This is a genomic window from Hyphomonas sp., assembly GCF_041398465.1.
Lineage (GTDB): Bacteria > Pseudomonadota > Alphaproteobacteria > Caulobacterales > Hyphomonadaceae > Hyphomonas.
In genome coordinates this window covers 167,574-221,553 of the sequence record NZ_JAWKUS010000004.1, presented here as the reverse complement: position 1 = coordinate 221,553, position 53,980 = coordinate 167,574, and the positions used below count along the sequence as shown (strand labels likewise).

General features: G+C 62.2%; 62 protein-coding genes and 1 tRNA gene (2 of these 63 only partly in view). 27 read left to right on the top strand and 36 right to left on the bottom strand.

Annotation, left to right across the window (positions count from 1 at the left end; all coding sequences use genetic code 11):
• Together R3C98_RS14040 and R3C98_RS14035 are read left to right on the top strand one after the other, a co-directional pair.
• On the top strand, positions 1-126 hold the 3' end of the coding sequence (locus tag R3C98_RS14040) for a TSUP family transporter (protein WP_371314693.1). It extends 621 nt beyond the left edge of the window; only the last 126 of its 747 coding nucleotides appear in the window; its start codon lies off the left edge, out of view; it ends in the stop codon at positions 124-126.
• A gap of 119 nt (positions 127-245) precedes the next feature.
• Positions 246-1,178: a LysR family transcriptional regulator gene (locus R3C98_RS14035; protein WP_371314692.1), complete on the top strand. Its 933-nt coding sequence runs from the start codon at positions 246-248 to the stop codon at positions 1,176-1,178.
• Here the strand turns inward: R3C98_RS14035 and R3C98_RS14030 are convergent.
• The 3 genes from R3C98_RS14030 to R3C98_RS14020 all read right to left on the bottom strand — a co-directional run bounded on the left by R3C98_RS14030 (position 1,175) and on the right by R3C98_RS14020 (position 3,198).
• Positions 1,175-1,852 carry a crotonase/enoyl-CoA hydratase family protein gene (locus tag R3C98_RS14030; protein WP_371314691.1) on the bottom strand — a complete coding sequence of 226 codons (678 nt, stop codon included), beginning with the start codon at positions 1,850-1,852 and terminating at the stop codon, positions 1,175-1,177. The two genes, R3C98_RS14035 and R3C98_RS14030, sit on opposite strands and share 4 nt — an antisense overlap.
• Positions 1,853-1,954: 102 nt before the next feature.
• Complete coding sequence (locus R3C98_RS14025; protein WP_371314690.1) at positions 1,955-2,419, bottom strand: nucleoside deaminase; 465 nt, start codon at positions 2,417-2,419, stop codon at positions 1,955-1,957.
• On the bottom strand, positions 2,416-3,198 hold the full coding sequence (locus R3C98_RS14020; protein WP_371314689.1) for an enoyl-CoA hydratase/isomerase family protein: 783 nt from the start codon (positions 3,196-3,198) through the stop codon (positions 2,416-2,418). Before R3C98_RS14020 ends, R3C98_RS14025 begins: the two co-directional genes overlap by 4 nt.
• Before the next feature lie 105 nt (positions 3,199-3,303).
• Here R3C98_RS14020 and rsmD point away from each other — a divergent pair, with 105 nt between their 5' ends.
• Positions 3,304-3,873: a 16S rRNA (guanine(966)-N(2))-methyltransferase RsmD gene (gene rsmD, locus R3C98_RS14015; RefSeq protein ID WP_371314688.1), complete on the top strand. Its 570-nt coding sequence runs from the start codon at positions 3,304-3,306 to the stop codon at positions 3,871-3,873.
• Positions 3,870-4,025 (top strand): hypothetical protein, encoded by a 156-nt coding sequence (locus R3C98_RS14010; RefSeq protein ID WP_371314687.1) that lies wholly within the window; start codon positions 3,870-3,872, stop codon positions 4,023-4,025. The genes rsmD and R3C98_RS14010 overlap by 4 nt, the downstream gene beginning before the upstream one ends.
• Before the next feature lie 13 nt (positions 4,026-4,038).
• Here R3C98_RS14010 and R3C98_RS14005 read toward each other — a convergent pair whose 3' ends face one another.
• Positions 4,039-5,043, bottom strand: a complete 1,005-nt coding sequence (locus R3C98_RS14005; protein ID WP_371314686.1) for a patatin-like phospholipase family protein — start codon at positions 5,041-5,043, stop codon at positions 4,039-4,041.
• A gap of 73 nt (positions 5,044-5,116) precedes the next feature.
• On the opposite strand from R3C98_RS14005, the gene R3C98_RS14000 reads away from it, so the two are divergent.
• The 3 genes from R3C98_RS14000 (at position 5,117) to R3C98_RS13990 (ending at position 7,678) form a co-directional block, all read left to right on the top strand.
• The gene (locus R3C98_RS14000; protein WP_371314685.1) at positions 5,117-6,388 is read left to right on the top strand and encodes a class I SAM-dependent RNA methyltransferase; all 1,272 of its coding nucleotides are present in this window, start codon (positions 5,117-5,119) and stop codon (positions 6,386-6,388) included.
• On the top strand, positions 6,385-6,825 hold the full coding sequence (locus R3C98_RS13995; protein ID WP_371314684.1) for an NUDIX hydrolase: 441 nt from the start codon (positions 6,385-6,387) through the stop codon (positions 6,823-6,825). Before R3C98_RS14000 ends, R3C98_RS13995 begins: the two co-directional genes overlap by 4 nt.
• Before the next feature lie 67 nt (positions 6,826-6,892).
• Positions 6,893-7,678, top strand: a complete 786-nt coding sequence (locus tag R3C98_RS13990) for an SDR family NAD(P)-dependent oxidoreductase (protein WP_371314683.1) — start codon at positions 6,893-6,895, stop codon at positions 7,676-7,678.
• Positions 7,679-7,755: 77 nt separating this feature from the next.
• Here the strand turns inward: R3C98_RS13990 and R3C98_RS13985 are convergent, their stop codons facing one another.
• Positions 7,756-8,070 (bottom strand): hypothetical protein, encoded by a 315-nt coding sequence (locus R3C98_RS13985; protein WP_371314682.1) that lies wholly within the window; start codon positions 8,068-8,070, stop codon positions 7,756-7,758.
• Positions 8,071-8,486: 416 nt separating this feature from the next.
• Here R3C98_RS13985 and R3C98_RS13980 point away from each other — a divergent pair, with 416 nt between their 5' ends.
• Positions 8,487-9,470, top strand: coding sequence for an NAD(P)H-dependent flavin oxidoreductase (locus R3C98_RS13980; RefSeq protein WP_371314681.1), 984 nt, complete (start codon positions 8,487-8,489; stop codon positions 9,468-9,470).
• A 17-nt stretch (positions 9,471-9,487) separates the two neighbouring features.
• On the opposite strand, the gene R3C98_RS13975 is transcribed toward R3C98_RS13980, so the two are convergent.
• Complete coding sequence (locus R3C98_RS13975; RefSeq protein WP_371314680.1) at positions 9,488-10,477, bottom strand: D-2-hydroxyacid dehydrogenase; 990 nt, start codon at positions 10,475-10,477, stop codon at positions 9,488-9,490.
• Here R3C98_RS13975 and R3C98_RS13970 point away from each other — a divergent pair.
• A complete protein-coding gene (locus tag R3C98_RS13970) occupies positions 10,457-10,861 on the top strand; it encodes a TIGR02301 family protein (RefSeq protein WP_371314679.1) in 405 nt (134 codons plus the stop codon). The genes R3C98_RS13975 and R3C98_RS13970 overlap by 21 nt on opposite strands.
• Positions 10,862-10,867: 6 nt before the next feature.
• On the opposite strand, the gene R3C98_RS13965 is transcribed toward R3C98_RS13970, so the two are convergent.
• Together R3C98_RS13965 and soxR are read right to left on the bottom strand one after the other, a co-directional pair.
• Positions 10,868-11,326 carry a DUF123 domain-containing protein gene (locus R3C98_RS13965; RefSeq protein WP_371314678.1) on the bottom strand — a complete coding sequence of 153 codons (459 nt, stop codon included), beginning with the start codon at positions 11,324-11,326 and terminating at the stop codon, positions 10,868-10,870.
• Positions 11,323-11,772 carry a redox-sensitive transcriptional activator SoxR gene (gene soxR / locus R3C98_RS13960; protein ID WP_371314677.1) on the bottom strand — a complete coding sequence of 150 codons (450 nt, stop codon included), beginning with the start codon at positions 11,770-11,772 and terminating at the stop codon, positions 11,323-11,325. Before soxR ends, R3C98_RS13965 begins: the two co-directional genes overlap by 4 nt.
• 100 nt (positions 11,773-11,872) lie before the next feature.
• Between soxR and R3C98_RS13955 the strand changes: the two genes are divergently transcribed.
• Positions 11,873-12,256, top strand: coding sequence for a VOC family protein (locus R3C98_RS13955; RefSeq protein ID WP_371314676.1), 384 nt, complete (start codon positions 11,873-11,875; stop codon positions 12,254-12,256).
• Between the two features lie 161 nt (positions 12,257-12,417).
• On the opposite strand, the gene R3C98_RS13950 is transcribed toward R3C98_RS13955, so the two are convergent.
• Positions 12,418-13,140, bottom strand: coding sequence for a VOC family protein (locus R3C98_RS13950; RefSeq protein ID WP_371314675.1), 723 nt, complete (start codon positions 13,138-13,140; stop codon positions 12,418-12,420).
• Between the two features lie 144 nt (positions 13,141-13,284).
• Here R3C98_RS13950 and R3C98_RS13945 point away from each other — a divergent pair, with 144 nt between their 5' ends.
• The 3 genes from R3C98_RS13945 (at position 13,285) to R3C98_RS13935 (ending at position 15,589) form a co-directional block, all read left to right on the top strand.
• Positions 13,285-14,250 carry a cation diffusion facilitator family transporter gene (locus R3C98_RS13945; protein WP_371314674.1) on the top strand — a complete coding sequence of 322 codons (966 nt, stop codon included), beginning with the start codon at positions 13,285-13,287 and terminating at the stop codon, positions 14,248-14,250.
• Positions 14,251-14,358: 108 nt separating this feature from the next.
• Positions 14,359-15,327 carry a thioredoxin-disulfide reductase gene (gene trxB / locus R3C98_RS13940; protein WP_371314673.1) on the top strand — a complete coding sequence of 323 codons (969 nt, stop codon included), beginning with the start codon at positions 14,359-14,361 and terminating at the stop codon, positions 15,325-15,327.
• 185 nt (positions 15,328-15,512) lie between these two features.
• Positions 15,513-15,589: transfer RNA gene (locus R3C98_RS13935), tRNA-Met, on the top strand.
• Between the two features lie 13 nt (positions 15,590-15,602).
• On the opposite strand, the gene R3C98_RS13930 is transcribed toward R3C98_RS13935, so the two are convergent.
• Together R3C98_RS13930 and R3C98_RS13925 are read right to left on the bottom strand one after the other, a co-directional pair.
• On the bottom strand, positions 15,603-15,974 hold the full coding sequence (locus tag R3C98_RS13930; RefSeq protein WP_371314672.1) for a DUF983 domain-containing protein: 372 nt from the start codon (positions 15,972-15,974) through the stop codon (positions 15,603-15,605).
• A gap of 103 nt (positions 15,975-16,077) precedes the next feature.
• Positions 16,078-17,352 carry a glycosyltransferase family 2 protein gene (locus tag R3C98_RS13925; protein WP_371314671.1) on the bottom strand — a complete coding sequence of 425 codons (1,275 nt, stop codon included), beginning with the start codon at positions 17,350-17,352 and terminating at the stop codon, positions 16,078-16,080.
• 135 nt (positions 17,353-17,487) lie between these two features.
• Between R3C98_RS13925 and R3C98_RS13920 the strand changes: the two genes are divergently transcribed.
• Positions 17,488-18,507 (top strand): glycosyltransferase family 2 protein, encoded by a 1,020-nt coding sequence (locus R3C98_RS13920; RefSeq protein WP_371314670.1) that lies wholly within the window; start codon positions 17,488-17,490, stop codon positions 18,505-18,507.
• Here R3C98_RS13920 and R3C98_RS13915 read toward each other — a convergent pair.
• From R3C98_RS13915 to R3C98_RS13905, 3 genes are all read right to left on the bottom strand, one after another.
• Positions 18,504-19,571, bottom strand: a complete 1,068-nt coding sequence (locus tag R3C98_RS13915; protein ID WP_371314669.1) for a D-2-hydroxyacid dehydrogenase — start codon at positions 19,569-19,571, stop codon at positions 18,504-18,506. The genes R3C98_RS13920 and R3C98_RS13915 overlap by 4 nt on opposite strands.
• 59 nt (positions 19,572-19,630) lie before the next feature.
• Complete coding sequence (locus tag R3C98_RS13910) at positions 19,631-21,259, bottom strand: ATP-binding protein (RefSeq protein WP_371314668.1); 1,629 nt, start codon at positions 21,257-21,259, stop codon at positions 19,631-19,633.
• Between the two features lie 106 nt (positions 21,260-21,365).
• Positions 21,366-21,974 (bottom strand): ATP-dependent Clp protease proteolytic subunit, encoded by a 609-nt coding sequence (locus R3C98_RS13905; protein ID WP_371314667.1) that lies wholly within the window; start codon positions 21,972-21,974, stop codon positions 21,366-21,368.
• Between the two features lie 214 nt (positions 21,975-22,188).
• Here R3C98_RS13905 and R3C98_RS13900 point away from each other — a divergent pair, with 214 nt between their 5' ends.
• Complete coding sequence (locus R3C98_RS13900) at positions 22,189-22,980, top strand: hypothetical protein (protein WP_371314666.1); 792 nt, start codon at positions 22,189-22,191, stop codon at positions 22,978-22,980.
• Here the strand turns inward: R3C98_RS13900 and recQ are convergent.
• Complete coding sequence (gene recQ, locus R3C98_RS13895; protein ID WP_371314665.1) at positions 22,977-24,809, bottom strand: DNA helicase RecQ; 1,833 nt, start codon at positions 24,807-24,809, stop codon at positions 22,977-22,979. The genes R3C98_RS13900 and recQ overlap by 4 nt on opposite strands.
• Before the next feature lie 71 nt (positions 24,810-24,880).
• On the opposite strand from recQ, the gene R3C98_RS13890 reads away from it, so the two are divergent.
• A complete protein-coding gene (locus R3C98_RS13890; protein WP_371314664.1) occupies positions 24,881-25,537 on the top strand; it encodes a uracil-DNA glycosylase in 657 nt (218 codons plus the stop codon).
• 1 nt (position 25,538) lies between these two features.
• Here R3C98_RS13890 and smpB read toward each other — a convergent pair whose 3' ends face one another.
• Positions 25,539-26,018, bottom strand: a complete 480-nt coding sequence (gene smpB, locus R3C98_RS13885) for an SsrA-binding protein SmpB (RefSeq protein ID WP_371314663.1) — start codon at positions 26,016-26,018, stop codon at positions 25,539-25,541.
• Positions 26,019-26,027: 9 nt separating this feature from the next.
• Positions 26,028-26,909, bottom strand: a complete 882-nt coding sequence (gene dapA / locus R3C98_RS13880) for a 4-hydroxy-tetrahydrodipicolinate synthase (protein WP_371314882.1) — start codon at positions 26,907-26,909, stop codon at positions 26,028-26,030.
• Positions 26,910-27,013: 104 nt separating this feature from the next.
• On the opposite strand from dapA, the gene R3C98_RS13875 reads away from it, so the two are divergent.
• A complete protein-coding gene (locus tag R3C98_RS13875; RefSeq protein ID WP_371314662.1) occupies positions 27,014-29,035 on the top strand; it encodes a lytic transglycosylase domain-containing protein in 2,022 nt (673 codons plus the stop codon).
• Between the two features lie 6 nt (positions 29,036-29,041).
• Here the strand turns inward: R3C98_RS13875 and R3C98_RS13870 are convergent, their stop codons facing one another.
• Genes R3C98_RS13870 through R3C98_RS13850 form a run of 5 tightly spaced genes read right to left on the bottom strand, consistent with a single transcriptional unit; the run spans position 29,042 to position 35,282 of the window.
• Positions 29,042-30,613, bottom strand: coding sequence for an acetolactate synthase large subunit (locus tag R3C98_RS13870; protein ID WP_371314661.1), 1,572 nt, complete (start codon positions 30,611-30,613; stop codon positions 29,042-29,044).
• Between the two features lie 55 nt (positions 30,614-30,668).
• Entirely contained in the window at positions 30,669-32,537 is a 1,869-nt protein-coding gene (locus R3C98_RS13865; protein WP_371314660.1) for a feruloyl-CoA synthase, read from the bottom strand.
• A 35-nt stretch (positions 32,538-32,572) separates the two neighbouring features.
• Positions 32,573-33,358 carry an ion channel gene (locus tag R3C98_RS13860; protein ID WP_371314659.1) on the bottom strand — a complete coding sequence of 262 codons (786 nt, stop codon included), beginning with the start codon at positions 33,356-33,358 and terminating at the stop codon, positions 32,573-32,575.
• Positions 33,355-33,945, bottom strand: a complete 591-nt coding sequence (locus R3C98_RS13855; protein ID WP_371314658.1) for a hypothetical protein — start codon at positions 33,943-33,945, stop codon at positions 33,355-33,357. The genes R3C98_RS13860 and R3C98_RS13855 overlap by 4 nt, the downstream gene beginning before the upstream one ends.
• Positions 33,942-35,282, bottom strand: a complete 1,341-nt coding sequence (locus R3C98_RS13850) for a dihydroorotase (RefSeq protein WP_371314657.1) — start codon at positions 35,280-35,282, stop codon at positions 33,942-33,944. The genes R3C98_RS13855 and R3C98_RS13850 overlap by 4 nt, the downstream gene beginning before the upstream one ends.
• Before the next feature lie 132 nt (positions 35,283-35,414).
• On the opposite strand from R3C98_RS13850, the gene R3C98_RS13845 reads away from it, so the two are divergent.
• The 8 genes from R3C98_RS13845 (at position 35,415) to R3C98_RS13810 (ending at position 40,668) form a co-directional block, all read left to right on the top strand.
• The gene (locus R3C98_RS13845) at positions 35,415-36,059 is read left to right on the top strand and encodes a carboxymuconolactone decarboxylase family protein (protein WP_371314656.1); all 645 of its coding nucleotides are present in this window, start codon (positions 35,415-35,417) and stop codon (positions 36,057-36,059) included.
• A gap of 2 nt (positions 36,060-36,061) precedes the next feature.
• Positions 36,062-36,601 (top strand): VOC family protein, encoded by a 540-nt coding sequence (locus R3C98_RS13840; RefSeq protein ID WP_371314655.1) that lies wholly within the window; start codon positions 36,062-36,064, stop codon positions 36,599-36,601.
• 77 nt (positions 36,602-36,678) lie between these two features.
• Positions 36,679-37,104, top strand: a complete 426-nt coding sequence (locus R3C98_RS13835; RefSeq protein ID WP_371314654.1) for a GtrA family protein — start codon at positions 36,679-36,681, stop codon at positions 37,102-37,104.
• Between the two features lie 89 nt (positions 37,105-37,193).
• Positions 37,194-37,739 carry a biotin transporter BioY gene (locus R3C98_RS13830; RefSeq protein ID WP_371314653.1) on the top strand — a complete coding sequence of 182 codons (546 nt, stop codon included), beginning with the start codon at positions 37,194-37,196 and terminating at the stop codon, positions 37,737-37,739.
• Between the two features lie 13 nt (positions 37,740-37,752).
• Entirely contained in the window at positions 37,753-38,562 is an 810-nt protein-coding gene (locus R3C98_RS13825; protein ID WP_371314652.1) for a folate-binding protein YgfZ, read from the top strand.
• Positions 38,555-39,139 carry a DNA-3-methyladenine glycosylase I gene (locus tag R3C98_RS13820; protein WP_371314651.1) on the top strand — a complete coding sequence of 195 codons (585 nt, stop codon included), beginning with the start codon at positions 38,555-38,557 and terminating at the stop codon, positions 39,137-39,139. The genes R3C98_RS13825 and R3C98_RS13820 overlap by 8 nt, the downstream gene beginning before the upstream one ends.
• On the top strand, positions 39,136-39,444 hold the full coding sequence (locus tag R3C98_RS13815; RefSeq protein WP_371314650.1) for a hypothetical protein: 309 nt from the start codon (positions 39,136-39,138) through the stop codon (positions 39,442-39,444). The genes R3C98_RS13820 and R3C98_RS13815 overlap by 4 nt, the downstream gene beginning before the upstream one ends.
• A gap of 102 nt (positions 39,445-39,546) precedes the next feature.
• Positions 39,547-40,668, top strand: coding sequence for a beta-ketoacyl-ACP synthase III (locus tag R3C98_RS13810; RefSeq protein WP_371314649.1), 1,122 nt, complete (start codon positions 39,547-39,549; stop codon positions 40,666-40,668).
• Between the two features lie 20 nt (positions 40,669-40,688).
• On the opposite strand, the gene R3C98_RS13805 is transcribed toward R3C98_RS13810, so the two are convergent.
• Positions 40,689-40,841 (bottom strand): hypothetical protein, encoded by a 153-nt coding sequence (locus R3C98_RS13805; RefSeq protein WP_155839937.1) that lies wholly within the window; start codon positions 40,839-40,841, stop codon positions 40,689-40,691.
• Between the two features lie 179 nt (positions 40,842-41,020).
• Here R3C98_RS13805 and R3C98_RS13800 point away from each other — a divergent pair, with 179 nt between their 5' ends.
• Positions 41,021-41,638 (top strand): HD family hydrolase, encoded by a 618-nt coding sequence (locus R3C98_RS13800; protein ID WP_371314648.1) that lies wholly within the window; start codon positions 41,021-41,023, stop codon positions 41,636-41,638.
• Complete coding sequence (locus R3C98_RS13795; protein ID WP_371314881.1) at positions 41,638-42,585, top strand: NAD regulator; 948 nt, start codon at positions 41,638-41,640, stop codon at positions 42,583-42,585. The genes R3C98_RS13800 and R3C98_RS13795 overlap by 1 nt, the downstream gene beginning before the upstream one ends.
• Position 42,586: 1 nt before the next feature.
• Here R3C98_RS13795 and R3C98_RS13790 read toward each other — a convergent pair whose 3' ends face one another.
• The 13 genes from R3C98_RS13790 to R3C98_RS13730 all read right to left on the bottom strand — a co-directional run.
• Positions 42,587-44,020 carry a M16 family metallopeptidase gene (locus R3C98_RS13790; RefSeq protein WP_371314647.1) on the bottom strand — a complete coding sequence of 478 codons (1,434 nt, stop codon included), beginning with the start codon at positions 44,018-44,020 and terminating at the stop codon, positions 42,587-42,589.
• Between the two features lies 1 nt (position 44,021).
• On the bottom strand, positions 44,022-45,392 hold the full coding sequence (locus tag R3C98_RS13785) for a M16 family metallopeptidase (RefSeq protein WP_371314646.1): 1,371 nt from the start codon (positions 45,390-45,392) through the stop codon (positions 44,022-44,024).
• Positions 45,393-45,437: 45 nt separating this feature from the next.
• The gene (locus tag R3C98_RS13780; protein ID WP_371314645.1) at positions 45,438-45,932 is read right to left on the bottom strand and encodes a DUF3035 domain-containing protein; all 495 of its coding nucleotides are present in this window, start codon (positions 45,930-45,932) and stop codon (positions 45,438-45,440) included.
• 21 nt (positions 45,933-45,953) lie between these two features.
• The gene (lspA, locus tag R3C98_RS13775) at positions 45,954-46,484 is read right to left on the bottom strand and encodes a signal peptidase II (RefSeq protein ID WP_371314644.1); all 531 of its coding nucleotides are present in this window, start codon (positions 46,482-46,484) and stop codon (positions 45,954-45,956) included.
• A gap of 58 nt (positions 46,485-46,542) precedes the next feature.
• Positions 46,543-49,521 (bottom strand): isoleucine--tRNA ligase, encoded by a 2,979-nt coding sequence (gene ileS, locus R3C98_RS13770; RefSeq protein WP_371314643.1) that lies wholly within the window; start codon positions 49,519-49,521, stop codon positions 46,543-46,545.
• 178 nt (positions 49,522-49,699) lie between these two features.
• A complete protein-coding gene (locus R3C98_RS13765; protein WP_371314642.1) occupies positions 49,700-50,221 on the bottom strand; it encodes a hypothetical protein in 522 nt (173 codons plus the stop codon).
• Between the two features lie 115 nt (positions 50,222-50,336).
• Complete coding sequence (locus R3C98_RS13760; RefSeq protein ID WP_371314641.1) at positions 50,337-50,498, bottom strand: hypothetical protein; 162 nt, start codon at positions 50,496-50,498, stop codon at positions 50,337-50,339.
• A gap of 27 nt (positions 50,499-50,525) precedes the next feature.
• Positions 50,526-50,897, bottom strand: coding sequence for a hypothetical protein (locus R3C98_RS13755; protein WP_371314640.1), 372 nt, complete (start codon positions 50,895-50,897; stop codon positions 50,526-50,528).
• An 85-nt stretch (positions 50,898-50,982) separates the two neighbouring features.
• On the bottom strand, positions 50,983-51,906 hold the full coding sequence (gene ribF / locus R3C98_RS13750; RefSeq protein WP_371314639.1) for a riboflavin biosynthesis protein RibF: 924 nt from the start codon (positions 51,904-51,906) through the stop codon (positions 50,983-50,985).
• The gene (locus tag R3C98_RS13745) at positions 51,907-52,338 is read right to left on the bottom strand and encodes a MaoC family dehydratase (protein WP_371314638.1); all 432 of its coding nucleotides are present in this window, start codon (positions 52,336-52,338) and stop codon (positions 51,907-51,909) included.
• A 55-nt stretch (positions 52,339-52,393) separates the two neighbouring features.
• Positions 52,394-53,257, bottom strand: a complete 864-nt coding sequence (locus R3C98_RS13740; protein WP_371314637.1) for a TIGR01459 family HAD-type hydrolase — start codon at positions 53,255-53,257, stop codon at positions 52,394-52,396.
• A 32-nt stretch (positions 53,258-53,289) separates the two neighbouring features.
• Positions 53,290-53,775, bottom strand: a complete 486-nt coding sequence (locus R3C98_RS13735) for a hypothetical protein (RefSeq protein ID WP_371314636.1) — start codon at positions 53,773-53,775, stop codon at positions 53,290-53,292.
• Positions 53,776-53,843: 68 nt separating this feature from the next.
• Positions 53,844-53,980: the 3' portion of an EAL domain-containing protein gene (locus R3C98_RS13730; protein WP_371314635.1), read on the bottom strand. Its footprint extends 1,093 nt past the window's final position; 137 of the gene's 1,230 nt are visible here — the last part of the coding sequence; the start codon falls outside the window, past its right edge; its stop codon occupies positions 53,844-53,846.

Sequence of the window (53,980 nt, the reverse complement as noted above, 5' to 3'; positions counted from 1 at the left end):
CTGGGCACCACGCTTGGCGGCAAGGTGCTGGACCGGATGAGCGACGTGAACTTCAAGCGCGGTATGAAATACCTCGTCACCGCGATTGGCGCGGTGATGTTGATGAAGGCGGCTGGCTGGCTGTAGCGCCACGCGCATCGGGTCACTCCACTGTCGACACGGTGACAATGCCTCAGGCTCGACCATTCGGGAACTTTATTATATGAACACCAAACATCACTACGAGTGATGTTTGGGAGCCTGACATGAACTTGCGGTCGATCGACCTGAACCTGCTGCCCGTGCTGGAAGCCGTCTATGACGAGCGCAGCCTGACCCGGGCCAGCGAAATTCTGCGCATCACCCAACCCGCGGTCAGCAATGCGCTGGCCCGCTTGCGCACTCATTTCGAAGATCCGCTCTTCGTGCGCGAGGGCCGGGGCGTGAAGCCGACGGCCATGGCAGAAGCTCTGATGCCGGCCGTGCGCGAGGCGCTCGACCGCCTGCGGTCTGGCCTCGAACCACGTTCGGTGTTCGAGCCGTCACGCTCAACCCGTGTCTTCAACCTGTCCGCCCGCGATGCCGGCGCCTTCCTGATTGCTCCGGCGCTGGCAGCCCGCCTCGAACAGGCTGCGCCGGGCGTACGGATTTCGTGGAGCCAGCTGAACCGGTCGGCAGTCGCAGCCGAGCTTGCCACGGGACGGCTGGACCTTGCCATCGACGTTGCCGACCTGCTGGGCATGGACATGGAACGTGAAGCGCTTCTGAAAACGCCCTATGTCTGCCTCCTGTCACAAGATCATCCGCAGGCGGACCAGAGACTGACACCAGACAGCTTTTTCGAGCTACGTCACATCACGGTTTCCAGCCGCCGCGAGGGCCGTAGCCTGGTCGAGGAACTGGCGCGCGCGCATGGCCGGCGCATCACCCCGGTGCATCGCCTGCCGAACTATATGCCGGCACTGGAAATCGTGCGGCACACGCAGTTTGCCCTCGTTGCCCCACGCCAGCTCGTGGAGCATGCAGGCCTTGTCCTGCAGGACCTACCATTTGACTTCCCGGCCCCGGAATCGACGCTCTACTGGCACCGCGAATATGCCGGCGACCCTGCACTGACCTGGATGCGCGGCCTGATCCGGGAAATATCGCGAGAACTGGCGCAGACCGACGCCCCCGCTGAACCGCGCGCGGCGCTTTAGACCGTGGACGATTCCAGAGACGGCATGATCGCATCGACATATGGCTGCCGCACCAGCATCTTGTTGCGGTAGTAGGCGCCATTCGCGATGGCCTTCAGTGCGATGGCCGCTTCCATGGCCGTGTCCATCAGCGCATCCGCCTCGACCACCTTGTCCAGCCAGCCGACAGGCACGGCTTCGTCCGGCGAATAGAGGCGTGCCTGCACCAGTGCTTCGGTCAGGTACATCGGGTTGAGGCGGGCACGCGGCAGCTCGATGCCGAAGCCCGGCAACGTCATGCCGTTGACGGTCTCGTTCGCGCCGATCTTGAAAGCACCGCGCGTGCCGATGCGCGTGTCGCCGCCCAGCAGGATGAAGGCGCCCATGGCGATGGAGTGACCGTTGGATGCGATGACGACCGGCATCTTTGATGTGAAGAGGCGCATGGCCAGCTTGCCGCCGCCCGTCACCAGTTTGCGCACGCCGTCGCCGTCCGACGTTGCCAGGAATTTGAGATCGAACCCGGCGGAGAACTTGCCTTCGCGTCCGGTCAGCACCAGCACCTTGCCGTCTTTCTCGGCTTCGTCGAGGCAGGCATTCACCGCTTCCAGCATATCGAGGCTGATGGCGTTGGCCTTGCCGTCATCCATTGTGACGACGGAAATATCGTTTTCGGTTCTGACGGTCGCGGTCATGAGGATCTCCCTGTTTGGTGCACAAGGCAGCCCGTGCCCTCAAGGAAAGCAAGCATTTCCGGCGCGTCAGGCGTGAAAGGCGGGGTTTCAGCCAGCCTCCGGCTAGTTTCGGCGGGCTTTGAAGAAATCCCTCAGCAACTGGCTGGCCGCCTCGCCGCGTGCCTCGTCCTGCTCGACCTCAGGCCGCCAATGGCAGGTGGGCTGTTCGAAGAAGCGCGCGCCATGAATCACCGCGCCGCCTTTCGGGTCGCAGGCGCCAAAGACAAGCTTGCCGATGCGGGCGAGGCTGATCGCTCCGGCGCACATCGCGCAGGGCTCCAGCGTGACATACATGGTCAGTCCCGTGAGACGGTAATTGCCGACTTTCTCTGCGGCACGGCGCAAGGCGACGATCTCCGCATGCGCCGTCGGATCGTGACCGCTGATCGGGGCGTTGGCCCCCTCTGCAATGATCTCTCCCGTTTCCGGATCGACGATGACGGCGCCCACAGGCACTTCGCCTGCCGCAGCAGCTTCCGCCGCCAGTTCCAGCGCGCGGTCCATCGGATCAGTCAGCGCAAGGCTCATCTTGTGATGTCTTCTCCCGTTTCGAGAAATTCCCGCATCGCGGCCATAGCGGAATCCGCTTTCAGCACATTGTAAAAGCCATGCTGTTCCTGCCTTGTGCCTTCGACAAGTCCCCAAGTCAGCGCACCCCTGACCAGACGCTTCGCATGGGCAAGGCCTTCCACCCCGCGCCCCGCCAGTTCATTCGCCCAATCCGTTGCGTGGGCGACAGCGTCATCCGCCACAGCGTGGACCAATCCCAACTCCAGCGCTTTGTCGGCATCGACCGTCTGGCCGAACAGGATGAACTCCAACGCCCGCGCCTCGCCGATCATGCGCGGCAGGCGCTGGGTTCCGCCGCCGCCCGGGAAGATGCCGATCCGTGTCTCGGGCAGGCCGATCAGCGGCACGCTACTGGCCGCCACCCTCAAGTCACAGGCAAGCGACAGCTCAAACCCGCCACCCATGCACACGCCATTGATCGCCGCAATGACCGGCTTCGGCGCGTCGAATATTGCGCGGACCAGATCGGCAAAGCCGCCCTGTTCGAAATCTTCCGGCTTCATGCCTCCGGCCTGCACAACCTCGGCAATGGCGACGAGTTCGCTGACATCGTAATGGCGGACGAACACATCGTCCGTTCCTGTCAGGATGATTGCGCGGATTGCCGGATCATCGATGGCGCCGGTGACCGCGGCCAGCATCAGACCCGTGCCTTCCGCGGTCATGTAGTGACGCGGCGGGTTGGCATACCGGATGAGGCGGACCGCCCCCAGAGTTTCCGTGGTTACGCTTGCCATGCCTTCCTCCCTTTTTTTGGGTCAGAGTGTGCCTTGAGGCGCGGCAGTGCAAGGATGTGTTTTGTGACGCGGCGTGCTAAGGCGCGGTCGGAATACGGAGGGGCCATGCGCATCATTGCCGGACAGCACAAGGGGCGTGCGATTGCCGCGCCGAAGGGACAAGGCACACGGCCGACGGCGGACCGTGCGCGCGAAAGCGTGTTCAACATGCTGGCCCATGCCGCCTGGGCGCCGGAGATTGAAGGCGCGCGGGTGATTGACCTGTTTGCCGGGTCTGGCGCGCTGGGCCTCGAAGCCGTCAGCCGGGGCGCCGCCTTCTGCCTGTTCGTGGAAACCGACCACGCCGCGCGCGGCGCGATCCGCGACAATATCGAGACGCTGGGCCTCTATGGGAACACACGCATCCACCGCCGCTCAGCCACTGACCTTGGCGAGAAACCGGTGGGCGTCGGCAGCCCCTTCACCCTCGCCTTCCTCGATCCGCCTTACCACAAGGATCTCGTCGCCCCGGCGCTCGCCTGCCTGATTGAGGGCAAATGGCTGGCCGAAGACGCCATCGCCGTGGTGGAGACCGCCTCGGACGAACTGATCAACCCGGAAGGCTGGGAAACGCTCGACACACGCGACTATGGCGCGGCACGAGTGTGGTTTTTGAAGCAGGGGGCGGGCGCATGAACTTCTGGATCCGCATCGCCATTTATGAATTCGTGATGTTCGCGATCATTGGCCTGCTCTACCTCAAACTTGAAGACCAAGCCGTCCTGTTCCTGTTTGTCCCGGCGTTCCTGATTACCGGGTTCATGGTGCTCAGGGAAAAGCGGAAGTAATTCGACACGGCTTCTAGCCCTTCAGGAATTCTTCCCTGAGATCGCAGTTCGATGTCTTCGTGCCGACAAGGTCTGCATCGCCTGAGAGCCACGTCTCCGCCGCCGCCCGGCCCTTGTCGCGCAGGCTGGTGAGATAACGCCAACTGGTGTCGAACTTGGTGTGGAGGCTCTGGTCCACCAGGTCCTGCCCGCCGCGGATCGCGTGCACGTTCAGGCGGCGGTACTTCTTCAGCATCGGCGCCTTCAGCATGCCGTCATCCAGCAGGCGCTGGACGAAGGCGATGGCACGCAATTCACCGATCAGGGCGGCATTGAAGCTGATCTCGTTGACGCGTTCCTGGATCTCGCCTGCCCGTTTCGGTACCCCCGGCCGCTCGATCGGGTTCAGCGTGACGAGCAGCAGGTCCGTCGGTGCGCCGGCATAGATCAGCGGGAAGATGCTGGGATTGCCCATATAGCCGCCATCCCAATAGGCGTGGCCGTCGATCTCCACGGCCTGGAAGGTCTGCGGCAGGCAGGCGGAGGCGAGCACGGCATCGAGCGTTACCTCGTCGCCGGTGAACACTTTCACATGGCCCGACTCGACGTCCGTCGCGCTGAGGAACAGCTGCAGGCCGGAGGCACGGGCCGCGTCGAAATCAATCACTTCCTCCACCGCGTCGCGCAGCGGGTTCAGTTTCAGCGGGTTCAGGTCATAGGGGCTCGCCCAGCTCTGCAGCGCAGAGGCATAGGCGAAGGCGGCCGGGTTGTTGGCGCCATAGGCCCGTGCGTGCCGGCCGCTGTGGGAGATGGCCTCCCAGAGCGATTCCAGTGCCGCCCGGGCACCGTCGAGACCGCCTTTGCCATAGCCGCCCGCGAAGGCGACCGCGTTCATCGCACCCGCCGAGGTCGCTGTGATCGCGCGAATGTCGAATCGATTCTCTTCCGCCAGCCGGTCGAGAACGCCCCATGTGTAGGCGCCATGGGCACCGCCGCCCTGCAGGGCGAGGCTCAGAGGCTGTTGCGCCGGTTTCGCCATTCAAGCCTCCTGTTCGCGACCGTCCTTGGGTGCTAACCCGTGAATCGGGACAAAAACCAGTGGGGAACCCGGTATGCCTGCTATTCCAGATACGGATGCCCGCGGCGCCAGCACTGTGGTCATCGAACGCCTCGGATCGAAGGGTGACGGGCAAGTCCGGATCGACGGCGAGTGGGTGTCCGTTCCGCGCACCCTGCCGGGCGAGGAAGTGCGCATTGCGGTGAATGGCGATAAAGCAAGATTGCTGGAGATCGTGACGCCATCGCTAGACCGGCAGACCCCGGTTTGTCCGCATTATGCCAGCTGCGGCAGCTGCAGCCTGCAGCACCTGGCCGACGGGCCCTACCGGGCATTCAAGCAGTCTCTGGTGATCAACGCATTGAAGGCGCGCGGGCTGGAGCCGCACGTGGAAGACGTCTGGGTCACCCCGCCGGGCACACGGCGCCGCATCTCGCTGGCCGCTCGGCGCACAAAAGCGGGCGTGCACCTCGGCTTCCACTCCCGGCGCAGCCACGACATTGTGGACATCAACACTTGCCCGGTCGCCTCACCGGAGATCACGCGGAAGATCAGTGCCCTGAAGGAACTTGCCGCACCGCTGGCACCGTTGAAGGGCGAGATGGTGCTGAAGGTCACGAGCATGCCGAACGGGCTAGACCTGCATATCACCAACACGGCGACCTTTGCCGCCCCTCATGACGTGATGATGGCCGGAGCAAAGGCGCTGGCGGCCGGCTTTCTTCGCGTCTCCATCGGGGATGATGTGCCCCTGCAACAGACGACTCCGGAAATTCAGGTGGGCCGGGCTTTCCTGCGTCCACAGCCAGGCGGCTTTCTTCAGGCAAGCCCGGAAGCAGAAGCCTTCATGGCCAGCCTTGTACGCCAGCACCTGAAATACGCACTGGAAGTGGCAGACCTTTTCTCCGGCTGCGGAACATTTGCTTTGCGTCTGGCAGAAGAGTCACGCGTCCATGCTGCGGAAGGCGATGCCGAAGCCATAGAGGCACTGGAAGCCTCCGCACGGGCCGCTTCCGGCCTGAAACTAGTAACGGCAGAAGTGCGGGATCTGTTCCGCAATCCTGTTCCGTCTGCGGCGCTCTCCCGGTTCCAGGGCATTGTGCTGAACCCGCCACGGGCCGGTGCCGCCAAGCAGGTCGCGGAGATCGCCTATAGCGGTGTGCGGCGTATCGCTTACGTCTCCTGCGACCCCGGCACGCTGGCGCGCGACTTGCGCGTGCTGGTCGATGCCGGCTACCGCATCATGCTGGTGCAGCCGGTCGACCAGTTCCTCTGGTCCGCACATGTGGAGACGGTCGTCCTGCTGGAGCGAGGCACCGGCGCATGAGCGATCTGAAGCCTGTCCCGGCCGTCGGCACAGTCTGTTTTCGCGGTGATGATGTCGCCCTGATCCGCCGGGGGACGAAGCCGATGGCGGGCAGCTGGTCCCTGCCCGGCGGCAAGATCGAGTTCGGCGAGCGCGTGGGCGATGCCGCCTTGCGCGAACTGAAGGAAGAGACCGGTCTCACAGCCCGGCTTGTCGGCCTGGTGGATGTGGTGGACGGCATCTTCACCTCCCGCACCACGGGGGATGTGACCCGCCATTTCGTCCTGTTCGACTACGCCGCGGTGTGGGTTTCCGGTACGGTAATGGCGGGCGATGATGCGGCCCATGCCGAGTGGATCAGCCCGGCCCGCCTGGCAGAACTCGAGATCTGGGACGAAACCCGCCGCATCATCGATGCGGCCCGAACACTCGTTGCGGCCAGCCAATCAGCCTCTTGACCGGCCCCCGCGTCACCTCTCTTGTGTGACGCCAGACAAACAAACCAGAATCTTTCAGGAGGAAGTCATGACCTACGCCCCATTCGACCTTACAGGAAAGGTCTGCGTCGTAACCGGCGGCAACAAGGGGATCGGCCTCGGCATGGTCGAGGCGCTGGCCGCTTCGAACGCCGACATCGTCATCTGGGGCCGCAAGGAAGCCGACAATGACGCCGCCGTGAAAACGGCTGACGCCCTTGGCACCGGCAAGGTGAAAGCCTGGAAGGTAGACGTTGGCGAGGAAGCTGAAGTCGTCAAAGCGATGAAGGAAGCCGAAGAAGAGTTCGGCCGCATCGACACTTGCATCGCCAATGCCGGCGTTGGCCGCGGCGCCCCGAACTTCCACGAGATGACGCTGGAGACCTGGCGCTACAATCAGCGGATCAACTCTGAAGGCGCCTTCCTCACCCTTCGCGAGGCCGCGAAATCCATGGTGACCCGCGCGAAAGCCGGCGATCTCGGCGGCAGCCTGATCGGCACCGCATCGCTGGCGGCCCTCTCCGGCGCAGCGCGTAACCAGTCCTACGGCCACACCAAGGGCGGCCTGATCGCCATGATGAATGCAATCGCCGTGGAATATGGCCGCTACCAGATCCGGGCGAATTCGATCCTGCCAGGCTGGATCGCAACCGACATGACCGAAGGCGCACAGAGCACAGAAGCATTCCAGACCAAAGTGATCTCTCGCGTACCCATCCGCCGCTGGGGCGAACCGGAAGATTTTGGCGGCATCGCCGTTTACCTCGCCTCCGACGCCTCGAAATTCCACTCTGGCGATACGCTCCTGGTGGATGGTGGCTACCAGAAGTTCTGATCCTGAATTTCAGGATACAAATCAAAAGGGCCGCTCCCCATGGAGCGGCCCTATCTAATTCCGGAAAAGGTAACCGCTTATTGCGGGGCTTCTTCCGTCATCTCTTCGGCAGCAGCGTCTGCTGCGTCCTCGGCAGCGTCTGCAGCGTCGGCAGCAGCGCCTTCGGCTGCTTCCATGGCATCGCTGGCGGCTTCTTCTGCCGAATCGGCAGCTTCAGCAGCGGCATCTGCAGCTTCATCAGCTGCTTCAACGGCAGCATCAGCAGCATCGGCAGCCGACTCTTCGATAACCGTGGTTTCTTCGACAACCGGCGTATCTTCAGCCGGAGCTTCCGCCGGTGCGCAGGCTGCGAGAGCCAGGGCTGCAACGCCCAAAGTGATGATATTCTTCATGATATTACCCCTGATTATGGTCTTTCAACCGAATAGCGTCATAGCATCCGCCAAGCAAAACGGATAGCTCAATTCAGAAATCGGCAAGGCGTGCCTGCAAACTCCTCAATCAAGCCCCCTCTCCCGGAGCCCCCGGGAAAGGCCAGAAGTTGGGGGCAACCGGACCTGTTCCCGGGCTAGCCCGTCGGCCGGTTGCCGCGTCCTTCACGAAGTTGGACTGATCAATCGATCCGGTCCATCTGGTCTCCGCATGTGACGCCGGACCGGCGATTCTGCCAGTCCATCGTATATCCTGACGGCAGATCACGGCGGGAATACGGCAGAGACGCGGCGGGGTGGCGCCAACCCTATTGCGTTGACGTTGCGACGGGGCGGTAAGTACCTCTCATAACGCTTTAAAGAGAGGAAGCCCGAAAATGGCCCTGAAAACCCGCCTGACAGAGATGTTGAACATCCAGCACCCGATCATGCTCGCCGGCATGGGCGGAGTCTCCTATGCCGAAGTCTGCGCTGCGATGTGCAATGCGGGCGGCTATGGTGTGCTGGGCATGGCCGGAACCTCCCCGGATTTCATCGCCGGACAGATGAAGCGCGTGCGCGAATTGACCGACCGCCCATTCGGCGTCGACCTGCTTGCCGCCAGCCCGGAAAGCCTGGAAGAGTCCGTGGACGTAATCATCAATGGCGGAGCGGATTCCTTTGTCGCTGGCCTCGGCGTACCGATGCCGATCATGGAACGCCTGAAGAAGGCCGGCGTGAAAGTCATGGTTGTGGGTGGCGCGGTGAAGCACGCCATCAAGGCCGAGCAGGCTGGCTGCGACGCAGTCATCCTGCAGGGTGGTGAAGGCGGCGGGCATACCGGTCTCGTCGGCACGCTGCCACTGGTGGCGCAGGCCGTCGAAGCCGTGAAAATCCCGGTCATCGCCGCTGGCGGTATCTATGACGGACGCGGCCTCGCAGCTGCTCTCGCGCTCGGTGCGCAGGGCGTGTGGATGGGTACGCGCTTTATCGCCTCCGAAGAAGCGCATGCGGCCAACATGTACAAACAAGCTGTCGTTGGCGCAGGCGACACCGACACGACGCGTACACGCTGCTACTCCGGCAAGCCGATGCGCTGCCGCACCAACGACTACATCAATGACTGGGAAAGCCGTCCGCAGGACATCAAGCCCTTCCCGTTCCAGGCAATCCACTCAACGCAAACCGGCGTCATCGGCGGCATTGGTGGGATCACGGATGAAGCGAAACTGTCGATGGACGATTCCTGCTTCGCCATGGGCCAGTCGGCTGGTGGCGTGCATGAGGTGAAGCCGGTCGCCGCCATCGTGGCAGACATCATGCGCGATGCCGAAGCCTCGATCGATCGCATCGCAGGCCTGAAAGTCAAAGAAACCGCGTAAACGGATGAAATCGCCGCTCAGTCCTCGAAAGCCTTCCGGTCGACGAGGTTCCTGAGCGGCTCGCCGTTCAGGTAGCGGTGGAGATTGTCCACAAACGTCCCGTCAGCCCGCAGGATGGTTCCATTGGTCTGGGACGAATCGTGCGGCGTCAGCATGATTTTCGGATGGTGCCAGAGTGGACTTTCCGCCGGCAGCGGTTCAACGCCCGTCACGTCCAGCGCCGCATAGGCCGGGCAGCCCTTGTCCAGCGCATCGATCAACGCGTCCTCATTCACCAGCGCGCCCCGGCCGAGGTTCATGAACAGGGCGTCCGGCTTCATCTTCGAGAAAAACGCCGTTCCGGCCATGCCTTCGGTCTCCGCCGTGTGCGGCACGCAAAGCAGAACGACATCCGCGCCGGGCAACTCATCCGGCAAGACGGCGATTGGCAGGATTTCTTCAGCCCCCGGCGCGGGTCCGGGAGACCGGCGAAGGCCGGTGACATGGCCGCCAAGCGCGGTAACCCGCTTGCCCACCGCCTCACCAATAGAACCATAGCCAACAATCAGCCAGCGGCTGCCGGCAATCTCTCGCGCCTGAACCCGCTTCCATTCCGCCGCCTGTTGCTGAGCTCGATGCAAAGGGCCTTCCCGCAGGAAGTCCAGCGCAGCCCATAGCGCCCACTCGGCCATGGATTCGGCCTGGGTATGATTCGTCGTGTAGTGTTTCGACGCCTCGCCGATGGCTTTCAGCACCGCATTGTCGACGCCTGCTGCCGGAGACTGGAACCAGTCCAGGCGATCAGAGGCCAACACGGCTTTAATAAATGTCCCGGCTGCAGGCCCGTAAAAGCAGTCCAGGCTGCCGAAGACGATCTCGGGCTCCACCTTGTCGGTCACCACACGGCTACCCGCATGATAAAAGCGCCCCTCATCGGTCATAATGAGGACATCAAGTTTGTGTTCTACATCCTTGAGCCGAGGCTGGATGCGGGCAAAAGTCTTTTCATGAACAAGGCACGTTTTCATGTCGTCCTGCTTAGCGCCCTGATGGTCTGTGGCGCAAGCGCGGCGCAATCGGCTTTGCCGATGCGGGGGCCGGATTATTTCCGGGATGCCTCGGATCTGGCCGGTGCATTGGGCTCAGCGCATGCAATCCGGGTGCGCTGCAATGGCCGGGAAGACCAGTACTGGCGGCAGTACATGTCCGACATGTTGAGTTATGAGGCCCCGAATAAGGGCAACCTCCGCTCCAGCCTGGTGGAGCAGTTCAACCAGGGCTTCCAGGAAACCTCCCGCGATTACCTGAAGTGTGACAACCGCGCCGTGGAAGCCGAAGCCCGCTTCGCCCGTGAAGGGCAGGAAATCGCGGAACGCATGGCGATGCACTATTTCCCGAAGAAGCCGAACTAAACCCGCTCAGACGATTGTCAGCAGATGACTGCGACAGGATGAGCAATCGGTACTGCCGAAGCCCTCCAGCGCGATTGCGACGCTGTTCGATTCCATCAGCGCCTCAACCAGCTCGCATTCATTGCCATTCTCCACGATGAAAGCGGCGAGACGGCTTGCCTCCAGCGTCAGCCGATCGACGTGCCAGTGAACTTTCTTGTCTCTTCTGAAATGACGCCCGATACGAGCCGCAAACCCGCCCGCACCGTACGCGCTGCCAGCATAGAAATAGATTCCGGCTGGCAATTGTCCTGATTTGCTGCGGCCTGCCCCAACCGGCAACGGCCGGTCCAGACCGACCAGGAGGATATAGGCGCCTTTCCGGCTTGCCAGGGCGTTCGTGTTGCCGGGTGTGATCCATCGTCCCTCAAGCCGGGTTGCGGTGACAATCGCCTGCGCCGGCTCAAAGCACGCGCCGGGACTCACCCCACCTTCTCCGCTGTCACCACAAAGCGCGGTCCCGGGCCGGCAACATTGGCGCGGTCATCCGGATTATAGAGCTTGCAGGTCTTGAGGCTGAGACAGCCGCAGCCGATACAGCCGTCCAGCCGATTGCGCAGGCGCTCCACCATGGCGATGTGATCATCGAGGCGTTTGCGGAAGTGCTGGCTGATGCGCGTCCAATCTGCCTTTGTCGGCGTACGATTGTCCGGCAAATCGCTGAGGACCTCCCCGATCTCCTCGATGGTGAGGCCCATTTGCTGTGCGATCAGAATGAAAGAGAGACGCCGGATGTCTGCACGGGCGAACTCCCTCTGACCCGAGGGGCGCCGGTCCGGCTTCACCAAGCCACGCGATTCGTAGAAGCGGATCGCTGAAACCGACAGCCCGGTGCGCCGCGCGACATCCCCGATTGAGAGTCCCTGTTTCATGTCGGATTTCCCTGAAATTATTCCTTGACCTCAAGTTAGGTTGAGGAATTACAAACGTCAAATCGGAACTCGAAAGAACAAAAATTAAGGGAGTTAGAAAATGAAACCCGCCCTGTTTGAACATGTGAACGTGACGGTCTCCGACCCGAAGAAAACGGCTGCAACGCTGGTAGACCTGTTCGGCTGGCACGTACGTTGGGAAGGCCCGGCAAAGTATGATGGCTACACTGTTCACGTCGGCACGGAGGACGAATACATCGCGCTATACGCCCTGCCCAAGCAGGACCGTCTGGATGAGGAAAGTTATTACCGCACGGGCGCGGTGAACCATTTCGGCATCCTGGTCGATGATCTGGCCGCTGCCGAACAACGCATCCTGAAGGCCGGCCTGAAGACACACAGTCACCAGACATACGATCCCGGCAGCCGGTTCTATTTCCACGACCACGATAATATCGAATGGGAGGTGGTCAGCTATGCTTGAAGGCCTTGCACAGAGCTATCTTGAAGCGCTCTCACAGACGCTGCGCCCAGCGGACGACTATTACTGGGCCGGCCGGGAGGTACCGAAGCGTGGCGCAACCACAACCGAGCGCCCCCGAGCGCCATCAAGGTTGAAAAGCCGGTCCTGAGATGGGCGAGGTGCTACGCCTCTGCCAGCTTCAGCGCGATGCCCCCAATCGAGATGGACCTGCCTTCTACGGGCAGGTCCTTTTCTTCTGCGCGGGCCAGCACACCATCTGCACCCGGAAGTTCGAAACCAAACTCGATCATGCGGTCGGCTGGGCCTTCGGTAAAATACAGGACGGCATCGGCAAGGAACAGGCGGCGCTTGTCCGCCGTCAGGCCGAAGGCAAGCCCCCATTTCTGAGCCAGCGCATCCGGATCGGGCGTTTCCAGGACCGCATGCGTGAACCGCCCGGGAGCGGATCGCTCACGCCAGCCGGGACCGCCCCAGCGCCAGCTGCCGGCCGGGCGCGGCTCATCCACCGAAACAATGGCGCCGCCAATATCCGCCGGGTGAAGATGGCTGGCCGATATGTCCGGCAGGTCGATGTTCCAGACTCGCCGGATGCCCAGCCCGTCGACTCGGGTGCGCAAGGCGTCCATGTCATCCGTCTGGAAGATGGCCATGTAACCGCCCTCACCGCCACGATCGATGAACCGCCGCGCAGGTGCCTTGTCCTGCGTCGGCACCACGACCTCCAGGAACTGGTCTCCGATCGCGAACACGGCGTTCACCAGCCCGAATTCCGCGACACCTGGATCCGGAAATGGTTCCCCGAGGCCCAGAACGCTCTGCAGCGTGTCGGCAGTGTCGAGACTGTTGGCAGCGAGCACAAGCTGGCGCAGGCGCGGTGGGCTCATGGATTTCCTCCCCATCGTTTTTGTTATGTTTTCAGGCAACCTAGCACACATGACGTGACGACAGCGCGAAAAATCGAGCGCCGGGCAACGCTACGATATCACACTCGAATTGACGTTCCGCTGAAAGGATTCCACCTCAGGTCCATGAGTTGCAACCTGAACACCGACCCTGCCGACCACACCCACGATCACGGGCACGACCACGCGCATGGCCACGGTCACCACCACGGGCATGGGCATTCTCATGACCATGCCGACATGACGACGGCGGATTCACGCCGGCGGGTGGCGATCGCTGCGGTCCTGACGGCCGCGTTCATGATGGCGGAAGTGACGGGCGGGTTGATCTCAGGCTCTCTCGCCCTGCTCGCCGACGCCGCGCATATGCTGACCGACGCTGCATCGCTGATCCTCGCCTGGGTCGGCTACAAGCTGGCCGATCGTCCGGCGGACCCCAGCCGCTCCTACGGCTTCGGCCGTATGAAAGTGCTCGCCGCGTTTACAAACGGAATCGCGCTCGTCGCCCTGTCCTGCTGGATCGTCTGGGAAGCCATCCACCGCTTGCTGGACCCGGCCCCTGTGCTGGGGGGAATCATGTTGTGGATCGCCATTGGCGGCCTTGTCGTCAACGTGCTCGCCGCCTGGGTGCTGCATGGCGGCGACAAGCACGACCTGAACCTGCAAGGCGCGCTCTGGCACGTCATCGGAGACCTGCTCGGATCAGTCGCGGCCATCGCGGCGGCGATCATCATCCTCACGACCGGCTGGATACCGGCAGACCCCATCCTTTCGGTCCTGGTCGCCCTGCTCGTGCTCGTCGCCGGCATTCGGATCGCCCGCCAGTCCGGCCACATCCTGCTGGAAGGCACGCCCGAAGGCCTGTCGCCGGAGGACATAAGACAGGACCTGATGGAACATGTCGGCAATGTCGCCAGCGTCTCGCACATCCACGCCTGGGCCCTGACCGAGTCCAAGCCGCTCATCACGATGGAAGTCACCGCCGTTCCGGGCGCCTGTATCGAAACCCTGCGCCGGGACGTCAAAGCCCGCCTCGCGGATCGGTTCGAGGTCTCCCACGCCACCGTTGAGGTGGTTTCGAAGCCCTGCTGAGCTTTCCGTGCGGTGTCACATTGATATGAGCGGCCGGGACCTTTAAGCCTCGACCGACGCGCCCTATGTGCAAATGCCGATTCCAAATGGCACATCCGGAGTACCGACATGGCCGACACGAAACACGTTGAAATCCTGATCATCGGCTCCGGCCCGGCCGGCTGGACAGCCGCCGTGTACGGCGCCCGCGCCCTGCGGGATGTGCTTGTTGTCACCGGCATCCAGCCCGGCGGCCAGCTGACCATCACCACGGAAGTGGAGAACTATCCCGGCTTCACCGAGATTCAGGGTCCGGACCTGATGGTGAAGATGCAGGAACACGCCGAAGCGATGGGCGCGAAGGTCGAAAACGACCATATCGCCGAAGTCGACTTCGAATCCCGCCCATTCAAGGCCGTTGGCGAAAGCGGCACGGTCTACACCGCCGATTCGATCATCATCTGCACCGGCGCCCAGGCCAAATGGCTGGGCCTGCCGACCGAAGAGAAATTCAAGGGCTTTGGCGTCTCCGCCTGCGCGACCTGTGACGGCTTCTTCTATCGAGGCCGTGAAGTCATGGTCGTCGGTGGCGGCAACTCTGCCGTGGAAGAGGCGCTGTTCCTGACGAACTTCGCCTCCAAGGTCACCGTCGTGCACCGCCGTGACAGCTTCCGCGCCGAAAAGATCCTGCAGGAGCGCCTGCTGAAGAACCCGAAGGTCGAAGTGGTCTGGAACCATACGCTGGAAGAAGTTGTCGGCGACGAGAACCCGCTAGGCGTGACTGGCGCAAAGATCAAGGATGTGACCACCGGCGAAGTGAAACTCGTGCCCGTACACGGCGTCTTCATCGCCATCGGCCATGCCCCCTCGACCGAGCTGTTCCGGGGCAAGCTGAAGATGAAGGACAATGGCTACCTGATCACAAAGCCCGGCACGCCGCAGACCGACATCCCGGGCGTCTTCGCCGCCGGTGACGTGACTGACGAAACCTATCGTCAGGCTGTCACCGCAGCCGGCATGGGCTGCCAGGCTGCGCTGGACGCCGAGCGCTTCCTCTCCGAGCAGGAAGCCGCCGCGGAAACCGTGGCCGCCGAATAGTCAGGCGAGCCAATGCAGGCTTTACGCAGGGGCATGCGCGCGAGGAATTTCCCATCCTCGAGGCCGGCAGGCGGCGCGGCGCCGTTTCGGCGCAGTCATTAGGATAACCCGCTGCAATGAGGTGCAGATCGCCCGCTTGCAGGCTGGCTCGCCCGCGTGTATGAGGCCCCTTCGTTTCGGCGAACGGTTCGGTAGCTCAGCTGGTTAGAGCGCGCGACTCATAATCGCGAGGTCGGGAGTTCAAGTCTCCCCCGAACCACCATTTTCCCGCGGAACTACTCCTGGCTTGTGCCGACTTTCCCCATCGACCAGAGCACCGCAATCCAGCCGGCTTTGACACGTGGCAGGGCCAGCATGACAGCGCCCGTGACTGCGATAGCTGCGCCCGGCAGAGTGATCCAGAGCGGCAGGTTGGACATCGAAACAAAAAAGGTGACGGCCACCAGGAATGGGGCGAGCATCAACACAGTCAGCCAGGCCGGTCCATCTTCCGAAGGGACCTGCCCAAGCGGCGCGCCGCAGCAAGCACATGTATCCACCGGCTTCAGATAGGCCCGATAGAGCGCCCCCTGCCCGCAGGCGGGGCATTTCAGAGCGAGGCCACGGATTAGCGCGGTGCGGGAAGACGCAGTGGAAGTCTCAGGCATCGGTGATCCTTCGAGACTAACGAGCGAAGCCATGTCCGGTCCAGCCGGGAGGCGATGCGTCGCAGGCTTCGGCAGGCTCACCCAGCCTGTCCCGTCCGGGGCATCAGTGTGCGCTGCTTGCCTTGTTTCCAGAAAAAGTCTTGCCCCGCGAAGACGTTCGTTCCTGCCCGTAAAACTTGTGCCACGCCTTGGTGACGAGCAGCTGACAACCCCGGAAAGGGCCGACGAGCCGAACATAAAGACGCAGGAGTCCCACTGCTTTGGAATAGCTCTTTTCAGATACCGCCACCTTCATAAGGTAGGGAAGCAGGTCTGCGATGCAGGCAATGGCATTGCGCTGTTCCGCAAGCCCGGCGAAAGCATCGCGTAGCTCATCAAGGATTTCAGGTTTTTCCAGAAGCTCGTCGAGGCCGTAGCGGCACCCCAGCATCCGCCCCAAGATCAAACGGTCCATGTCGCTGAGCGGCGCATCAGGTGCTTCCTTCACAGCGTCCCGCACAGCAGCCAACGCCATTGGCCAGAGCTTCTTGCGTGCCGCAATGGTTGCATTCTGGAACAGGGCCTGGCGGCGTTCCCGCGGATCGCTTATCGTTGCGCCCGGCCGTCCGACGAGCTCTCCCAGCGAAAGGTCGGGCAAAAGTTTACGTAGCAATTCGGTATCGGCCTCGCACCAGCGGGCATTCCGGGATTCGGCGGCATAGCGGATTTCTGCCGGGCCGCGCGGACCATCATGCTGGCGCTGCAGGAGCGTGACCCCGTCAACCCGTACGGCGCTCCATCTGCGGGAAAGAAGCAGCAGGACTGCATAGTCCTCCGACACAACATTTTTTTCCGGCAAGGGAAATATTTCTTCATAGGAGGATCGGCGTACCAGCATGCAGGGCTGGCCCGTAATGTAACAATCCTCCATGATCCTGACGAAGAAAGAGCGGCCATCCTCCGGCGGGTATGGATGGGTCATCTCATTGTGGTGCTCGCCGGTAACCGGATCTTCCCTGAACTTTTGCAGGGCACCATAACTTATTGCCGTCGACGGATCGGCGATGAACGGGGCGACAAGGCGGGCAAGCGCATCCGGCGGCGCAAGGTCATCGTCATCCATGATCCAGACGAGATCCCCTTTAACCTCGCGCAGGCCAGTATTTATGGCGCTGTTCTTGCCACCGTTTTCCTGGCGCACGTAGCGCACCCGGCCTGCAAAAGCCGAGACAACAGCTTCGGTCTCGTCCGTTGATCCATCATCGACCACCAGGATTTCGGCGATCGGATAGGTCTGTTGAAACAGGGATTCAATACTGTCGGCGATCAGGTGCGCGCGATTAAACGTCGGAAGAATAACCGACACTGTTGGCGCAGGAGTTTTTTGATGATCGGTCAAGACGTGTCTCTTGCTGTGAATAATTGCCAGCCGTACAAGGCAAGAAATATGCCGCCGGGATCATACCACAATACGGCACGCATATTGCACATCGACCGCGTTATAGAGCCAGCATCAGCCATAAGGACGCAGAACATGCTCAATACCGCCCAAGATGATCAGCCGCTCGTCACCCTCATCGTGGCGCCGCGCGAGCGTTTCGAACAGGCGACAATGTCGCTTAACAAGGTCTTTGAAACGGCCGACATCCCCTTCCGCATGATTTATGTTGATGGCGGTTCCCCAAAAGCCATCTCTGACGAATTGCGGGCCAATGTCGAAGGCCATGGCCACACATTTATCCGCCGCCCGGGTTATGTGACGCCGAACGATGCCCGCAATACGGCACTGCCGCTGGTGAATACACGTTATGTCGTGTTCATGGACAATGATGTCGTCTTCTCCGAAGGCTGGCTCTCTGCGCTGGTCAATTGCGCTGAAGAGACCGGTGCAGGGCTCGTGACGCCGACCATCCTGGTCGGACCGGAATCCCGCATGCCGAACCTGCGGATCCACCATGCAGGCGGCATCCTGAAGCTGACGGACGTGGGCGGTCAGCTCGAAATGTATCGCCGTCACGGCCACGAGCATGAGATGTATCTTGAAAAAAAAGAGAAGCTCGTTCGTACCGAGACGGAAAGCACCGAGTTCCATGTCGTACTCGCACGCCGTGACATGCTTGAGGACATTGGCCCGCTCGACCCGAAACTGGCCGGCTTCACCGATGAAATCGACATGGCTTTCAAAGCGAAGGAAAAAGGCTGGACGATCTGGTACGAGCCGTCTTCGGTTGTTGCCTACGCCGTCGGCAAGAAGATGACCTGGCGCGAAATCCCCTATTTCTGCCTGCGCTGGAATACCGCTGGAGCGATGAACGCGGAACGTTATTTCTACAAGAAATGGAACCTTGTGCCGGAGTTCTCACGTCAGAGAGGCTTCCTGCGCGATCACCGCCGCCACGCCTTCCCGTTCAAGAAGATGCAGAAGACCGTTGGTTGGCGGATCACTGTGGCGTTCACGACGCTCGTTTGCGAAACGATTGCCTTGTTCGCATCCACCCGCTTCATCAAGCCTGATATGTCACCGGCGCCCGTTTCGAGTGCCGTGACCAACTAGACCAGGCGCTCACCGAGCCATTTCCACATAGCCATGATGCGATGGTAGCCCTTAAAATATTTTGGGCGCCCATCCATCGAAAACACGTCTTCCGCGCTGAATTCGAATTTCAGCGATTCTCCACGCCGGTAGCGGCCTGCATTTTCCCGCAGGATGTCCAGCGTGCGAGCTGTGCGATCCGGCATTTGCGGAGTGACGTGTGGCGTCAAAATGAGGTTCGGCTGCCCCCACAGTCGATCCCATGGTGGTAATGGCTCGATAGGGTCTGTGACATCCAATCCTGCCCCGCCCAATTGACCGGAGCGCATTGCGGCAACCATCGCCGCACTATCGACCAGCTGCGCCCGCGCCATATTTACGAGAATGCCGCCTGGCTTCATCTCTGCGATTTCGCGCGCGCCAAGCATATGGTAGCTGTCATCATTCAGCGCCGCGCACATGACCGTGAAGTCCGCGCCGCTCACGGCGTCCTTCAGTCGATCTCCCGCTTCACGCGAGAACATGGTGACATCTTCGACATCTGCCGGAATGTTGCGGCGGCGATAAGCCGTAATTTCCATTCCGAAGGCGCGACACTGATGGGCAAGATGGCTGCCAGTGGCACCGTATCCGACAATGCACACCTTACGTCCGTGCAAGCCCCGTAATCCATTCTGTCCATGATCGGCCCACACTCGCCTTGATTGGGCGCGCAACAGCCGTTTCACATCATAGCAAAAAGCCAGCATGAAAAAGATCGCATGCTCGGCAAGCACCGGACCAGAGCGTCCCTTGGACGAGGTCACGATCAGATCGCTGTCGGCAAGGCGCCGAGGGGCAAAGCCATCAATTCCGGACTGGTCGCAATGCGCCCACTTCAGATTTGGAGCTGAGAGAAAACTGTCGTCCAGAACGCCGTCGATGACAGCCACATCGCAAAAGCCGAGCAATTCACGAACGCGATCAGTATCGTCTTTGTCCGCCAGATGAATTTCTGCCGGCGCGAAGATATCCCGCAAGACGTTGATATACTCGTCAGGCCAGCGCAGCCGGGCCAGGACATTTCGGATTTCCCGGCTCATCATGCCTCCACCTTTATTTGTGAGCTGTTCGCCAAGCGGGGTGCCCCGTCAGGCACTTGCCTCTACCCCGTCCGGGCCCAGGCGTCCGGACTATCGCCCAGCATCAGAATATCTGCGAGGGTCGCAACGAGCGTACGCGGACGGATCGGTTTTTCAATCATGGCAATAAACCCCGCGGCCTTACATGTCATGCGGCGGGCATCGGTGAGGTCTGCTGTCACGGCGAGCACAGGGATTTCAGAATTAGGGCCCGGCGTGGTGCGCAGGGTACGCAGGATCATGTCACCGCTCTCGTCGGGCAGGTGAATGTCGGTCAGAATGGCCTGGTAGCTGACATCGAACAGGAATTCACGGGCGGCCGATGCGTTCGGAGCGTGATCGACTTCCCAGCCCGCAGCGCGCAGGGCTTCGGTAATGACCAGCGCGCTGGCGGCATGGTCTTCGATCACCAGAATTCGGCCGAGGTCAAACTTGCCCGTCTGAAGGCGCATTGTCTTCTCAGGTGCAGGGCTGCTTACCAAGCGCGGTCCGGCCTTGCGGACCGGCAGGTCCACCGTGAAAATACTGCCGCCGTCTGGATTGTCGGCGAGCGTGATTTCTCCGCCCATGGCTTTCGCCAGCGACTTGGCGATTGCGAGGCCAAGACCAGAACCGCCATGGGTATGCACTGTTGTGGCGCTGGCTTGTTCAAAAGCCTCGAACAGGCGTGCCTTGTCTTCATCGGTAATGCCGCAGCCCGTATCGGAGACACTCATCCGGAGACGGAGGGATGCTTCGTCACGCCAGGTGGCGAGCGATACGTCGACATGGCCAAGCTCGGTGAATTTCAATGCGTTGCTGAGCAGGTTGAACAGGATCTGGCGCAATCGCAAGGCATCAGCCTCGATCCGCGGCGTCCCGTCTTCTACATGGATGCGCAAGGCGACACGCTTGCCATCGGTGCGCGGCTGCCAGATGTCACGGGCCTCGGCGGCGAACTCGTCCAGGTCAAACGGCGCAGCATGCAGCGGCATCTTGCCGGCCTCGAGGCGCGACAGGTCCAGCAGATCGTTCAGAAGGCGCTCCAGATGATGGCCACTTTCGGAAATCGTGCGTGCAAGGCGTTTAGGTTCTCCGCTGGACACACTGTCCTGCAACAGGTCGGCCACGCCCAGAATTCCCGTCAGCGGCGTGCGGATTTCATGGCCAAGGAAGGCGAGGAAGTCCGCCTTCTCACGCGCGGCGGAGTTCAGCTTCGCCTTCGCCGCTTCCATGCGTCGGGCCGCCTGGCCCAGTGTCCGGGCGCGTGTGGCGTTCTCCTTCGCGATGGTCGCGGTAAGAGCCGCCGGGCTGATCAGGCCACGATAGACGCCTTCCAGCACCACGATCATGCCTTCGCCGAGGGCTGCCGGATTGTTCGCTGCGGCATTGCCGGCAGCGAGGCCTGCTGGGGTGGCCGCCTCGACGATCATCGGGGTGTCGGATGCCAGCATGGAAACGGGTTGGGATGCCCACACCATGCGCCCTTCCGGGCCGACCATGGCTTCAGTGACGGCGCTGCGCGTGACGAGTGTCAGCGCGCCGTCTTCGTCCCGCAATGGCAGGGCGAACAGGGACGTATCGGACAGAAAAAGGCTTAGCGCCGCAGCGCAATTGGTGTCCGCCGTGACCGGCGGGATCGGCAAAGATATGTCTTCGACGCGCGCGAGCATCCGGGCGGTCTCTCTTCAGTCAAATGGAAGAGAAATAATCGCCCGGAATGATTGAGAGGCCGCTAACTTTTGGTTACCGGCCGGTTAACCGCCCTACCCCTGCGGGTCAGACGATCTCGCTGTGATGGCTGACGATCTTGTGGACGAGGCCGTAATCGACGGCCTCCTGCGCGCTCATCCAGAAGTCACGGTCAGTGTCTTCCTTGATCTGCTCAAGCGACTTGCCGGTGGCAGCGGCGAAGATCTTGTTCAGGCGCTCTCGCATCTTGATGATCTCGCGAGCCTGGATTTCCACATCCGTTGCCTGGCCACCGACGCCGCCGCGCGGTTCATGAAGCAGGAAGCGGGTGTTCGGCAGGGCGTAGCGGTTTTCTTTCTTCGCCGCCGAGTAGATCAGCGCGCCGGCAGAGGCACACCAGCCCGTCCCGAGGATTTTCACCGGAGCCGGGACGAACTTGATCATGTCGTGGATCATGTCGCCGGATTCGACGTGGCCGCCCGGCGAGGACAGGACCAGAAGGATCGGCTTGTCATTCTCGGACGACAGGGCCAGCAGGCGCTCGCACACGCGGCGGGCCTGCAGGAAGTCGATGCCGCCGGTCAGCAGGATCGTGCGGGCCTTGAACAGCGCTTCCTCAAGGAAAGCATTCGGCTCGGAAGCCTTTTTCTCTTCATTCTCGTCGTCGAGGCGCGGCTCGCGGGAGGAATAGTCCATGATGTCTCCGGTTCGCGGGGATTCTTACGTGATCATAGGTGCGGTGCCCCGGCGCTGGGGTCAAGAGTAGGTATGCTGGAAGCATGGGATAGAATTGCGTTTGACCCCGAAAACGATGCGTCAGCACCTTTCTACAATATCGCGTATTTTTACCGTATAGTTTTAATATTTTTCATGTATAGGTAGCGCCCCATTCAGAGGCACCATACATCAGATGACAAGCATTTCAGGCTCCGATTTACCGGCAGTGGCTCCTGACTGGCGGGCCGGTTCTACGCAATCTGGCAGCCTGCACATCAGTGCCCGCGACGTTGCGTTGGCTTTGGTCATCGTCGGCGTGCCGCTGCTGCTGGCACATGTATTCGTACTGACCATGAATTTCGGTTTCGGACACAGCTACCTCTTCGGCCTGGCCGAAAAGTTCAATCTGAATGATGAAATGAACATCCCGACCCTGGTCGCGACACTGGAGCTGCTCGCCTGCGGTGTCATGCTGGCCGCCAATGCCCGGTTCAGACCCGGCGGCCGTGGACAAGCCTCGGGCTGGTGGGTGCTGTGCGCCATTTTTGTCTTTCTCGGCTTTGACGAGAATGCCAGCCTGCACGAAATGACCAGCGGCCCGACGGCTAACCTGCTTCAGGCCGATTGGGTGCCGGAATATGCCTGGATGATCCCTTACGGCCTGGCGCTGCTTATCGTGGCGGCGGTGCTGCTGCCATGGTTCCTGAAGATCGATCGGGCCTCGCAGATCCGTTTCGTCGTCGCGGGTACGATCTTTGTTGCTGGCGCGCTTGGGATAGAGATCCTTGAAAGCGCCAATGTCAGCACGGCGGACTTCGAGATGACCGCCGATGGCCCGGCACTGGCAGACGTTTCGCTCAGTCTGGCGGTGCTCACCACCGTTCAGGAATGCATGGAATATATCGGTGCCGGGTACTTCCTCTATGCATTGGTTCTCCGGCTGGACGGATTGACCATCGGCGCTGCCACCAGCCGGAACAGCTAAGCCGCTTCGCCGACAATCCGCGCAACATCCTCGGCATAGCGCTGGGCTTTTTTCTCGCCGACGCCGCTGATGTCACGCAGCGCATCCGGGTTTTCGGGGCGTTCGCGGGCGATTTCGGCGAGGGTGCGGTCGTGGAAAATGACGTAGGGCGGCACGCCGCGGGCCTTGGCGGTTTCGGTCCGCCAGAGGCGCAGGGCATCGAACAGGGCCTGATCGCGGTCTGACAGGTCGTCCTGCACGCCTGCCCGCGCGACCCGGCCTGTCTTGCGGCGGCGTGCGGCAGCGGGATCTGCCCGCAGGAACAGCGTCCGCTCGCCCTTGAACAGCGCCCTCGCCGCATCCGCGTCCGGCACCATGACGATGGGGCGCATCGCATCGCCGCCCTCGGCCAGCATGCCATCGTAAAGCAGCGCATCGAAAATCCGGTTCCAGCCCTGCTTCGGCAGCTCCGCCCCGATGCCAAAGGTCGACTGCGCGGAGAGTTCCTCATCCAGCGCGTCCTTCGCCTGCCCCATCAGGTGTTGGACGAGACGCCCACGCCCGACGCGCTGGCCACAGCGCAGCACGGCAGAGACCGCCATCTGCGCCCATCGGGTCGCGTCATGGCTCTCCCCGCCCTCGCCCCGGCAGATATCGCACGTCCCGCAAGTCTCGGACGTCTCTTCGCCAAAGTAACGGCGCACGGCGAGGCGTCGGCATTCATCGCCATCGAAGAAGGCAAACAGCTGGCGCGTCTTGGTGATCTGGACGCGCTTCACTTCGTCTGGCGCATCGCTGTCATAGGTCCAGCTTAGCGAGCGGCGCATGTCTGCCGGGCCATAAAGGGCGATCCCCTCGGCGGGTTCGCCGTCACGCCCGGCCCGGCCGACTTCCTGCCAATAGGCCTCCATCGTTTTCGGCGGATCGGCATGGATCACGAAACGCACATCCGGCTTGTCGACGCCCATGCCGAACGCGACCGTGGCGCACATGGTGAGACCATCTTCCAGCAGGAACCGCCGCTGGCGCTCGGCCCGCACATTCGCCTCCAGCCCGGCATGATAGGCGAGCGCGGGAATGCCCGCCTTCTCCAGCGCGTCGGCCAGGTCTTCGGTGGCGTTGCGCGTGGCGCAATAAACAATGCCGGAAAGCCCCGGCCGCGCCTTCACGAGGGAGACAACACGCTGCGTGCGGTTGCCCTCTTTGGGCTCCGCCGCAAGGGCGAGGTTCGGCCGGTCGAAACTTGCGACGTGGACGGATGGCTTCGTCAGGTCCAGCTGGGCGAGAATGTCTTCCCGCGTGCGCGCATCCGCCGTCGCCGTGACCGCAAGGCGCGGCACACCGGGGAACAGATCCTTCAACCGGCCAAGCGCGCGATAGTCGGGCCGGAAGTCATGGCCCCACTGGCTGACGCAGTGCGTCTCGTCCACCGCGATGAGAGAGATGCTCATCTTCGCGAGGCGGTCGGCAAGGCCGGTACCGAGCGCTTCGGGCGACACGTAAAGCAGGTCCATCTCACCGCGCTGGGCTGCATCGAGGGCATCGGCGCGGGCGGTGAAGTCCATCGAGCTGTCGAGCCGCTCGGCGCGCACGCCCGCCTGTTTCAGCGCGTCCACCTGGTCGGCCATCAGGGCAATCAGCGGCGACACGACGAGGCCGACGCCGGGGCGCAGCAGCGCGGGGATCTGGTAGCAGAGCGACTTGCCGCCGCCGGTCGGCAGCACGGCCAGCGCGTCCCGCCCGGCCAGCGCATCGGCGATCACATCCTCCTGCAGGCCCCGGAATGCCTCATAGCCATAAACCCGCTTCAGCAGGTCGCGGGCATCGTCGAGAGTGGGGGCGGCAGACATGGCTCATCTTGTGGCGGGCGCAGTGAGTCGGGGCAAGTGGGCGGGTGCGCGAATCAGGCCAGATAGAACTGATGACAAACACGCCCTACCCGCCCGAAGCGCCGAAGGATTGCGCGCTGTGTCCGCGCCTTGTGGACTATCGCCACGCCGTCGCCGCGAAGGAGCCGGACTGGTTCAATGGCGCCGTGCCGAGCTTTGGCGACGAGACAGCGGAACTCTTGATCATCGGCCTCGCGCCGGGGGTGACCGGAGCGAACCGTACGGGGCGGCCATTCACGGGCGACTGGGCGGGCGACCTGCTCTACGCGACCATCGACAAGTTCGGTTTTTCCAAGGGCACCTATGCGGCCGATCCGGGCGATGGCCTCGCCCTCACCGGCGCGATGATCACCAATGCCGTGCGCTGCGTGCCGCCGGAGAACAAGCCCGTCGGCGCGGAGATCAATGCCTGCCGGCCGTTCCTGCTCTCCCGTATCGAGGCGCTGCCGAAGCTGAAAGTCATGCTCTGCCTCGGTAAGATTTCACACGACTCGACGGTGCGCGCGCTCGGCCTGAAGCTGAAGGATCATCCGTTCGGACACGGAACAAGATATGAGGTGAGCGTGGGCGCGCGGGATTACTTGCTGGTCTCCAGCTACCACTGCTCCCGCTACAACACGAACACCGGACGCCTCACGGCGGAGATGTTCGAGGACGTGTTCGCAATGGCACGCGAGGCGATCGGGTAGATCACCCCTCTTTCAGGATACGCGCTTTCTGTCTTGCCCAGTCGCGCTTCGCTTCGACGTTCCGTTTGTCGTAATTCTTGCGGCCCGTGGCTGTACCGATCAGGAGTTTGGCGAGGCCTCGGTCATTGAAATAGAATTTCAGCGGCACGATCGTGCGCCCGGCTCGTTCGACTTCCTGCGAAAGCTTCGACAGTTCCCGGCGTGAGACGAGCAGTTTCCGTTTGCGGCGGGGTTCGTGGTTGAAGCGGTTCGCGCCCTTGTAGGCCTGGATCTCGCAATTGATCAGCCACAGTTCGCCGCCCTCGGGGCTGACATAGGCCTCGGCGATATTGGCCTTGCCTTCGCGCAGGGATTTCACCTCGGAGCCGGTCAGCACGATGCCGGCTTCGAGCGTGTCTTCCACTTCATAGTCGCGGCGGGACCGGCGGTTCTCCGCGATCATCCCGTCGGAGCGGCCCTTGGTTTGCGTGTTCTTAGACATGGGCCCTATTTAGGCATGAAGCCCGGCAAGTGCCATGGCTGCATCGATCTGCTCACGCGCGGCAGCGTCCGGCGGGGTCAGCGGCAGGCGCACATCCGGCTCACACAAGCCAAGGCGGTGAAGCACATATTTGGCCGGCCCAGGCGAGGGCGAGCAGAACATGGCCTCGTGAAGCGCCGCAAGGCGCGCCTCGATGTCGCGCGCGGTGTCGAGGTCTCCAGCCCGGAACGCCTTGTGCATCTGGGCGCAGGCTTCGGGCATCACATTCGCGGTAACCGAGATGCAACCATCACCACCTGTCGCGAGGAAGCCCAGCGCGGACTCGTCCCGGCCGGAAAGCTGTACGAACTGTTCCGAGGCGCCGATCAGGTTTTTGTGGAGGATCACACGCTCCATCGCACTGGTCGCGTCCTTGATGCCCACCACGTTGGGAAGGCGGGCCAACCGGGCAACTGTCGCGGGCTTTAAGTCCACTATAGTCCGGCTTGGCACGTTATAGAGCACCACAGGCATGGCGACGGCATCGTTGATCGCCTTGAAGTGGGCGTACAGTCCGTCCTGATTTGGGTTATTGTAGTACGGGCAGACGACGAGGGCCGCGTCGGCACCGGCGGCCTTGGCATGCTCGACCAGGTCAATCGCCTCGTCGGTGGAGTTCGATCCGGCGCCCGCGATGACTGGCACGCGGCCTGCAGCAACCTCTACACAAAGCGATACGACGCCCTTGTGCTCTTCGGTGCTGATCGTGGAGGTCTCGCCCGTCGTGCCCACAGGGACAAGCCCGGCAGAACCCGCAGCAATCTGGCGCTCGACCAGTTCGGCAAACGCCTTCTTGTCCACGGCCCCATTCTTGAATGGAGTGACCAGCGCTGGGATTGAGCCATGAAACATCGTATTCTTGCCGCGATTCAGGTGTTGTTTGGAATGATCCATATATGAATCGCCTCTGCCTTCCCACGCTTTGGCCAAGAAATAAACACCCGGTGACAACTCGCATGATCCGACCCTTCGCGCTTTCCCTGTTTGCCGCCTTTGCCGTTTCCGGTGCTGCAGCGGCCGGTTTGCCGGAGTCGCCCAGCCTGAAACCAGACCGCCCCTATTACTCGACAGCGACCGACTCCTGGAATGCAGAGGTGCTGCACAAGGCCTTGGATGCCGCTGGCCGGTACGACTGGAAAGAGGTCGCACGCCTGCAGGGACAAGCCACCGACCCGGCCGTGCGCGACCTGATCATGTGGAAACGCGCCAGCGAGGGCGTTCCCGGCATGGGCTTTAACGAGGTCAATGATGCCCTGACCCGTCTGCATGACTGGCCAAAAGCCGGAAATATGCGCGCCCGCGCAGAAGAGATCATTGAGCTTTCTACCCTGTCAGCGGCGGAACGGATTGACTGGCTGGAGAAATCCGGCCCGCGGACCGGCGAAGGCAAGGTGGCGCTGGCCAATGCCCTGCGTGAACTCGGCATGATGGACGAAGCGGTCGAGGCTGTCCGCGATGCCTGGCACAACAATTCCATGGATCGCGCCCTCGAACGGCAGGTTCTGGCCCGGTTCGGCAGCAAGTTGACCCAGGCGGACCATCAGGCCCGCGTCGAGTTCCTGCTTTGGACCAACCAGCGAACCGCCGCCTCGAACCTGAAATCCTTGCTGAGTTCCGACTATCGCAAGCTGGTCGATGCCCGGATCGCGCTGGCGAGCCGTGGGCGCAATGTGGATGCGCTGGTCAATGCCGTTCCAGCCAGCCTGAAAGACAATCCGGGCCTGCTATATGACCGCGCCCGCTGGCGCCGTACGCATGGCAACCAGGAGGGCGCCATCCCGCTGCTCACTCAGATCGACGGGAAAGACGTGCCGGCTGCCGGCCGCTCCAAACTCTGGAAAGAGCGCTCCATCGCCCTGCGGACGGACCTGAAAGACGCAAACTGGAGCCGCGCCTACCAGCTCGCATCTCCGCACGGCATGTCGGAAGGAAACGATTTCGCAGAGGCTGAATGGGTGTCCGGCTGGATCGCGCTGCGCCTGAAGGGAGAGCCAGAACGGGCACTCCAGCATTTCGAAACTCTGTCGGAAGGCGTCTCGACGCCGATCAGCCTGTCACGCGGCCAGTATTGGACGGGCCGGGCCGAAGATGCGCTTGGCGAAACGGCCCGTGCGCAACTGGCCTATCTTGACGCCGCCAGTCACAAATATACCTATTACGGCCAACTCGCCGCAGAACGCGTCGGTGACCGGCAGATCTTCTTCGAACCCGCCGCCAAGCCGACCGAAGAAGAAGTTACAGCCTTCGAGGCCCGCCCGATGGTAAAGGCTCTGCGCCTGCTGGGGGAAGCGGGCGAGACGCAGCTGTTCCGCACTTTCGCTTACCATCTGGATGACCTGCTGGAGACGGAAGCGGATTATATTCAACTGTCGAACCTCGCCAGTGAATACCATGTGCCCGACATCGGCGTGCGCGGCGCCAAGGCCGGTCTCGCCAAGGGGATTGTCGCGACAGATGCTGCCTACCCGGTCGTCTCTTACCCGCTGCTGAAAGAGCCGCAGGTCGAGCGTTCACTGATGCTCGCTCTCTCTCGGCAGGAAAGCGAGATGAACCCGAATGCCGTCTCATATGTCGGTGCACGAGGCCTGATGCAGTTCATGCCGTCCACAGCGTCACGCGAAGCGCGGATGAGCGGACTGCCCTATCGCAAGTCGTGGCTGACGGATGACCCCGGCTACAACATGACACTGGGCGGCCAGCATCTCGACTACCTGCTGAACCGGTTCAATGGCAGCTACATCATGACGGCCGCGGCCTACAATGCCGGTCCGACCCGCCCATCGAGATGGATCTCGGACTATGGCGACCCGCGCACGGGGCAAGTGGACCCGATCGACTGGGTGGAGTTCATCCCGTTCAGCGAGACGCGCAATTATGTCCAGCGCATCCTGGAGAACACGCAGGTCTACCGCTCACGCCTCTCGGGCAAACCGGAAGAGATCAAGATCCAGGAAGACCTGGAACGCGGGAAGCAGTAACTGAACCTACCGCGCCGGGACGTGTGCCGCGATCAGCTGCGGGCCGTCGGCCGCGAAGGCACGCTCCAGCGCCGCATCGAACTCTTCCGCCGTGAAGGCATCCTGCGCTTCGACGCCCTGCGCCTCGGCCAGTTTGACCCAGTCGATTTCCGGCTCGCCGAGTTCCAGCATCGATTTCGCCGTCGGGCCAGGATTGCCGGCCCCGGTGCGAGCAAGTTCGATATTCAGGATACGGTAGGAATGGTTGACGAAGACGACGTTGACGACGTTCGCATTCTCACGTGCCATGCTCCACAGCGCCTGGTTCGTGTACATGCCTGCGCCGTCGCCTGAAATGCAAAGTACTTTCCGGTCCGGTACAGCGACCGCTGCGCCGAGCGCGAGCGGCATGCCCTGCCCGATGGCGCCGCCGGTCAACATCATCCAATCGTGCGGCTGCGCCTTTTGGGTCATCAGGAAGCATGGAAGGCCATTGGATACGCCATCATCAGAGACGAAGGTGCCTTCCGGCATATGCCGCGCAAGCGCCATCCCGACCGTCATGGCGTTCAGATCACCCGTCGGCTGGCCGGGAATGTCCAGCTCTGCAAACTCTGAAAAATCCTTCGCACCGATGGCATCCGCCAGCGCGCCAAGGATCGCGGCGCTGTCTGTTTCCGGCCCACCGATGATGTAGGGCTCGCAGCCTTCCGGCACGAGGACGGAGGGTTTGCCCGGATAAGAGAAGAAGGCAACCGGCACCTGCGTGCCCGCGACGAGCATCAGGTCAGCGCCTTCAAGATCAGCAATGGCGGCTTCTGCGAAATATTGCATCCGGTCAGGGATGAACGTACCAGCACCGCGCGCCTGACGCGGGAAGAAAGTGTCGGATATGACGCGCAAGCCTGCCGCTTTCAGGCGGGCTCCCTGCGCGAGGCCCTCCTTCGTCAGCGCCGTGCCGTTGATCAGGATCACCGGCTTCTTCGCATCTTTCAGCTTCCGGGCGGCATCCTCGATGCGGGCCGCATCCGGCTTGCGAAGCGATGGGCGAGCTCGGGTCTTGCCCGGCGTGCCGCCTTCGTTCCATGCGGTGTCTGCCGGCAGCAGCAGGCTGACCGGGCCGGGCACGGGGCCGAAACTTGCTTCCCATGCCTCGGCTGCCAGCTCCCCGGCATCCCCAACCTTGTCGGCGGATTTGATCCAGTTCGAATTCGGCCCGGCGAGGCCCATAATGTTGGATGTCAGCGGCGCGTCATAACGCAGGTGCGGCACGGCATGATCACCGATGACATTGATCATAGGCGTCCAGGCGCGCTTGGCATTGTGGATGTTGGCCCCGCCATTCATGTAACCGGCACCAAGGTGCAGCAGCGTCATGGCTGGGTTGCCGGTGACACGCGCATGGCCGTCCGCCGCGCCGGTGGCAACGCCCTCGAAGAGGCAAAGCACCGACTTGATCCGCGGCTCATGATCGAGCGCGGTCACGAGGTGCATCTCGGACGTGCCGGGATTGGCGAAACAGGCCGTCACGCCATGATCGGCCAGTGTGGAAACGAGCGCTTCGGCCCCGGTCAATGTTTGAACCTGCGTGTCGGCCATGGTGTTTCCTTCCTGTCGTCTTGTCTGTCCGTGTTTAGCCTGTCGGCGGCACGGATCAACGCTTGAGGTCGATGATGTCCGGTCCGGGCGCTGCGGCATAAAGCTTCTGGACGTCCGCCTTGCGCAGGTCCTGCGTGCGGGACTGGTTGATGTAGCCCTTTTCAGTGATTTCACCGGCGTCGGCGCGCGGCGGGATCGGCTGCAGCAGGACCCGGGCGATGCGCGCCGCCGGGTTCGGATGGTGGCGGTTATGGTCCTGCAGGCCGAGCTTCACATGCTCGATCACTTTCGGATGGCGCGCCAGTTCATCCATTGGCAGCGCTTCGCCCACGAACCGCTGGCACCAGGCCTCGTTCAGGAAGCCGAGCAGCGTGATGTCCGGCTCGTTGAGGCCGCAGATGACGGCATCGGACAGCGCCCCGCCGGTCGCGGCCACAGCGTGCACGCGTACTGTGCCCGCCGATACCCATGTGCCGTTGGAGAGCTTGAACTCCTCGGCCGTGCGTCCGTCAAAGGCAAGGCCGTGTTCGGGATTTTCGGGGTCCACGAATTTCACCGCATCGCCAAGCTTGTAATAGCCTTCCTCGTCGAAGGCCTCGGCGGTCTTTTCCGGATTGCGGTAATAGCCGGGCGTGATGTTTACGCCCTTGACGCGCAGTTCCATCTTCTCACCCGCCGAGACCATCTTGAACGTGTTGCCCGGAAGCGGCAGGCCGATCAGGCCCATCCGGTCATTCGGCCAGTGGACGTTCGATGCCGTCGGTGCGGTCTCGGTCGCGCCATAGCCTGCCGAGAGCGAAATGCGCTCGCCCGTTGTGCGCACAGCCACCGCCTGAATGCGCTCATAAATGTCCTGCCCCATCGATGCACCGCCATAGGCCATGCAGACGATGCGGGAGAAGAACACGTCAGCCAGTTCCTGGTCACGCTCAAGCTCCGTCGCCAGCGCCGCCCATGCGGCAGGCACCGTTGTGTGCTGTGTCGTCGGCACATCTTTCAGGTTACGGATCATGGCCGGCAGGCGCGCAGGCGTCGGGGCGCCCTCGTCAATGTAGAACGTGCCGCCCCAATCCAGCATGTTGTGCAGGATGGAGTGGGCGCCATAGGTATGGCTCCATGGCAGGAAATTGCACATGACCTGCGGGCCGCCCGTGATCTCATCAAGACGTTCCTCGTCCCAGACAGACCGGATCATACGGGCATTACAGGCGACCATGGAGTGCAGATTGATGACCGCTTTGGGCTCACCGGTTGATCCCGACGTCATCATGAAGCTGGCGACCGTGTCGGGCGTCAGCCGGTCATAGGCCGCGTCCGTTTCCGGCCGGGGCGCACGGCCGAACTGCTCGAAGCGGATGGCATCGCACCGCTCCGGCGCCTCTCCGCCATGGATCACCAGGCGGCCCTCCATGCCCATGCCGTCAAGTCCGCGCTGATAGGCAGCGCCATCTTCGACATAGATGAATTTCGGTTCGATCAGGTGATCGATATATTTCAGGCGCCCGAGGTCTTCCGACAAGAGCGCGTAGGCCGGCGTCACCGGCACGACCGGGCTGCCCGCCCACATGGCCGCATACTTGATCAGCGCATTATCCACGGCATTGGCCGACAGGATCATCAGCGGCGCGTCCGGGCCGCCGCCTGCATCAAGGAAGCCCTGCGCGAGGCGCTTCACCGTGGCGAGGCCCTGCGCATATGTGACTTCCCGCCAGCCTTCGCTGCCGTCCGCCGGCCGTTCCGCCAGCCAGATCGTGTCAGGCCGTTCCGCCGCCCATTTCACCAGAGGCGCCAGCATGTGCGGCGGGCAGGTCTTCAGCGGGTTGCCATTTTCGAGATAGATCGTGCCATCATCCCGGCGGTCCACCTTCAGCTTCAGCGGAAGGTAGGGCACTTCGCGGAATGGAATATGTGCTGTGTCGGCCACCTGGTGGCTCTCCCCTTGATTATTGTTATTCCGGCTCAGACGAGACCGCGTGTCGGAATGTGGACCACATGGCCGCAATGCTTGCAATGTACCGCGTCGCGGTCGTGCATCACGAGGCCGCATTCCGGGCACTCATATTCCACCTTGTCATTCGGCTCGATGATCGACTTCAGCAACTGCAGGAACAAGGTCAGGCCGAGTGCCATGATAATGATGGACAGGATGCGGCCCCAGCGGCCGATCATCAGCACATCGCCATAGCCGGTCGTCGTGAGGCTGGTGACGGTGAAGTAGAGCGCATCGAGATAGGAATGGATGCCGGGATTCACGCCGATCTGCGTCGCATAGACCAGCGCAGACATGATGAAGACGAACACGACCAGGTTCGTCACCTTGTCGATCACCTGTTCATGCCTCTGGAAGAACGGCGTCAGGATCTTCACCCGCCTCACGAACGTAAACGCCCGGATGGCCCGCATCGCCCGCAGGACTCTCAGGAACGCGAAGTTGGATACGAGGAGCGGCGCCAGCATCGTCACCACAACGACAAGGTCTGCCAAATTCACCGGTCGGAAAAAGAAATTCAGCCTGTGCCGGGCGATGTACAAGCGCGCCAGGTAATCGAACGCGATGATCACGCCGATCACATAATCAATCAGGACATGATGGTAGCCACGCTGCTCGAACGGCGCCCACAGGAAGTAGGCGATCGTCACGAAATCGAAGGCCAACATCAGCCAGCGGAACCGGAACGGCCAGGGCCCATGACCTTCGTACAGCCAGAAAAGGGACCGGTTCAGCCCTTTGCGTTCATGTTTCATGACCCCTGCTCCAACGCCCGCAAGGCACGCGCCAGATTCGAGCGCGCCGCCGTATCCCATTCTGCATGGGCGACATCGGTGAAGTAAAGCCGCGGACGGGACAGGAATCCGTTCAGCACCGCGCCTCGTCCTGTCCGATAGGCCTCATCCGGCACGAAGGCATACTCAGCGCGGATATCCTGCTCGTAACGGTCATAGACATCCGATGGTGCACCGAGGATCGACAGGTCCATGTCCAGGAACAGGGCGAGGTCTTCGGCATCATGCACGGGCAGGCCGGCGGGCACTGTGTGGGTCGCGGTCGCGCGTATGATCGCGGCAGCGAACCTGATGTCATCGGGGGAGAGGTGGCCTGCCGCTTCCTGCTCCAGCAGACACGCACTTTTTTCCTCATTGTCCTTTGCACGCGGATCATAGATCGCATCGTGCCAGAAAAGTGCCCACAATACAGGCTCCGGCCGATTGAAGTCTCGTTCCCAACGGTGGTAATGCCCCAGCAGAGCCTCGACATACGCCCAAGTGTGATAGTGGCGCTGCTGCTCGTCATAGCGCTGGCGCAATGCTTCCATCAGCGCGGATGGGATCAACTGGCAGGCTCCAGCGTCTCGTTGAATCGGACGGGTTTGCCACCGCCCTTCTTTACGATCTCACCATCCCGCATGACAAAATCACCGCGAATGATCGTGGCGACGGGCCAGCCGGTCGCCTCGAAGCCCTCGAACGGAGTCCAGCCACATTTCGATTTCGACCAGTCCGCCGTGATGGTTTCCTTGCGCTTCAGGTCAACCACAGTGAAGTCGGCATGGTATCCTTCGGCGATGCGGCCCTTGTCGGCGAGACCGAAAACGCGCTGCGGTCCGGCGCTCGTGAGTTCGACAAAGCGTTGCAGGCTAAGCTTCCCTTTGTTCACATGGGTCAGCATGATCGGCACGGTGGTCTGCACGCCCGGCATGCCGGATGGGCTCGCCGGATAAGGCCGCGCCTTCTCTTCCTTCGTATGCGGAGCATGGTCTGAGCCCATCACGTCAACGATGCCTGCATTCAGCGCGCGCCACAGAGCATCCTGATGGCGCTGCTCCCGGATTGGCGGGTTCATCTGGGCATAGCCCTTGAGGCGCTCATAGCATTCCGGGGCCGCGAGGGTCAGGTGTTGCGGCAGGCATTCGACACTGGCGATATCCTTCGCGTCGCGCAGGATTTCCATCTCCTCGGCCGTGGAGATGTGGAGCACATGGATGCGCTTGCCGACCTTGCGGGCAAGGCGCAGCAAGCGCGTCGTGGACGACACCGCCGCCTCGACATCGCGCACCACCGGGTGGCTGCGCCAGTCACCCTGCACGGCCAGGCCGCGGCGCTCCTCAAGGCGGTACTCGTCTTCGGAGTGGAAGGCCGCGCGGCGCTTGATGACACGCAGCACGGCCTCGACACCTTCATCATCCTTGATCAGCAGGTCGCCCGTCGAGGCACCCATGAAGACCTTCACGCCGCAGCAACCGAGCATGCGCTCCATCTCAGGCAAGAGATCGATGTTTTCGTGCGTCGCTCCGGCATAGAAGGCGTGGTCAACGTCCATTCGGCCGGCGGCCCGGTTCAGCTTGTCCTGCAGCGCAGCCGGCGTTGTCGTCGCCGGATTGGTATTCGGCATTTCGAACACCGCGACCACGCCGCCGAGCGCGGCGGAGCGCGCCTCGGTCTCGAGGTCGGCCTTGTACTCCATACCCGGTTCGCGGAAATGCACCTGGCTGTCGATGACACCTGGCAGGATGTGCAGGCCGGTGGCGCCAAAGATCTCTCCGGCAGATGCATCGGAAAGGTCGCCGATGCGGGCAATGCGCTCGCCGCGCACCCCGATATCGGCCTGCATTTCACCACCGGGAGTGACGACAGTGCCGCCGCGAAGGATCAGATCATAGGTCTCGCTCATGGGCCCCTATATGCGCCTGCCCGTGCGCGCTGTCACCCGCCTCCATGACGTTGGGTGACGGTTGGCCGCGCAGAGGTTTACGCGTACGTTACCCCAAGATCGCAAAGCGAAATCGCTACGGGAGGAAATCGAGTGCCAAGGCTGAAAGAAGCAGGGCGGGAAGCAGCAAACGACTACGCCACACAAATCTTCAACATCGTCTTCGGCGATCGCGACCCCATCGCGGAACCGGGCACGGCGACCGGGACACCGGGCAATTGGTGGACAGTGTTCAATATCCTGCCGGATGCATTCCAGCACACGACGGAAGGTTTCCGGTTCTATCGTTCCAAGAACCGCCTGATCGATCCCAAGCTTCGAGAACTTGGGCAAATCCGGGCCGGTTATACCGTTGGCAGCCAGTTCGTGTTTTCCCAACACTGCAAGGCCTGCCGGCATCTCGGCATGCCGGAGGAACAGATCCAGGCGATTCCTCACTGGCAGGTGGCAACCTGTTTCAACGAACTCGAGCGGGCACTGCTGGCCTATACCGATGGCCTGGTCCTTGAACGCGGCCGTGTTCCTGATGGCGTGTTCGAAACCCTCAAGAAGCATCTCAGCGACGAAGAGATTCTCGAATTCACCTACATCACCTGCACCTACATGATGCATGGCATCATGAGCCGCGCTTTGCGGCTCGAATTCGATGACGTCGACGAGCCGGTCGTCGAAGTGCCCGCGCCGGAAGGCTATGATTATGGCGACGTCATGAGCATGGTCGACAAGAAGGAGAAATAGTCATGGGATACCATCACCTCGCCCTCGCGGCGAAGGACATGAAGGCCACGCACGATTTCTACGAACGGGTCATGGGGTTCGAACTCGTGAAGGTCGAGATCGGCCCGGTTCCTGGCGGCGGCTGGGGCAAGCACTTCTTCTACCGAATGGACGGCGACGACAGCCGCTTCATCGCCTTCTGGGAACTGCACGAAACGGCGGGACAGGAAAACTACAAGTTCGACCTGAACGCAGCCGCCGGCCTGCCGCCCGGGACCAATCACTATTCCTTCACGGTAGATTCCGTCGAAGAGCTGGCTGTCTGGAAGGACCGCTGGAATGCGGCGGGACTGGACGTGCTGGAGGTCGACCACAACTGGTGCCACTCGGTCTACACGAGCGATCCCAATGGCAACATTGTCGAGTTCTGCGCCACTACGGGCAGCTTTACTACCGCTGACCGCGAACGCGCCCTCGCCGCTCTGGACGAGACCGAATTCAAGCCTTCGCCGCCACCGGCAAAAATGCAGCCCTGGCCCGCCCCTGAAAAGGCTGACGCCTGAACCGGCGCACCTGCGCAGGAGGATATTAGGGTTTCGCGCGTAAGATCTTGCGATCTGTAGCCAGTACAGGCGTGCGCGTGACTCTGACGTTCGACAATGAGACGGTGAAACGGCTCCGGCAAAGCCCGGGCGCGCGTTATTTCGTGGCGAGCCTCGCCGCGTTGGCGGTCGACTATGCTGTCACGCTGGCACTGTATTACCTGGCCCGGCTGGATCTTTCGGTAGCCGCGGCGATTGCCTTTATAGCCGTAGGAGCCGTGTTCTACCTCGTGCATGAGTTCTGGACGTTTCGGCAGGCGACGTCCCGCTTCTCCATGCGCCGGATGACGGCCAATATGGGCGTCCTGCTGCTGTCGGGCGCGGTGCGTGTGGCAGTAATTGCCGCGTTGGAATGGGCCCGCCCGCCTGCAGGTCTCTGGGTCCACGCCTATTTTGCCGCTGGGGTCGCGGGCTCCTTCAGCACGAATTACCTGCTCAATCGCTATATTGTGTTCCGCCGCTGACAACAGGTGTCAGCAGGGCTGCTTGACCCGGTGCGAGGCGCATCCCACAACTCGGCCTCCTTTTCCACCGGACACGAGGCCTCCCTCCCATGAAGCTCGCCCAGACCCGCCCTAGCAACCAGACCCTGCTCCGCCCGATCCTGATCGGCATTGCCGGTGTCGCAGCCCTGACCGCCTCTTCTCATATCTCTGTGCCGATGTACCCGGTGCCGATGACGATGCAGACCATGGTCGTGCTGATGCTGGGCGCCCTGCTGGGGCCGCGCGCAGGGGCGCTGACGGTGCTTGCATGGCTCGCCCTGTCACTGACCGGCGCGCCTGTGCTCTCCGGCGGCAAACCGGGCCTCGTGGCGTTGGCAGGGCCGACGGCGGGTTACCTGATCAGCTTCCCGCTGGTCGCTTTCGCTGCCGGGTTCCTGCCGAAGGGCGACCGGATCGGAGCCCATGCCTCGCGGCTTCTGGGCTTTGTGGCTCTTCACGTAGTGATCCTGTTTGCGGGCTGGCGCTGGCTGTCGGCACTGACCGGGCCGGAAGTCGCCTTTGCCACCGGTGTTGCGCCGTTCCTGCTGGGCGCGCTGATCAAGAGCGGCCTGGCCACGGCGCTGCTGGCGGCTTTCCCGCGCCGGGCGGGCTGAACTGGGGACTGTCATGATGCGCTTTCCGCACCGCAGCCTGATCCGACTTTCCGGTCCCGACACGATCGCTCTTCTGGAGCGGACGGTGACGAATTCGGTGAAGGATTGGGCCGCGGGCGAGGTACGTTACGGCGCACTACTGACCCCCCAGGGCAAGATCATATCGGACTATACCGTGCTTCGGACGGACGATGGCGTGCTTCTGGATGTGCATGAAGACGCCGCCGAAGACCTGATGAAGCGCTTCAAGATGTTTCGCCTGCGCGCTGAGGTCGAGATCGCGCTCGACGACACGCTCGTCGCCGTCCGCGCCGACGAAGGCGCCGATCCGCGCTCGCCCGCTCTCTGGGGCCGAAGCTGGGTGCCGGTGGCCGAGGCCGGGGAGCTGATCGCGGACGAAGACTGGACCGCGAACCGCATCGCCGCGGGCGTGCCCGAATGGGGCAGCGACTATCGCGGGGCGGAAGTGTTCCCGACCGACATCAACATGGATGTGATGAGCGGGATCGATTACAAGAAGGGCTGCTTTGTCGGGCAGGAAGTCGCCAGCCGCATGAAGCGGCGCGGCAAGATCCGGAAGCGGACGCTGGTCGTGCATGGCGCCGGCCTGACTGCCGGGTCTGACATCCTCGCAGGCGCCCCCATCGGCACGGTGACGAGCGCGGCGGGCGACACCGGTCTCGCGCTCGTGCGGACGGACCGGCTTCAAAAAGCCCTCACGGAAGGCACGGATCTGACCTGCAATGATGCGCCCGTTCGCTTCGAACTGCAGGACTGGGCCGAGGCGGAACTGGCTGCATTGGCGGAGGCTGGCGATGAGTGACGACTTCCCCTGCGCCTGGGCGCCTCTGACGGACGAGCTTTACCGCGCATATCACGACACCGAATGGGGTGTGCCGGAATATGACGGCCGGGCCCTGTGGGAAAAGCTGCAGCTGGACGGCATGCAGGCGGGCCTTTCCTGGATCACCATCCTGCGCAAACGCGAGTCGATCCGTGAGGAGTTCGACCAGTTCGATCCGGAGAAGCTGGCCCGCTGGACGCCGAAGCGCGCCGAGAAGGCCCTGAAAAATCCCGGCATCATCCGCAGCCCCAAGAAGATCGAAGCCGTCATCGGCAACGCGCAGGCCTACCTCGCCATGGAAGAAGCCGGCGACGGCTTCTCCGACTATTGCTGGGGCTTTGTCGGCGGCGCGCCTATCGTAAACAAGTGGAAGCATTTCCGGCAGGCACCGACCTCCACGGACTGGTCGGCCACCATGTCAAAAGACCTGAAGAAACGCGGCTTCAAGTTCGTCGGCCCCACCATCGTCTATGCCTGGGCGCAGGCGGTTGGCATGGTCAATGACCATGACGTAACTTGCCCCCGTCACCGCGAAGTGCAGGAGATGGCGTCATGAAGAAAACAATCCCCCTGATTTTTCTGGCCTTGCCGCTGATGGCGGGCTGCGTCTCGGCCAACAGCCAGGAAGGCAACAAGGCAGAGGCGTATGCGCGTTGCAGCTACACGCCGAACCCCGACGCACGCGCAAAGTGCATCAAGACCGAACTCGCCCTGATCGAGGCGCGTGAACGGGCGGAGGCCGAGCGCGTCCAGAGCAATCGTGAAGCCGCCGAGCAGACCCAGTCCCAGCTTGAGGCGATGGGCGTTCCGCGCGAAGACGCAAAACAGACAACCGATTCCGGCCTGAGCCTGCCCGACTGACCCGGTGTCTCGACCCGGCCGACAAGCCGCGCTACAGAAAATCGGATAGAGATTCAGGACATTGCCACGTGACTCGCATGTGGCGCGCATCAAGAGGGCACCATGAAGAACGCCGTCATCTCGTCCACAGGCCTGTGGACGCCGCCGCATTCCATTTCAAACGAAGAACTGGTCGTCGCCTACAATGCCTGGGCGGACAACTGGAATCGCGAGCGGGACGCGGACATCGCCTCCGGCCTGATCGAACCGAAGACCCACTCCTCGGTCGAGTTCATCGAGAAGGCCTCCGGCATCAAGTCACGCTATGTGATGAACAAGACCGGCGTTCTGGACCCGGACATCATGGCGCCCCGCATTCCGGAACGCCCGAACGAGCAGATCTCCGTCCTCGCCGAAATGGCCGTCAATGCTGCCCGCCAGGCGCTGGAGCGGGCAGGCCGCAAACCGGAAGACGTGGGCGCCGTGATCTGCGCCGCGTCCAACATGCAGCGCGCCTACCCGGCCATGGCCATCGAGATTCAGCAGGCCCTCGGCATCGGCGGCTTTGCCTTTGACATGAACGTTGCCTGTTCCTCGGCGACCTTTGGCATCCAGACGGCTGCTGATTTCGTCCGTACGGGATCTGCAAAGTCGGTCCTGATGGTGAACCCGGAAATCTGTTCCGGCCACCTGAACTTCACTGACCGCGACAGCCACTTCATCTTCGGCGATGTCGCCACCGCCGTCCTGGTGGAAGAGGAGAGCATTGCGCCTGCCGGTTACTGGAAGATCCTCGGCACGAAACTGAAGACCGAGTTTTCCAACAATATCCGCAACAATTTCGGCTTCCTGAACCGCGCTGCCCCGGAAGGCATCGGGGCACCGGACAAGCTGTTCAAGCAGGAAGGCCGCAAAGTGTTCAAGGAGGTCGTGCCCATGGTGGCAACGATGATTACCGAACACCTTGGCGAACTGGGCCTTCAGGGGACGGACCTTCGCCGCCTTTGGCTGCACCAGGCCAATGCCAACATGAACCGGCTGATCTCATCCAAGGTGCTGGGCCATGAAGCGAGCGCCGACGAAAGCCCGACCGTGCTGGACACGTACGCAAACACATCGTCCGCTGGATCGATCATCGCCTTCCACAAGCATTCGGAAGACTTCAAGCCCGGAGACAAGGGCCTGATCTGCTCGTTCGGTGCAGGCTACTCCGCCGGCACGGTATTTGTTGAGAAAACGGCGTAGGGCGAAAGCCCTCGTCAGGCTCAGTCGTACTCGTCGTCGCTGAACAGGTCGCCCCAGAAGACTTCGCGGCTGGATTTCGCAGCCTCGACGACAACAATGATTCCGCCCATCAGAAGCACACAGAACGCCATAACCTGCCAGGGAGCCGTTTGTGCCACTGCCTCGAACATCATCACCGCCTTATCTTTAATCGGGTAAACGGAGTTGGTTCCGCGCCCTGTTGTCAGAGCAGCAGTTTTCGCGCAAAGCCCTTAACGGCGCATTTGGAAATAAGGGCAATCACAGGGCGGGTTTGTAACCAGATTGCCCCCCTTTCTTTACCCTTATTACTGATGCTTTAAAGAAGGGCTGAATGACCGTTCGCAAGAAGCAATCCGTTAAGGCACCCAGGGTCTGGCAGCGCATGCTGTCCGGGCGGCGGCTGGACCTTGTCCACCCTTCGCCGATGGATGTGGAAATCGAGGACATCGCCCATGGCCTCGCCCGGGTCGCACGCTGGAATGGCCAGACCAGGGGCGAACATGCCTTCTCCGTCGCCGAACATTCTGTCATCGTGGAACGGATCTGCAAAAAGCTGGACCCGACCATGAGCGCAAAGCACAGCCTGCTGGCCCTGCTCCATGACAGCCCGGAATATGTGATCGGCGACATGATTTCGCCCTTCAAGGCGCTGCTGGGCAATGGCTACAAGGACGTCGAAGGCCGGCTGCAGGAAGCGATCCATATCCGCTTCGGCCTGCCAGCGGTGACGCCAGTGCGCCTGAAGAAAACGATCAAGAAGGCTGACCTGATCTGCGCCTGGTTCGAGGCGACGCAACTGGCCGGGTTCGACGAGACGGAGGCCAACAAGCTGTTTGTCGTGCCGCCGGATAATGTGCGCCTGAGGCTGGCCCCGAAATCAGTGCCGGATGCGCAGGAGGCGTTCCTTGACCGCTTCCACAAGATCATGACGGAGATTGGTGCGCCATGATGAGTTCCGCTTCCCCGCTGCTGATCGGCCTGTCGGCCGTGATGGTCGCCATCCAGGATGACATGCCGCTGGTGCTGGTCACACGGCGCGGCACCGAGGACGCGCTGCCGTTTGGCCCGTTCCACCCGGACAAGCACCGCACATTCGACCTGTCGCTACGCGGCTGGGTTCGCGAGCAGACGGGTTTCGAACTCGGCTATGTCGAACAGCTCTACACGTTTGGTGACCGGGACAGGGAAACGCCGGAAGCGACGCTGACCGGCGCCCCGCCGCATTCGCGTGTGATCTCGGTCGGCTACCTAGCCCTGACGCCGGAAGCGCGCCCGGCCGAGGCCGGGTTCGAAGCACGCTGGCAGAACTGGTACCGCTATTTCCCATGGGAAGACCATCGGAACGGCCGGCCGGCCATGATCGATGCGCAGATTGCGCCGCGCCTGTTCACCTGGGCCGCGGGCAAGGAGATGCGGCTTGAGCGGGCGAAGATCGCCTTCGGGCTTGATGGCGCGCGCTGGGCCGAGGAGCGGGTGCTGGACCGATACGAACTGCTTTATGAAGCTGGCTTGGTGGCGGAATGCGCGCGCGACGCAAACCTCGCCGAAGCGGATATTGTCCTGGGCGAAGCGATGGCGTCGGACCACCGGCGGATCCTGGCCACGGCGATTTCGCGCCTCAGGGGCAAGATCAAATACCGTCCGGTCGTGTTCGAGCTGATGCCCGACCGCTTCACCCTGTCGGCCCTGCAGCGGACAGTGGAGGCCATTCTCGGCCTTGGCCTGCACACGCAGAACTTCCGGCGCGCGCTGGACAAGACGGGACTGGTGAAAGGTACGGGAGCGATGGAAACCGGTACGGGCGGGCGCCCGGCCGAGCTTTACCGCTTCTGCCGCGACCAAGCCATCTCGACCGGCGCGCCGGGCCTGTCGACCCCGCGCCGGTCTGCCGACTGACCTATTCTTCCGCTTCGGACTCGAACTCTTCCGAGGTAATGCCTTCCGGCTGGCCGACGGCGACGAAGAGATAGTCTTCCGGGTTCAGGTATTCCTTCGCCACACGGTTCACATCCTCCAGCGTCACAGCGCGAACCTTGTCATTGCGCAGGTCGAAATAGTCGATCCCGAGTTCGTCCTGACGCACGCCCATCATCTGGCTGGCGATCTTGGCATTTGAATCGAAGCCGAGCGGATAGGATCCGGTGAGATAGGCCTTCGCGTCGGCCAGTTCTTCCTCGGTCACGCCATTCTCGACGAAGTCTTCCATTTCGTCCTTGATGCCCTGAATGAATTCGCCGGCGCTCTCATTCTTGGTCTGGCCACCGCCACCCCAGGTCTGCAGGTGCTCGCCAGAGGAGAGGCTGGTGTAGATGCCGTAGGTCAGGCCCTTCTCGACACGGAGAGATTTCATCAGCCGGCTTTCGAATCCGCCGCCGCCATAGGTGTAGTTCAGTACGAAAGCCGGGAAGAAATCCGGATCGTCGCGCTTGAGGCCGGGGCCCGTGAACTGGACCAGCGATTGGGGCTGCGGCAGATCCACGACGATCGGGTCTGCCGGTTCGAGTTCCGGCAGAACGATGTCCGCCGCTTCCGGCAGGGTTGAGGTTTCCGGCAGGCCAGCAATGACCTCATCGATCATGGGCGCCAGCTCTTCCGGCGTTACGGCGCCAACGGCTGTGACCAGCAGGCGGTCCTTCACCATCAGCTTGCGCATCTGCTCTTTCGCCAGTTCCGGCGTCAGGGCCGCGATGCTCTCCTCGGAGGTCGTCCGCGCATAAGGATGATCCGGGTACAGCGCTTGCGAGACAGCCCGCCAGGCGAGGAAGCCGGCGCTTGCCTCACGTGTCTTGAGGTCGACCTGCTGCTCCCGGCGGAAGCGCTCGAACGGGCCTTCGTCGAAGCGGGGGTTTTCGAACGCCGTTGCGATTAGCGCCATCGCGTCTTCGGCATTGTCCGTCAGCATGGAAGCCGAGCAGGAGGTCCAGTTGTCCGATGCCGAACAGCCAAAGCTCATGTTCAGGTCTTCCATACGCGTCTGGAAGCCGAGGGAGTCGAGATCGCCCGCGCCCTCGTTCATGTGATAGGTCACCGCATCGGTCAGGCCTTCCAGCCCTTCCGGATCGCTCGCCTCGCCGCCTTTCCAGGCCATGTTGAGAGACAGGATCGGAATGGACGGTTCGGACACCAGCCAGACCGAGGCCCCGCCCGGCGTCGTGAATTGCTGTATCTCGGCAAAGTCGCCGGAATGAACAGCGACTTCAAGCGGCGCCGGTTCCAGGGCAACCTCAACTTCGACGACCGTCTCTGGCTCGACTGGAGGCGGGGTCAGATAAGCACAGGCCGACAGGCTGGTGACGGCAAACAAACCGGCGGTAAAGGTCAGGGCTCTCATCTCAGTTTTCCCCCTCGGATGGCAGCAGCTGCGCCTCAATGAAATGCCTGTCCGGCCCGAACACGGTGCGGACCGCGGCAATGGCTTCTTCGGTCGTGATGGCACGGACATCGTCCGGATAGGACAGGACGCTTTCAATCGTGCCGCCAATGGCGAGCGTCGAACCGAAGACGTTTGCCATGGTCGACTGGCTGTCCCGGGCATAAATCGCTGTCGCGGCCAGATTGTTCCGGGCCCGGATAACTTCCTCGTCCGTAAAGCCCTCTTCAAGCGCCTTCCCGACTTCCGCCATCACGGCCGTTTCGAGATCATCCATGCTGACACCCGGCGCCGGACTTGCCGAAATCACGGCAGGGCCGGGGTCGTGCAGGTCCGACCAGGCATAAGAGGCGACACTGATCGCCAGCTGCTGCTGCTCCACCAGGGACTGGTAGAGCCGGCTGGTCATGCCGCCGCCCAGCACTTCAAGGCCAACTTCCAGTGCGTAAGCCTCATGCGGCGTGCGGATCTGAGAAACGCCGTTGTAGTAACGGCTCCAGACCGGCTGGCGCACTTTCGGATCGGAGTGGACGATGAGGTCGTCTTCGGTCAGCAGCGGCACGTCGCGCCATTTACGCTGGCCATGAGCTGTACCGGTCGGGACGATCTGGCCGAAAGTCTCCTCAGCGAGGGTGCGGACTTCGTCCTCGCTCACATCCCCGGCGACGACCAGGATCGCGTTCTCCGGGCTGTAGTATTCGTGGTAGAAATTCAGGCCATCTTCCGGGGTCAGCGCAGCCACTTCGTCCATGTTGCCGATGACGGTGATTTCGTACGGATGCCCCTTCCAGAGTTCGGAGAGTACCTGTTCCTGCAAGATGACGCCCGGATTGTTGTCGATCCGCTGGCGGCGTTCTTCCTTCACAACGTCACGTTCTGAAATGAAGGCGCCTTTCGGGTCATCATCGATGACGAGGTTCACCATGCGGTCGGCTTCCAACTCCATCATCGTGCCGAGCTGTTCCTTGGCCACACGCTCGAAATAGGCGGTGTAGTCCCAGCTGGTAAAGGCGTTCGACTGGCCACCATTGCGCGAGACGATGGAATCGAACTCGCCCGGCGCCAGCGTGTCCGTCTGCTGGAACATGATATGTTCGAAGAGGTGGGCAATGCCGCTCTTGCCAGGCGCTTCATCGACTGCGCCAACCTTGTACCAGACCATATTCGTCACAACGGGCGCACGATGGTCGGGGATGACCACAACCTGCATGCCATTGTCGAGATTGAACGTGGTCGGTGTCCAGGTCGTTGGCGACTCCGCAGCGGTGTCGGCCAGGGCCGGCAAGGCGAAGACGGCGAGGGCCGCAAGCCCTCCGGTCAATGTCCGTTTCATGGGCTTGTTCCCTTGCAAGAGTTGGAGGTCCGGCACCGGGCTGGATCAGGTTCCCGGCAGTTTGACGCGCGGCTTGGCGGTCGAGCTCTGAATGGTCACCGGCTGGCTGCCGGTTGCGTTGTCGGTTGCCGCGGATTCGGCATCCTCGGGATTGTCCTTCCGCCAGAACAGGATCCTGTCGGAAATGCTCGGTGATTTCCGGATGGCCTTGTACTCGTCGTAGTCGACTTCAGTACGGATCATCGGGCTGATCGCATTCGCATCGGCCGCGGCCACGAGGGCCCGCTCGGAGGCGCTGGCGTTAACACCCAGCGTTGAGCCGAAAGCAGCGGCGTTGTCGTTCTTGGCCGCTTCGACTTCGGCCGGAAGAGACTGGCCGGCGCCCGGCGGACGCAACGAATATTCCGGGGGCACGATCAGCGGTGCCTTGGTCACAACCCGGAATTCGTTCGGCGTGCGCGTACCGGCGGCGCCGCTGGAACAGGCCGTTGTCGCCAGGCACACGGCGCCCAGGGCCAGAAAGGAAAGCTGCGTCTTCATTTGGCGTCCTCGCCTCTAGATTTAGGAGGGCCGGTCCGGTTTCCCGGACGGCTTTCTTCCCGACAGTACGAATTGATCGAAAAACAGCAAGACCGCACCGACACTGATCGCAGCATCGGCCACGTTGAATACCCATGGAAAGTGAAGCGCTCCGGCATTGATGAAGTCCACCACGGCGCCAAAACGCACCCGGTCGATCAGATTGCCGAACGCACCGCCGATCACCAGCGCCAGCGACAGTTTCAGCAGCCTGCCTTCCGCCACCATCAGCCAGCGCAGGAACCCAAGCGCGATCGCCAGCATGATTCCCGCCAGCACCCAGCGCATCAGCCCCTCGGACTGGAACATTCCGTAGCTCATGCCCCGGTTCCAGACCATGGACAGGTTGATCGGACCGGGCAGTTCGATCGTGCCGCAGGCAAAACTGTCCTGAAAGCATTCCATGGCGCGGAACCGCCCGTTCGCAAGAACCATCGATTTGGTCACCTGGTCTGCGATCAGCGTGACCGGGATGATGGCCAGCGGCCAGACCTGAGCGGGTTTTATTTGCATGCGGGGAGATTGCATCCCGTCCCGGCCAGATCAAGCGATTCCGTGCAGGTTCGTCCCGCTACGCCTCGTGCGTCGCGTCCCAGGCTTTCACCGCCAGCGCATCGCGTGGAGTGATGTCCGGGAAGGACGGATCGGCGAGGACCGGGTCGAAATACTTCCAGCTGCGCCGGCATTTGATGCCTGTCGCTTTCTCCGGATAGACGACCACGCCGGGCGTATCGTCCAGCGTGAAACCACCGCCCTTGCCTTCGGATGTGTGCACCAGCTCCGCCCCGGAGGTGATGAACAGATCGGCCGGGTCTTCGCCTTCGAATGCTTTCACCAGCGCCTCATCGGCGATGTGCACAACCGGCGCGGCCTCCAGCGAGGCACCGATGCGCTTCTCGCGGCGCTCCACTTCCAGCGCGCCAGTGACGACACGGCGGACGGTGAAGATCTTCGCCCAGCGTTCCGCCAGCTTCTCGTCTTTCCAGCCTTCCGGGGTTTCCGGGAACAGGAGCAGGTGGACCGAATCCGCCTTTCCGCCGAGGTGGCTTTCGAGGAAGGCCTCTTCCATCGTGAACGGCATCACGGGGGCGAGCCAGGTGAGCAGGCGTTCCAGGACGGCAGCCATCACCGTGCGGGCAGCGCAGCGGCGGTTGCCGTAAAACGCGGTAGCATCGTCCCATGCGTCCATCGTGCTGAAGCGCGGGTCGCAGTAGAGGCTGTCTTTGCGGATATCGAAATAGACAGCCGACAGGTCCACACCCGCGAAATTGATGAGCAGGCTCATCACGCGCTTGAAGTCGTAGACCGTGTAGGCGGCCTTCACCTGCGCATCGAGCTCGGCGAGGCGGTGCAGCACCCAGCGTTCGAGGCCCGGCATTTTCGCTGGTTCGATCGTCTCGGCGTCCGTCCAGTCGTCGAGCGCACCCAGCAGGTAACGCACCGTGTTGCGCAGTTTGCGGTAGGTCTCGACCGAGCCCTTGATGATCTCGTCGGAGATGCGCAGGTCTTCGGTATAGTCGCCCGATGCCGTCCAGATGCGCAGGATCTCGATCCCGTACTGCTTCTGGATTTCCTGCGGCTCGATCGTGTTGCCGATCGATTTCGACATCTTCTTGCCTTCGGCATCAACGATGAAGCCGTGCGTCAGCACCTGCCTGTAAGGCGCCATGCCGCGCGTTGCGCAGCATTCCAGCAAGGATGACTGGAACCAGCCGCGGTGCTGGTCGGAGCCTTCCATGTAGAGGTCCGCCTGCCCGGTCTCAGCATCGATGATGCCGCGCTCGCGCAGGGCAAAGGCATGCGTGGTGCCGCTGTCGAACCAGACGTCGAGCACGTCCGTCACCTTGTCCCATTCATTGGCCGACAGGCCGAGCGGGCCGAGGAATTCCTCCGCTGGCGTATCGAACCAGGCTTCAACGCCGCCCTTGGTGATCGCCTCGCGGATCGCCACATTCAACGTGTCCGCCTGCTCTTTTGTGAGCGCGGCCGTATGCGGCTCGCCGGACTTGTTGACGAAGATGGTGATCGGCACGCCCCAGTTGCGCTGGCGCGAGATCAGCCAGTCCGGACGCCCTTCCACCATGGACCGCAGACGATTGCGGCCGACCGCCGGGAAGAACTCTGTCTCATCGATGGCCTTGAGGGCATTCTCGCGCAGCGTCTTGCCGTTCGGGCCCGGCTTGTCCATCGAGATGAACCATTGCGGCGTCGCACGGCGGATGACCGGCGCCTTGGAGCGCCACGAGTGCGCATCGCGGATCGTCGTCATGCCGCGCGCGAACAGGTTGCCGCTCTCGGCCAGCGCCGCGATCACTTCATTGTTCGCCTTGCCCGGCTCGCCGCGCTTCTTGCCGCTGGTCCGGATGATGTCCATGCCGGCAAAGCGCGGCACGTCCGGCGTGTAACAGCCGTCCGGATCGACAATCTGGCGGATCTCCTGCGTCGTGTGGCCGGACTCGACCCAGACATTGAAGTCGTCTTCGCCGTGCGCGGGCGCTGTATGCACGAAGCCCGTGCCGGCATCGTCGGTGACGTGTTCGCCAGCGAGGAGCGGGATGTCGTGTGCGAAGAACGGGTCCATCGCGTGCAGCGGGTGGGACAGCTTACCGAGCGCCGACGGATCAACATCCTCAAGACGTTTGTAGGCAGATACTTTTGCACCATCCATCACAGCAGCGGCAAGCGCATCGGCTAGGATCAGTTTCTCGCCCGGCTTGGCGTACGGCGCAAACCCCAGCTCTTCCTCGCTCATCACCGTCTCGACCTCATAGAGGCCATAGGCGATGCCGGGGTTATAGCTGACAGCCTGGTTGGCCGGGATCGTCCATGGCGTGGTCGTCCAGATGACAACCGAGGCATCAGAGCCTTCGACCGGGAACTTCACCCAGATCACCGGCACCTTGCGGTCGTGGTATTCCACTTCCGCTTCGGCGAGCGCCGTGCGCTCCACCGGCGACCACATGATCGGCTTCGCACCGCGAACCAGCGAGCCGGTCTTCGCCATGCGCAGGAACTCGCCCACGATGGAGGCTTCGCTCTCGAACTTCATGGTGAGGTAGGGATTGTCCCACTCGCCCTCGATGCCGAGGCTGCGGAACTCCTTGCCCTGGATCTCGACCCATTTCTCCGCATAGGCGCGGCAGGCGGCGCGGAACTCGCCCGGCGGAACGTCGTCCTTCGTCTTGCCCTTGGAGCGGAACTCTTCTTCGACCTTCCACTCGATCGGCAGGCCGTGACAGTCCCAGCCCGGCAGGTAAGCCGCGTCGAAACCGGCCATCTGGTGTGAGCGGACGATGATGTCCTTGACGATCTTGTTCATCGCCGTGCCGAGGTGGATGTGCCCGTTCGCATAGGGAGGGCCATCATGGAGGATCCACTGCTCGGCGCCGCGGGCCTTCGCATCGGCGCGCAGGCGCTCGTACAGCTTCAGGTCATCCCAGCGCTTGATCCAGTCTGGCTCGCGCTTGGGCAGGCCGCCACGCATGGGGAATTCGGTCGCGGGCAGGAAAAGGGTGTCGCGATAATCTCGGTCGGTCAGGGAATCGGTCATGGATCTTCAGTATGAACGGATTGGGAGAGGTTTGGGGCTCAGAAAAGCAAATCCCGGCCTGGCCCAGACCCTTCGGTGGGGTCAGCGCGCAGCCGGGCGGCTAATTCGAATTGTGAATATCCGTTCCATCGGCAAGCGCCTTAACAGGCAGAGGTTAACCTGTCACTAGGGCGATACCTCAGCGGGATGCCGAAGCCGATGCCTGCGGCGGCCCATAGGCAAGGCGTTCGGCCACTTTCGAGCAAAGCGCATCGAATACGGCTGCGTTCTCTATCAGGTTGCCCCAGGTGATGCCCTGATCGAGGATCACGTATCGCGAGACATTCACGGTGTCCGGATCGGCCTTGTAGACCGAGACAGCGCTGAATGCCCGGTCGATCTCGGTCACTTGCTCATAGGACAGGATAGACCCGAAGGCCGCCATGAATTCCACCCCACGACAGTCGGTCGCAGCCTGGTCGGCACAAATGGAATAGATGCCCAGAGTCAGGCCATCGGGCAGACGGGCAAAGACGAATGGCGCACCGGAATCATTCTGGCCCGCGGCGAGGAATGTCCCGCCCATCTCGTCGATGATGAGGCGCAGGTCATCCAGCTGGACATTACGAATCAGGACACTCGGTGCGCGAGTCACGCGTGGGGCCGTCTCGGGCATCGGATCCGGCATTTGTGCCAGCGCATTGCCGCTTCCCAGCGCCATCAACCCAATTGCTGCCAATGCCTCTCGCACACCACACCCTCAGATTGCTGCACGCCCCACCTGAGGATGTTATTGCCCTCATTCGATGTCAGCAATATGGCAGTGAAGAGGCGTCTTACTCGTCGTCTTCGTCGTCGAAGAGCCAGTCGTAGTAGTCATCGTCGTCAGAAGGCCAGATGACATCCGCGACGAGCGGGCCGAGTGCGAGCGCGTTCTGAAGGTTGATCTTCAGGTTTTCCATGCGCTGGCCGCCATCGAGAATGAGATAGCGGGTCACACCAACGGTATCGCCTTCCTTGTCCCACTAGGTTGATACAGCGGCATAAGACAGGTTCGCATTGTTGATGGCTTCTTCCGTGACGGTGTCATCATCGTCGTAGCGGACCTGCACCATGATACCGAGGCAATCCTCGGAATACTCAGAATTGCAAGCCGTGCCGATGAGATGGAAGATCAGCCCATCCGGCGTCGTCGCCCGAAGGGAAATTTCTCCGTCGCCGCCGACTTCCGTGATCGTGTGCCCCTCTGACACAGCGATCGCCTTCAGGTCTTCAAGGCTCACGCTGCGGACGACGCGGTCGTCATTCGCAAGCGATGTGTCGGCGGTGAAGTCTTCCGCCGAGGCGGTCATCGATACCGCTGCGGCCAATGCTGCCGTGGCAAGGAAAGTACGCATGGGAAACTCCCTCTCTTGATGTCCCCAGTCTGGCGCCAGCATGGCGGGTACCGGACGGTATGAAAAGAGGAAATTCTAACAAAACCTACAGATTTGCGAGGCGTTTACGCGCTTCTGCAGCGTCTGCGTGCATGGCTTCAACCAGAGCGTCCAGACAATCGAATTTCAATTCGGGCCGGATGAAGGACACCAGCTGGACCTCCAGCCACTTGCCGTAAAGATCGCCGTCAAAGTCGAAAATGTGGGTTTCCAGCAAGGGATCGCGGATGCCTGTGGTGGGCGTGCGTCCGAAATTGGCAACGCCGTCCAGCCACTCGCCCTGCCGGTCGATCCGCGCCCGCACCGCATAGATTCCGTGGCGCGGATGGATCAGATCACCAAGGTGCAGGTTCGCGGTCGGGAAACCCAGCGTGCGGCCGTTCTTCTCGCCACCTTCAACAATGCCATCGGCAATCCACCAGTCCCCGAGCAATTCGGCCGCGACTTCGGGCTCACCCGCATGGAGCGCCTGCCGTATCGCGGTGGAAGAGGCCTTGCCTTCGAGTTCGATGACTTCGTCGACAATCGTCACGCCAAAGCCCAGCGCCCGGCCGAGGCTGGACAACCGCTGGGCATGCCCCATCCGCCCGCGTCCGAAACGGAAATCGAACCCGACTGAAACATGGCGGACGCCGAGACCCTGGACCAGCACATCGCGGACGAAGCCCTCGTCTGTCATGGAGGCCATTTCGCCATTGAATGGCAGTTCGAAAACGATATCGGCGCCGGCCGCCAGGATGGCATTGTTGCGCCGCTCAGGCCGGAAAATACGGAAAGGCGGGTCGCTGGGCCTGAAATAGGCGCGGGGCGGCGGCTCGAAGGTCGCGACGGCGAACTTGCCGCCGCCTGCCTGCTTCGCCGCCTCCATCACGGCCTTGTGGCCGGCATGGAGCCCGTCAAAATTGCCGAGTGCAATCGAGGCTCCGCGCGCGCTGGCGGGCAATCCCCGGTAGTCGGCATAGATGGCCAATCAGGCCTCCCGGCTCGGTGCAACCACTTCCGCTTCGCCGGTAATGACGCGCTTGCCGTCCACAATGCACTCGATCTTCAGGACAATGCGATTGCCGCGATCGATCTTCTCGGCGACCGTGGCGCGTGCCGTCACCGTATCGCCGATATAGACCGGCCGGCGGAAGCGCATGTTGAGCCCCACAAACACAGCGCCCGGGCCTGGCAGATTGTTGCCAAGAATGCCGGAAATGTAGCTCGCCGTCAGCGCGCCATGGGCGATGCGCTTCTCGAACATGGTCGTGGCCGCGTACTCGTCCGACATGTGCAGCGGATTGAAATCGCCCGAGACTTCCGCGAAGCGCTGGATGTCATCGGCGGTGATTTCGTGCACGGTTTCGTGCGCCTGCCCGATTTCGAGATCTTCGTATTTGAAGCCGGTAAATTCAGTCATTCCGGGATGCTCCGATTCTTTCGACGGGCTTCGTTACACGCCTAAAAGCGGCGCGTCACCACCTTAAGCCTGTCATGGCCCAGGTCGCCTGCTCTCCATATGCCGCCAGCAACTCGGCGACTTCCTCTTCAAATTGCTCGCCATGCTCCTTGATGCCGGTGCCGACGTACAGGCTGTCAAAGCCCTGCACCCCGGCGCCGCGGACATCCGTGCCGGGGCTGTCGCCGATACAGAGGATACGCGAACGGTCCACCGGATTGCCTCCGGTCAGGGCTTCGACCCGCTCAATGGCAAGGTGGTAGATCGGTGGATGGGGCTTGCCGGAATAGATGACCTTGCCGCCAAGATCCTCATACACGTCCGCGAGCGCACCAGCGCACCAGTAGAGCTGCCCGCCAACGCGCACCTGCTTGTCCGGATTGGCGCAGATCATCGGGATGCCCCGCGTGACGCCTTGGGACAGCTCCTCCCGGTAGTCTTCCGGATGCTCGCCGACATGGTCGCGCAGGCCGATGCACAGCAGCATGTCTGCTTCGTCTGCTTCGGTGAAATTCAGGTCCAGCCCCTGATAGAGGTGGCGGTCGTGTTCCCAGCCCTCGTCGGCGCCGAGCCGCCAGACGGACTGGCCCTCGAACCGGGCGAGCTCAGCCCGTGTCGCATCGCCGGAGGAGACGCAGTCGTCGAAGGCCTCATCCGGTACGCCGAGCGGCTTGAAATAGCGCACCACCTGCGCTTTCGGCACGGGGGCGTTGGTGATCAGGCAGACACGGCCGCCGCCTTCGCGGAAGCGTACCAGCGCTTCGCAAGCTTCGGCGAATGCGTTGCGGCCATTATGGATCACGCCCCAGACGTCACACAGGATCGTGTCGTAGCGGCTGGCGATTTCGGAGAGCCCTTGCGGGAATTGCAGTGCGGTCATGCGCGGCGAGGTAGGCTGCAGAGGCGCCGGGGTCAATCGCCGGCATTGCAGTCGGCGGCTGGCAGCGGGTTCAGGATCCACTGAATGGCTGTCGGGATCGAGACCGAATTGGCGAAATAGCAGCCCTTGATACGGATCACATGGCCGAGGTCGGTGTCCGTGGACCAGGCCGGTGCATAGTTGCAGGAGACCATGTTCGCGGCGTGCTGCTCCGGCTCGCCGGGGCGGATATCGAGCAGCAAATGGTTGGATCCGGTGGGGACTGAGACGGCCTTCGCGCTGACTTCGCCATGACTATCGCAGACTATACCGGACCATGAGCCGTCTTCGTGCTGCACAGACGGATCAAGCGGCGGCGCGACGGTTAGATCCAGCCAGACCGGACCTTCGGCGAGGTTCTGGAGCGCTTGAGGCGCCTCGAACTCCGCCTTGCCCGGAAGGCTGGCGACGACCCGCTGCACGTCTGCCAGAGCCGCCCCAGTGGGGCAAATCGCGAGAGCCAGAATGAGGGCGCGCATCGGCAATCCTCCGCTTCGATACGGAGAACAGGGAAACCCGGGATTGGGGCGATTTGAGGGAGGTCGCCTTAGCCGAAATTGGTGAGGCGCTGGACCATTTCCCGCGGCGGGGCGGTTTCTTCCATCAACGAGGCCTTGATCGGGCGCGGCGCGCCGAAGACATGGCCCTGGCCATACGGAATCTCGTATTCGAGGATTTCCACGA

Excerpts from the sequence above, each read along its gene's own strand:
- R3C98_RS14035 (WP_371314692.1), top strand. The coding sequence starts at position 246 with ATGAACTTGCGGTCGATCGACCTGAACCTGCTGCCCGTGCTGGAAGCC.
- R3C98_RS14030 (WP_371314691.1), bottom strand. The coding sequence starts at position 1,852 with ATGACCGCGACCGTCAGAACCGAAAACGATATTTCCGTCGTCACAATG.
- R3C98_RS14025 (WP_371314690.1), bottom strand. The coding sequence starts at position 2,419 with ATGAGCCTTGCGCTGACTGATCCGATGGACCGCGCGCTGGAACTGGCG.
- R3C98_RS14020 (WP_371314689.1), bottom strand. The coding sequence starts at position 3,198 with ATGGCAAGCGTAACCACGGAAACTCTGGGGGCGGTCCGCCTCATCCGG.
- rsmD (WP_371314688.1), top strand. The coding sequence starts at position 3,304 with ATGCGCATCATTGCCGGACAGCACAAGGGGCGTGCGATTGCCGCGCCG.
- R3C98_RS14010 (WP_371314687.1), top strand. The coding sequence starts at position 3,870 with ATGAACTTCTGGATCCGCATCGCCATTTATGAATTCGTGATGTTCGCG.
- R3C98_RS14005 (WP_371314686.1), bottom strand. The coding sequence starts at position 5,043 with ATGGCGAAACCGGCGCAACAGCCTCTGAGCCTCGCCCTGCAGGGCGGC.
- R3C98_RS14000 (WP_371314685.1), top strand. The coding sequence starts at position 5,117 with ATGCCTGCTATTCCAGATACGGATGCCCGCGGCGCCAGCACTGTGGTC.
- R3C98_RS13995 (WP_371314684.1), top strand. The coding sequence starts at position 6,385 with ATGAGCGATCTGAAGCCTGTCCCGGCCGTCGGCACAGTCTGTTTTCGC.
- R3C98_RS13990 (WP_371314683.1), top strand. The coding sequence starts at position 6,893 with ATGACCTACGCCCCATTCGACCTTACAGGAAAGGTCTGCGTCGTAACC.
- R3C98_RS13985 (WP_371314682.1), bottom strand. The coding sequence starts at position 8,070 with ATGAAGAATATCATCACTTTGGGCGTTGCAGCCCTGGCTCTCGCAGCC.
- R3C98_RS13980 (WP_371314681.1), top strand. The coding sequence starts at position 8,487 with ATGGCCCTGAAAACCCGCCTGACAGAGATGTTGAACATCCAGCACCCG.
- R3C98_RS13970 (WP_371314679.1), top strand. The coding sequence starts at position 10,457 with ATGAACAAGGCACGTTTTCATGTCGTCCTGCTTAGCGCCCTGATGGTC.
- R3C98_RS13975 (WP_371314680.1), bottom strand. The coding sequence starts at position 10,477 with ATGAAAACGTGCCTTGTTCATGAAAAGACTTTTGCCCGCATCCAGCCT.
- soxR (WP_371314677.1), bottom strand. The coding sequence starts at position 11,772 with ATGAAACAGGGACTCTCAATCGGGGATGTCGCGCGGCGCACCGGGCTG.
- R3C98_RS13955 (WP_371314676.1), top strand. The coding sequence starts at position 11,873 with ATGAAACCCGCCCTGTTTGAACATGTGAACGTGACGGTCTCCGACCCG.
- R3C98_RS13950 (WP_371314675.1), bottom strand. The coding sequence starts at position 13,140 with ATGAGCCCACCGCGCCTGCGCCAGCTTGTGCTCGCTGCCAACAGTCTC.
- R3C98_RS13945 (WP_371314674.1), top strand. The coding sequence starts at position 13,285 with ATGAGTTGCAACCTGAACACCGACCCTGCCGACCACACCCACGATCAC.
- trxB (WP_371314673.1), top strand. The coding sequence starts at position 14,359 with ATGGCCGACACGAAACACGTTGAAATCCTGATCATCGGCTCCGGCCCG.
- R3C98_RS13930 (WP_371314672.1), bottom strand. The coding sequence starts at position 15,974 with ATGCCTGAGACTTCCACTGCGTCTTCCCGCACCGCGCTAATCCGTGGC.
- R3C98_RS13920 (WP_371314670.1), top strand. The coding sequence starts at position 17,488 with ATGCTCAATACCGCCCAAGATGATCAGCCGCTCGTCACCCTCATCGTG.
- R3C98_RS13915 (WP_371314669.1), bottom strand. The coding sequence starts at position 19,571 with ATGATGAGCCGGGAAATCCGAAATGTCCTGGCCCGGCTGCGCTGGCCT.
- R3C98_RS13910 (WP_371314668.1), bottom strand. The coding sequence starts at position 21,259 with ATGCTCGCGCGCGTCGAAGACATATCTTTGCCGATCCCGCCGGTCACG.
- R3C98_RS13905 (WP_371314667.1), bottom strand. The coding sequence starts at position 21,974 with ATGGACTATTCCTCCCGCGAGCCGCGCCTCGACGACGAGAATGAAGAG.
- R3C98_RS13900 (WP_371314666.1), top strand. The coding sequence starts at position 22,189 with ATGACAAGCATTTCAGGCTCCGATTTACCGGCAGTGGCTCCTGACTGG.
- recQ (WP_371314665.1), bottom strand. The coding sequence starts at position 24,809 with ATGTCTGCCGCCCCCACTCTCGACGATGCCCGCGACCTGCTGAAGCGG.
- R3C98_RS13890 (WP_371314664.1), top strand. The coding sequence starts at position 24,881 with ATGACAAACACGCCCTACCCGCCCGAAGCGCCGAAGGATTGCGCGCTG.
- smpB (WP_371314663.1), bottom strand. The coding sequence starts at position 26,018 with ATGTCTAAGAACACGCAAACCAAGGGCCGCTCCGACGGGATGATCGCG.
- dapA (WP_371314882.1), bottom strand. The coding sequence starts at position 26,909 with ATGTTTCATGGCTCAATCCCAGCGCTGGTCACTCCATTCAAGAATGGG.
- R3C98_RS13875 (WP_371314662.1), top strand. The coding sequence starts at position 27,014 with ATGATCCGACCCTTCGCGCTTTCCCTGTTTGCCGCCTTTGCCGTTTCC.
- R3C98_RS13870 (WP_371314661.1), bottom strand. The coding sequence starts at position 30,613 with ATGGCCGACACGCAGGTTCAAACATTGACCGGGGCCGAAGCGCTCGTT.
- R3C98_RS13860 (WP_371314659.1), bottom strand. The coding sequence starts at position 33,358 with ATGAAACATGAACGCAAAGGGCTGAACCGGTCCCTTTTCTGGCTGTAC.
- R3C98_RS13850 (WP_371314657.1), bottom strand. The coding sequence starts at position 35,282 with ATGAGCGAGACCTATGATCTGATCCTTCGCGGCGGCACTGTCGTCACT.
- R3C98_RS13840 (WP_371314655.1), top strand. The coding sequence starts at position 36,062 with ATGGGATACCATCACCTCGCCCTCGCGGCGAAGGACATGAAGGCCACG.
- R3C98_RS13830 (WP_371314653.1), top strand. The coding sequence starts at position 37,194 with ATGAAGCTCGCCCAGACCCGCCCTAGCAACCAGACCCTGCTCCGCCCG.
- R3C98_RS13825 (WP_371314652.1), top strand. The coding sequence starts at position 37,753 with ATGATGCGCTTTCCGCACCGCAGCCTGATCCGACTTTCCGGTCCCGAC.
- R3C98_RS13820 (WP_371314651.1), top strand. The coding sequence starts at position 38,555 with ATGAGTGACGACTTCCCCTGCGCCTGGGCGCCTCTGACGGACGAGCTT.
- R3C98_RS13815 (WP_371314650.1), top strand. The coding sequence starts at position 39,136 with ATGAAGAAAACAATCCCCCTGATTTTTCTGGCCTTGCCGCTGATGGCG.
- R3C98_RS13810 (WP_371314649.1), top strand. The coding sequence starts at position 39,547 with ATGAAGAACGCCGTCATCTCGTCCACAGGCCTGTGGACGCCGCCGCAT.
- R3C98_RS13805 (WP_155839937.1), bottom strand. The coding sequence starts at position 40,841 with ATGATGTTCGAGGCAGTGGCACAAACGGCTCCCTGGCAGGTTATGGCG.
- R3C98_RS13800 (WP_371314648.1), top strand. The coding sequence starts at position 41,021 with ATGACCGTTCGCAAGAAGCAATCCGTTAAGGCACCCAGGGTCTGGCAG.
- R3C98_RS13795 (WP_371314881.1), top strand. The coding sequence starts at position 41,638 with ATGAGTTCCGCTTCCCCGCTGCTGATCGGCCTGTCGGCCGTGATGGTC.
- R3C98_RS13790 (WP_371314647.1), bottom strand. The coding sequence starts at position 44,020 with ATGAGAGCCCTGACCTTTACCGCCGGTTTGTTTGCCGTCACCAGCCTG.
- R3C98_RS13785 (WP_371314646.1), bottom strand. The coding sequence starts at position 45,392 with ATGAAACGGACATTGACCGGAGGGCTTGCGGCCCTCGCCGTCTTCGCC.
- R3C98_RS13780 (WP_371314645.1), bottom strand. The coding sequence starts at position 45,932 with ATGAAGACGCAGCTTTCCTTTCTGGCCCTGGGCGCCGTGTGCCTGGCG.
- lspA (WP_371314644.1), bottom strand. The coding sequence starts at position 46,484 with ATGCAAATAAAACCCGCTCAGGTCTGGCCGCTGGCCATCATCCCGGTC.
- ileS (WP_371314643.1), bottom strand. The coding sequence starts at position 49,521 with ATGACCGATTCCCTGACCGACCGAGATTATCGCGACACCCTTTTCCTG.
- R3C98_RS13765 (WP_371314642.1), bottom strand. The coding sequence starts at position 50,221 with ATGGCGCTGGGAAGCGGCAATGCGCTGGCACAAATGCCGGATCCGATG.
- R3C98_RS13755 (WP_371314640.1), bottom strand. The coding sequence starts at position 50,897 with ATGCGTACTTTCCTTGCCACGGCAGCATTGGCCGCAGCGGTATCGATG.
- R3C98_RS13745 (WP_371314638.1), bottom strand. The coding sequence starts at position 52,338 with ATGACTGAATTTACCGGCTTCAAATACGAAGATCTCGAAATCGGGCAG.
- R3C98_RS13740 (WP_371314637.1), bottom strand. The coding sequence starts at position 53,257 with ATGACCGCACTGCAATTCCCGCAAGGGCTCTCCGAAATCGCCAGCCGC.
- R3C98_RS13735 (WP_371314636.1), bottom strand. The coding sequence starts at position 53,775 with ATGCGCGCCCTCATTCTGGCTCTCGCGATTTGCCCCACTGGGGCGGCT.